We start from the raw sequence: 46,668 nt of genomic DNA, 5'->3' as shown, positions 1-46,668 counted from the left end.
GTTTTGGAGTAACAGCTTGCCGGATATTTAAAGGCAGCTACTTTTAGATGCGCTCGTTTTTTAGTCTAAACTCCAGTTATTACGATCGCACTTATGAGTAAGGTGTGCAGTGCACACCCTACAAATGTGAGTTAAGCTAATCCGCATTTAAATTGCAGAGTAAAATAAATCTTTACTCTGGTGGGGAGTAGGGGCTGGGCAGGAGCTCCTGCACTTAACATACAATTTAAATGCAGTACAGGTTAAAGCGTAAGTATTGTTAATGTTTCTTAGGATTTTTCGGAAAAGGAATGCCCAAACTTTCGTGAAAAACAACCTGAGTTTTATAAGTCAAGCGCCGGTTAACTTGTTTGATAATTTTTTCCAAAAGCGCATCGCCGGTTTTTTCTATCAAAGGCTGAGACATCGATCGAATAAACTTGGGAAAGCAAACCCCCACAGCCAAATCCAGCTTCCAGGTAGTAATGGTAATCGCAGGCGGCAGCTTAGCACGTTCCGAGCTCGGCCAATCGGCGGCAAACTCCTGAGAGGGTATCTCCACTAGCTTCATCGCCGATCGAAAATCCACTTCATACCCAGGCGAGGTATAATTCGGAACCGGAATAGTCTTAATCAAATAGCAGCCCTCAGCATCCGGCGGCAGCAACTCTAAACCAATTCTCGCTTCAACACGGTAGCCGAAAGCCCCAAAACGCCCGATTAATAAATCATAGCCGTTTTCGCCGATCGGCTCGGCCTTCATCGGCGAAGCGCACTGGCAAAACCAACTCTTGTGGTTGTTCAAATGGTTCGCCACCGTCTCCGCATCCGCGTACATCTCCATGCTGTCTTCAAAATGGGTGTGAAACCAAATCGGCTCAACTTCCTCTCCTGCATCCGCGCTTCCACTTTCGGACTGCCCGAAACTCGCATCTGGGTAGTAATTTTCGTCAGAAGCTTCAACAGTTTGATATTCAGCGGAATCCTGCTTCATCGTATGCTCTCCTGGTGTGCACGCCAATTGATCGGGTTGGGGATGTGTTAAGGGAGTTTCCTCCCTACAATTGAGAAATTGATAGCAACAAAACTTACCCTAGTTCAGCATAACTCGACTTATGAAAGCATTTGTAGCAGGAGCCACAGGTCAGACTGGCCGCCGCATCGTCGCAGAATTGGTCAAGCGAGGTATTCCCGTGCGCGCCTTAGTCCGAAATCTAGACACAGCGAGGCAAATTTTACCGCCGGAGGCAGAGTTAGTGACTGGGGATGTATTAAATGCCACTTCCCTGGGCGATGCCATCGGCGATAGTACGGTATTGCTGTGCGCGACAGGGGCGGCCCCTGGTTTTGACCCGACAGCGCCTTACAAGGTGGATTTTGAAGGTACTAAAAATTTGGTGGATGCAGCTAAGGCTAAGGGCATTGAGCATTTTGTGCTTGTGACTTCTCTGTGCGTCTCTCAGTTTTTTCACCCGCTGAATTTGTTCTGGCTGATTCTGGTTTGGAAGAAGCAAGCCGAGGAGTATTTGCAAAAAAGCGGCTTAACTTATACGATCGTCCGTCCGGGCGGTCTCAAAAATGAGGATAATTCAGATGCGATCGTCATGACTGGTGCGGACAAAATGTTTGAGAGCAGCATTCCCCGCACCAAGGTAGCCCAAGTGTGCGTGGAGGCGCTGTTTCAGCCGACTTCTCGCAACAAGATTGTGGAAATTGTGGCGAAGTCGGAGGCTCCGCAAAAGAGTTTTGAGGAGTTGTTTGCCAGTGTGATTTGATTGAATTAGCCTCGCTTGGGTTCGGTGCGTCAGACAAAAAACACTTTGATTGGGATCAGAGATGTTGCACCATTGTCAAGAACAGGCTTTCCGGCCTGTTCCACAAAAAGTGCATTTTCTTGTGGGTTGGGCATCCTGCCCGCCCAAAAAAGGCTTATCGAGAATGGTGCAAGATGTGATTTGGATCAAAGATTGGGGCTGACGCACCCTACAACAATTTTCCGATCGCCAAATCTGGCAAAATCTTAATAGTTTTACGATTCGCCGTTGAAATTTCCCTCTCCCAGCATGAAAACTCTCAAGTGGCCAGCTTGGTTCCCCTATCCGATTTCGTGGTTAAGGGCATTTGCTCTCGCTCTGAGTTTTAGTTTTGTCCTTCGCAGGGGCATTCCTTTTGTCAGCGACGATATCGGCTTTCTGACTCTACTGCTGGCGGCTTGGCTGATTCAGTTGCCGGTGTTTTTTGTTTGTCACTTTTTAGCAGTCAAAATCTTAAATCCCTTACTAATTATGCTGCCGGGGCGCTTTCGCGTTGCGCGCAAGTTCAAGCGCAGGCACACTGGTATTCGATCGCACTTGCGAGAAGGCTTGAATGCTGTTGTAGTGATTTTTTTTGCATTTAATCTGTCGCTGTTGGTGCAACTTGCGATTTTTTATTGGCCCGCGCGATCGATCGAGCCGGCTCAGTTGCTAACAGGAATATCTACTCTAACAAATGTTGCGGTAGCCGGTGAATTAGATTTCTGGCTGAGCAAATTGGCGGGGGCTTTATCGAGTTTAACGCTGTTAGCGGCCCCCCTATATCAATACGATTTTCGGGTGCGCCGGATGCGGGTGGCTCGAAAATGGGTCGAAATTTCGGAAATGGAAATGACTTGGCTAGAATCTGAGAAATTGGGCCGTGGAAAAAGAGGTTTGCTGAGGCGATCAGAGATTCAAATCCTCGGATTTATACTTTTAATCGGCGCTGTGATTGGCGGCGGTGTTTTTTTGGTTGACAGTTTGCGGGGAAATCAGCAGTTGTCCCAGTCGGCAAGCGGGGTGGGAAAATTGCCGCCGCTGGCTATAAAAACCGGAGATCCTTACATTCGAGCTCTGATGCGTACTATTTCTGCTAGCGAGTCGAATGTTGCTCGACCTTATCACGTTGTTTACGGTGGCAAATATATATTAGATTTGAGCCGCCATCCTGACTGGTGCGTGAAGATTGTTAATGGCCCGAATCGAGGTAAGTGTACTACGGCAGCGGGCAGGTATCAATTTCTGACTACGACTTGGAAGGAGAAGGCTAAGCGCTATCAGGCGCGTCGTGCTAATTTTTTATTCTGGGAAGATTACAGTTTTGAACCAGAAGATCAGGATGCTGTGGTTTATGCTTGGTTGAGCGATCGCAAGTTTTGGAAAGCTGATATTCCTGAGATGTTGCGGCAGGAAAGATTAACTGACGTATTGCGGATGCTTTCGGGAACTTGGACGAGTTTGGGATATGGAATAGAGAATAATTCTATGAGTTCTCGTTTGCCGAAAGTCTACCGGGAAATGCTGCGGGAAGAATTGGAAAATGCTGGTTCTTAGGGAGTTGACTGTTGGCTGTTGACTGTTGACTGTTGACTGTTGACTGTTGACTGTTGAATGTTAACTGTTAATTCTTAAAGAATGTTATTGGTTATTAACAAGCCAAAGCGATTAAGAAATAACCACTAATAAGTAACGAATAACTAATCCTTCAAGTTTGGTAAAAATGCTGTCAAACATTTGTACAATTCTAATCCCGGCCCTGCTTGCAGGGGATAAAACCTGTCGAAATTAATGGGGTTTCCCGGTGCTAATTTCCACTGGGTTTGCTGTGCTGTTTTTGGGGAAATTTCGATCGCTATCGTGATGTTAATAATGTTGTTCTGCTGGGGGATGCCCCGGAAGCAGTAACTTTTGCCCGTGCGTTTGTCTGAATCGCTGCCGGTGATGTATCTGTCTTGTTTGCGAAATTGGATTTCTCTGAAAGGTCGATCGATCGCAAAGGAGTCTCGGTAGCGGTAGTCTCCGTCGTGCAAGCTTTCGACAGTCGGCCTGATGTGAGCTATAACTGTTGCTGGACTAAGAGTTAGCATCATTGATCCGCGTTCCTCCTGTGAAATCGGTGATTTTGCTTTTGCTGCCTGGTGTCTGAGTCGCTGTGGGCGATCGGCTGAAACAAACGCGCCCTGTAACAAATCAATAAAAGTAGTTATGTAGTTTAAGTTCATCCCTGACTATCGTGAATAATTATTTCATGGTTTCATCTCTGTTACCTATCTGAGTAATAATAAAAATATGGAGCAAGCCCTGAGAAATTTTACGGGCGCATATCTAGGGATTAATTGAGGATACTGCTATGTTTAGCCTGACGCGAGAAACAAAAAATTTAGGGCAGGTTGAAACTGCAAATTCGGAACAGCGAGGCTCTATCACTTCTGTGTCCAAAAGTATCCGAATTGTGCGATCGCGAGTTTACAAAGATGAGGCTTTGGTGTCGGCGGCGCTAGCGGGACTGCCAGATCTTTTGGCATCCCTCGAAAGCTTTCGCGAGTAGTAGAGTGTGACAATTTCTCTTATTAAACATCGGAGTTGACTCAGTTAAATTATTGCCAGACGCCGGAAAAGATATTCCTGACTGCGATCGCAATTCGATTTAAGTCTTCCTTCAGCAGCGGTGGCCAAGCAACTCCTCTGCGGAGTCCAGCTTCAAATTGCTGCAAACCTTCTACTGACAGTAAATGCAGTGCCGAGATTAATTGTCGATCGAGCATGGGAGATTCTTGCAAACCCTCAAACAATATTTTTAAAGCTAATAAAATCGATGTCACCTGTCCGGGTACGGGCGGTTGACCTTGTTTGAGACGCATCAGGAAGGCGTCGGGATTTTTCTTGGTTTCCAGGGCGGTTCCTTGGTCGATCAGAAAACTGCGGGCTGTTTTGTAATCCATTTGACGTGCGATCGATCTCCTGCAATTAATTAGCTGGCATTATATCACCTTTTGTCTCGCTCAATTTGGTAATATATTTCCATACAGGCTAAACTACAGCTACTGGTGAGGTGCGCCCATAAGCAGGCTACAGCTACTGATAGAAGCCTAGCATTCATCCCACAGTCGCCTTGAGCGAAGTGAAACGGACAGGGAAAAATAAAACAATGGCAAAACAACAAGGAAATAGCAGAAAATCCAAGATTTATCGCTACTTGTGGCTGCTTTTTTTGTGTATGAGCTTTCTGTTAGTTCCGCTCATCAAAAAAATAGCCGCCGATACGCCATTCCCCCCACCCGCTCCTATTGCAAATAATGCTAGTTTTGGAGCGAAAATTCAAAGGACGATGGGGCTACTTGCGGCTAGCACTCCAACAGACCGCCGCCAAGTGCGTATCCTATTCTACGGTCAATCCATCACTCAGCAAGATTGGTGGCAAGATGTAGCGCAGGATTTGAAACAGCGATTTCCCAATGCAGATTTGATTGTGGAAAATCGGGCAATCGGAGGATTTGCCGCCCCAATTTTAATCCGTTCCAGCGAACATGATTTGTATCCTTTTTATCCAGACTTACTAATTTTTCACGTCTACGGAGGCGGTGAAGATTACGAAGCCATAATTGCCAATGTCCGCCGCCGCACTACTAGCGAAATACTCTTGCATTCAGACCACATCCAGTGGCTGCCGACAGGCAACAACGACGAGCCCGAAGAAGTCAAAAGATACGAATGGCACAACACTCATTCTACTAAATGGCTGCCTGAGTTGGCCGATAAATACGGCTGCGAAATCGCCGAAATTCGTGAACCTTGGCTCCGGTATTTGAAAGACAATCGCTTGCAGCCAAAACAGCTATTGAGCGATGAAATTCACCTTAACGATTGGGGAAATTTTCTCCTAGCTGCTCTCATTAAACCACACCTGCGATACAAGCCAAATTCTCCTCAACCGCCGCAGGATTTAGTTAAAACCTATACCGTTGGCCGCGATGTTAAGTGGCAAGATGGCAAGTTGGTTTTAGAATTGGAAGGAAATAGAATAGATGCGATCGCCGATAAAACCTTCAACGGCAAGGGAATTTCTGCTAAAATTGCGATCGACGGCAAAAAACCCTCAGAATTTCCTGAACTTTACAGCATCACCAGACCTAGCGCTAGCCTTGGCGTTCCTTGGCCCGCTATTCTCCAAGTATCCAGCCAAAAACCGCTAATCGTAGAAGATTGGAAAGCCATAATTACTGAGATTAACAGCGACGCCAGCAAGTTTAAATTTGACATTGTAGGTTCTAAAACAGGTTACGACGGCAGCGGTACAAACGACGAAATGTTTGTCTCAAACTCTGGCCGCGTCGTGATTGAACCGAGAAACTGGTGGCTGAAAAATTCTTATGAATACTCTAAAAAACCGACGCCTAAAGGCTTTGAAATTTCCTGGCAGGTACGACCAATGTTTGTTGATTCATACGTTCCTCCACAAATTACAGATTCAAGCCGCGAGTATTCTACAACATTGGCTCAGAATTTGAGCAACTCCAAACACATCCTCGAAATCGTCCCCGAAACAGATGGGAAAGTTCCTATTGAGGCAATTCGAGTGTATCGCCCTCCTTTCTCCAATCTACCATCTAAAGTTGAGAGTTTTAAACCGCAGATATCAGCGGATGAACACGGATGAACGCTGATGCAATTTTATCAGCGTTTATTTGCGTTCATCTGCGGTTAAAAAAATTTTCATGTTATTTTATAGCAATCGCCTTGGCGGCGTAGGGCGTTGATGATTGTTCAAGCCCTTAATATTTAAGCATCTTGACTCCTGACTCCTGCTAGAATCGCCAAGATTATCAACTTCTCATAATCCCCAACTCGTAAAACATCAACAGCGATAAAAACAAATCCGCTACAAAAATAAACACCCACGAAGTCACCACCGCAGCCGTTGCAGCTTGACCTACTCCCTTCCCTCCGCCCGCCGTCGTCAACCCCCAACCGCAACCGACAAGGGCAATTATCGACCCAAAAATAAAACTCTTAATCGCCACAGTTACTAAATCCCAAGGCCCCAAAGAAGTCCGCACCGATTCCAAAAATACTGATGGTTCCAACTCATAAAAATTCACCGCCACAAACAGCCCGCCCAAAATCCCCACTGCTACCGCAAAAATTGTTAAAATCGGCAGCATGATGCAGCAAGCTATCACCCTCGGCACTACTAAATAATCAACCGGATTTGTTCTTAACATATACAGGGCGTCTATTTGTTCCGTCACCTGCATTTCTCCTATCTCCGCCGCAAAAGCCGAACCCACTTGTCCCGCCACCACGCCCGCCGTTAAAAGTGGTGCTAATTCCCCACAAAATGCCACAGCAAAAGCACCTCCCACCGCCCCAACCGCCCCAAAGTGAACCAATTCTCTGGCTGATTGAAAGGTAAAAATCATGCCACCAAAAAAGGCTATTAGCAGCACGGATCGGAAAGAATCCAGGCCTACTGTTACTAAATGTTCCATGATTTTGCGGCGGTCAATTCTGCCTTGGATGATGCGTAGCAGCACTTGGCCACCCAGGAACAACGTCACAAAAAAACGCTGAAACCACCTGTTATTGAAGGTTTCATCTAAATGTCGATCGCGCTTTTCTTGGTATTTTTTAACCAATTACTGACGGCTCGCGATTAATTGCAAACAGGGCGAAGCATTACTAAATAGAGATTTACGCAATTGTACAGCAATTATTGCACGATTTGTCAACATATATTTTTTGTCTCTCAGCCCTGCGGTTGGTGGGTTAGGCGCGGTTTAAGATTTATTTATTGGTGACTTAACTTAATCGCCGCGCCCAACCCACCCTACAATATGACTAAAACTCTAGGACTACTCCGCAAGTAACAAGTCGATAAACTTATCCAACTGTTCATTATTCTTTTCGGCTTGCTCCTTGCCAATTCTCAGCAGGTCTGATATTTTCTCTTCCGAGGCATCATCAATCGGCAGCGGTTCTTCGTGGCTCAAATCGGGAGTAATTCTCAAATATTGATTCGGTCTTTCAACCGCATCATAAATTTGAATTAGTTGATAATTTACAGTTTCAGCCACTCCCGTCATCATGATATTAATCAAAGGCTCAACCCACTCAACTTGACCCCAATTTTTCGCTTCTTCATAGGGGAATTTTTTCTGAGCTTCTCCTGTCCCCAGCGATAAAATTACCATATCTTTTGCTGTCGGGCCTTTGTCGGGGCGATCGTCGGGAATTCTGAATTTATTTCTAACTTCTGCATAGGCACAAAGTGTGGGATTGTTTGCAAATACTCCCCCGTCAATTAAAGCGTAGGATTCGTTTGTCAAAGAGTAGATTTTGGGAACTTCAAAATAAGAGGGAGCGGCAGATGTGGCTCTGGCGATATCTCTAATAAAATAGTCTTCTGCTGGATATTGTTTAGCATCTATTTGATCGAAAAAGTGAGCTTTTCTCCTTTCGATGTCGTAACTGGAAATTAAACAAGGTTTTAGCAGTTGGCTGAGTTGGCAATCTCTAAAGTTTTCCAAAAAGAATTTTTCTAAGCTATCGCTCGGATATTTCTCATCTATCAAACCGTCTATAGATCTGAGTTTTTTCCAAAATGAACTCTTAAAAACGTCGCGACCGCTGTTAATCGAAAAATTAAGAGCGTCTTGGGCTGTCCAGCGAGGTCTGGTGGGATTTTCGGCATCGGGACACAAATAGATGCAAGTTAAAATTCCTCCCGCACTTGTTCCCGCGATTAAATCAAAATAGTCAGCTATTCTCGCCTCTGGGTTGCCGCTTTTTTGTTGCAGCTTTGACTCAATGCTAACTACAACTTGCGCGGGGATAATCCCTCTAATTCCGCCTCCATCTAGGGATAAAATTCTCGTATATTTAGCCATAATTGTTGTCTCTTCTCGATGTTTGCTCGTTTCCTAATCTCAAATTCCCAAGCCTCGGAATTCATGCACCGCTCAATCTCTCCTCTAAAATTTCACATCTAAATTTAATTGGCGGGCTGCGATCGTATAGCGAAAAATGTATTCTACAATTTCGACGTAATTGTAGGCGGCCGCTGGCGAGTCTGCCCAGACTGTGATTCCGTGATCGCGAATTAACAAAGCGGGTACAGACGCCGCTGAAACGGCAAAGAATTCGCGAATTTCCTTGGCTATTTTAGGCACTTCCAAATAATTTGCAAATAGGGGTATCGCCACCTGCGGGTTTTCTTCCCACACCCCCAAACCTTTCAGCATTTCGATCGCCGGTAAAGGCACTGCATCTCCTGCGGTTAGCCGAGAAACTAAATTTGCCTCGATCGAGTGGACGTGATAGCAAGCTTTGGCGTCTGGAAAACAATTGTAAACGGCTAAATGAATGCTGGTTTCGGCCGAAGGGCGGCTGTCGGGAACAGGTTGCTCGACAATTGCGCCGTCTGAGTTCATTCTGATAAAATCGTCTTCAGTTAACTGCCCTTTCGCGCGGCCGCTAGCAGTAATCCAAAAACTGCCATCTGGTAAGCGGGCTGAAAGATTGCCAGCAGTCCCAACCATCCAACCGCGATCGTAAAAATGTTTGGCTGCTGCAATTAAATCCGATCTCAAATCGCCACTCATTCTTTACAAATCCTCAGCTTTTAATCTACTTTTTACGTTAATAGTGACATTTTGCACCATTCTCGCTTAACAGGCTTTCCGGCCTGTTCCACAAAGAGTAAACTTTCTTGTGGGGAGTAGGGGTTGGGCAGGAGAGCCCGCTCGTGAAAGGCTTATTGACAATGGTGCAAGATGTCAGTTAATAGGAATTGCCCTGGCTTATCTAAACGCAGGGTGGGCAGTGCACACTTTAGCAATACACACATAGCTTTTCTTGAGAAAGGGTATAGTTTCACTTCCATTTGTGGGACAAATTTTCCAACACGTCAAAAAAATTATCCCATTTAGTATAAGGCTTTTGCTGTTCGTCTAGATACTGGGCAAGCCGATCGCGCGCAAACACCGACGAAGCCTGCAAAGCCATGTTAAAATCCGTCAGAGAATCTCCGATCGCCACCTGTTCCTCGGCCGGGTGCTGGCCCATCACCCGCACCTTAGACACCAATTCCTCATCTCCTTCAAACTCAGAATTGACTTGCAAGCGAGGGCCGCTAGCGTCCACATCCACAGCGTAAATAACGCTCGCCCGGTGTACCAAATCGCCCATTACCGTCTCTACCATGATCCGAAGACCGCCGGAAACGATCGCAAAATCTACCTGTTTCTCGTCCAAAAAATCCAGCAATTCCAACAATCCCGGTCGCATCAGCTTTCCCCTAGAAAATTCCACAATTTCCCCGTAACATTCCGAGGGAATAGACTCTACTAACTGCCGCACTCCTGATCGCAAACTCAGCCTTCTAGCATATATTTCAGGCATCAGTTGAGACGACAGTTCCGGTGCGAAATGCTTGAGCATTGCGACAAAAGTTTCTTCAACAGTTATCGTGCCGTCAAAGTCGCAGAATACCACCCGTTGCTGATTGTTCGGGATTGAAGATTTTTGCTTGTCATCGGTCATTGTCAGTCGCATCTTTCAAGAACGGGAAAAATTTACACAATTCATCGTACACTGTCTAGCGAACGAGCGCGACGCCCCGAAACTAATAGTGACGTGCTGTTTGGTGGCAATTTCCCGCAGAATTTTATGCAGATTCTTCGAGAGAATCTTCCAGGGAATCGTCCAGGGAATCTTCCAGGGAATCTTCCAGAGAATCTTCCAGGGAATCTTCCAGAGAATCTTCTAAGTCCTGCTGTTGGTTTTTTGTCTTTTGGGGGTTAGACTTAGCCGGCAAACAGATTAAATTATCATCCTCAGTATTAATCAAACCTTTCGATCGCAACTTACCCATCAGCCGCGTCACCGTCACCCGCGTTGACCCTATCGCGCTGCCAATTTGAGCGTGAGTCAATGCCCAAGGCAGTCGGTAGCCCCGAACCACATCCGGTTCGCCATCACCTACGTAAGGTTCGCCGAACTCCTCAATCAACAATGTGAGAAATCCCAACAGTCGGTCGATCGTCCGGCGCTGTCCCAAAGTGCTCAGCCAGAGAAGTTTCCGCTGGTGTTGGTAGCGAAACGCATCCAAAATTTCCCTGCGGAAGTGAGGCCAATTATCTAAGTCGTGCCAGTACATCCACACTACGTGAGTTTGATCGGCGTGGGCGTAAGCTTGGAGAGTAAACGGAGACTGAGCAACCAGTTCAAAGGGCTGGCCTGCGCCGACGAAGCCCAAAAAAGCTTCTTCTGTAGTTTTGTCAACGGATTTCGACTTCGCCGCCGCAGCGCTAACTTGAGCGCTACCTACGAGTCGCACAGAACCTTTCTGGACTAAATACAGCAGTCCGGGTCTTGCGGGAATCCGCTCATCTTTGCTAAAAGTCCGGCAGCGGTAGTGTTCCTGGGCCCAGTCGATAATTCGCTGCCAAGTGATAAAAGGTCGATCGATAGTATCTAGAGGTGTGGAAGTTGATTGCATAGGTAAGGCTCTGGGATATATTTAATCAGTGAGAAAAACGGCTTTTGCTAGCAGCGCGATACAAAGTGAGACAACCAACCCCCGATCGAGCTTGCACGCTTCTTAACTGTGCTGAACTGTGCTGACTTTTCTGTGTTTTACCGAAAGATTCAATGTAGCAAAAAATACATCAAAATGGTAGAGTTCAGCAAAAAATTTGTCGTAAATTATTGTATAGTTAGCAAACAAATCGCTAGAAAGCCGATTAATTCGATGTAGCCCCGCTTGGGGGAGCAGATCGAGCATCTCTGACATCAGCGGTTTAACGTAGAACAACAATGCAAGCGGTAACAGTCGATCATCGCTGTTACGGTAGGATGAGCCGATATGGATACAACAAATATGGAGCAGTGCCCGGAAGTTACAGTGAAGTGTTTCTTGCTTTCAAGGTTCCAAAGCGCGATCGCCCAGCAGGGAACACTAGCCCAAATTCCGTTAAATCTCATAGGTGGCACCATTCTCAAGAACGGGCAAGATGCCTGTTCCACAAGAGATGAATTTTCTTGTGGAACAGGCATCTTGCCTGTTCCTAAACAAGTAATTGAGAATGGTGCAATATTTCCGTTAAATCGGAGTAAAGATAGCGCGCGGGTGCTGTACGTGTCTGCGATCGCCCTGAAATTGGCTAAAACTTGGCAGCAGACACCGCAGACAATTGCGGCACAGTTGGCCGAAACACTCGAACCGCTGTGCTGCCCAGATTTCGCAGTTAAAGTCGCGCCGACGGGAATTATTGAGTTGGAGTTGACTGATGCAGGTTTAGCCGTCTGGTTGCAGCGTTTAGCTCAAACGAACCTCCCAGTTCCAGAATCTAGAGTAATATCTCCTGTTGTGTGTGCCGATCTGCTATTTCCCATTCAGTACAGCCACGCGCGCTGCTGTTCCCTGCTGCGAATGGCCCACCGCGATCGCATAATTTCGATCGCGCAGCCAGATGTCACTACAGCCTCGCAAATTTGGTCGCTGGCGAGTCCAAATCCTATCCCTTGGATTGACGAGGGCGATCGACTGCGGTTAGTGCATCCAGCCGAATGCAATTTAATTTCGCAACTGTTAACTGTGCTAGACAATTTATATCCTATTTATGAGGTAAAAAACGGCGAAAAACCTGTCAATTATTTCAAATTAGCCAATAGTTTGAGTGAATCATTTCAGACTTTTTATAGCCACTGCCGAATTTGGGGAGAAGTCAAAATAAAACAGCCAAAACTCGCGCAAGCCCGATTAGGTTTAATATTAGCAACTCAATCTTTGTTGCGATTTATCCTAAAAGAGTCATTGAGCGCTATTGCTCCTTTAGAACTTTGATTTTATCCTCATTCTTAGCAACATTTATTCATACTCAGAGGTGGATTTCCGAAATTTTACTTGACTTATTCCCTCGGAAAAATCTCTATTTTATCGAGAACACCATGAACGATCCTTCATTAATAAAATTAAAAAAAAAATCTCTAAGTTAGGCCTTTTTATTTTATCTAATTTATTTAAGTAATCTTTGTTTTTGCTTTTTAGACCGAGAATTTTTAGCTGGCATCTATGGCTGTGCTCCTTAAAATACTTAATCTTATATTATACAATTAAGCTGCGTAGCAGCTTATCTATTGGCTATCCAGTATGCTCGAAAAACAAGAAGAAGATTACAGCTTAGTAGGAACGAATCCTCTCCCTCTTCAGGAAGAAATCCAAGAGGATATAGCCTTACCAGAGACGGTACTTCTGACCAATCGACCTCTAAAACTTTCCAAACCGGAAACTCGGTCAAGCCTCAGAGCACTAACTTTGGACGGTGTGTTCGCTACGCTTTTTTACAGCATCATCGGTGGCGCGTTGCTCAGTAATTTCTTGCTCGATTTGGGGGCTGGTCCAGTGGAAATTGGTATGCTCGCCTCCATTCCTCAACTGGTAAATTTGCTCCAACCGTTCGGAGCTTATATAGCAGACCGAACACAGAGCCGCCACTGGTATTCCTTCTGGATTTTCGGAATGTCGCGACTGCTGTGGCTGATTCTCGTGCCAGCCCTTTGGTTGGGAGGCTCATTTCATTTGGCCCGACATCAGCTAGTGCAGTTGACATTGGCAATCATCTGGGTAAGTCAAGTCTTAGAATCTTTAGGTCGTGCTTCCTTCTTGAGCTGGTTGGCGGCGTTAGTACCTCAGCGGTTGCGCGGGCGGTATTTTGGCTTTCGCAATAGTGCTGTCAGCTTGACAAATCTCATGGGTGTGCCGTTGATGGCTCTAGCGGTATCGAACTGGCCAGGTGGAAAGCTCCAAGGTTACAGCGCCATCTTGGTTTTAGGAATTGTGCTTGGCCTCATCAGTATAGGTTGTCAGTTCTTTATGACCGATGTGAACCCAAAGCTTGTACACGTCCATTTAGATACAGGCGAAAAATCATCCACAGGGACAATTTTTAGCTTTCTCAAGGAAGCCAATTTTTTAAAGTTTTTGCTTTACTCTGGTCTATGGAGCTTTGCCGTTAACGTCAGCGCGCCCTTCTTTAACCTTTACTTGCTGGATGACCTAAATATAGATGTCAGCGTGGTAACGCTCTATAGCAGCTTAGGTGCTGGTGCTAACTTGCTGATGCTGGTTTTTTGGGGGAAGCTGGCTGACCGGGTTGGGAATCGCCCGATTATGCTAGTAGTGGGAGTTTTGGTGGCTCTGACCCCTTTACTCTGGCTAGAAGGTGGAACGGCTCCAATTTTCCTATGGGTCTGGTTCCCGCTGTTGCACATAATCGGCGGTGGGACGTGGGCGGCGATCGACCTGTGCAGCAACAATCTTCTTATGGGAGTGGCACCGCTGTTGAATCAGTCGATATACTTTGCGATCGCAGCCGCGGTTCCTGGTGTTACGGGGGCAATGGGAATCACCGTTGGTGGCTTTCTCGCCACTTTGACCAATCTCGGTGGCTTGCCAGGGGTGTTTGCCCTCTCAGCCGTTTTACGACTGGTGGCTCTCCTGACCTTGGTTTTTGTTCGCGAGCAGCGTTCTGTGTCTTTGGGTAAGTTTTGGCTGCTCTTGTTGCCAGCTTGGTGGAGAAGAGTGGCGATTGAACCTGGAGACATCAGGTTTCAACCATTAATAGTTGAAGAGTTGCACTGTCCGCCTGAAAGCTCATGCGATCGCTCTTCAACTCTTGATTGATTGTAGTCCGACAATAATTCATAAAAGAGTTGATTAACCATTTTTAAAGTGTTAAAATACTCCTCAGATAATCTCAGATGTGACGGTTGTTGGGTAGCTTTTTTTCAGAAATATAAAATCGGACAACTCGGGATAAGTTTTGAATGGTATCTAATTATTTTTGGGTGCGTTCAAAATTTTTTAGGATGGCGATCGAGCTTTGAGGAACGATCGCCAATTCTCCCGCTCGTCTATCGCTCCTGGAACGACGATGCTCAATTTCATCAGTTGACGATCGGTCGTTAATGTTTCTTCAAATTCTTGCCGGGTAAAATAGCGAGAGTTTTCTTAAGTTTTTTGAGGATACATCTCATGCTCACACTACCACGTATAGCCTCACCCGGGCGTCAAATTCATCGATGACTATCCCAAGATAAGGCCTGCATCTAGTTTAAGGCGTTGCAGGCGAGATTTTATTTTTTCCAGGTTTTGCGATCGGCAGCGTTACGGTAAATGTACTGCCGACGCCTTCTTCACTGATCAAAGTAATTTCACCACCGTGCAAGTCCACGCATTTTTTAACAATGCTCAGCCCCAGTCCAGTACCGGGAATGCGACCGACATTTTTGGCGCGGTAAAATGAATTAAACAGCCGTTCTTGGTCTGCTACAGGTATGCCAATTCCTGCATCCTGTACCGAAAAAACTGCCTCGGTTTCAGTAAGTTTTAATTCAAAGATTACTTCGGTATTTGGGGGAGAATACTTAATAGCATTGGACAGCAAATTGCCCAGAATTCGCCGGAGCAAGCTTACCTCCAAACACGCCATCGCCGATGGACTGTGATTTACAAAAATCAGCGTTACCCGATCATTTTCAGGTTTCAACTTCAGGCTGCTATGAAATTCCCCTACCAACTCATAACAAAACTTGGCTAAATCTATGGGTAGCAAGGAAAAGCCTGTTTTTCCTGACTCAACACGCCCCAGCAGCAGCACATCATCTAATAACAAATCTATACCTTTTGCGGCTGCTTGAGTTTTGTCTAGAAGTTCTTGTTTTTTCTCATCTGTTAATGTCAACTTGTACTTGCTAAGAAGTTGTGTAGTGCCAATGATGAAATTCAAAGGATTGCGAACGTCGTGGGCAATCATGTACAGCAAAGATGTTTTCATCTCATTGAGTTCTTGGGCGGTTTGCAAAGTGCGATCGAGTTGGTCGTGAGACAATTTGAGAGTTAAAGACAACTGGCGCGATCGCAGCAAAATCTCCACCCGCGCTTGCAATTCAATCTTCTCGATCGGAGCGATAATCAAATCGTCAATACTTTGCCAAATAAATTGCGTTGCCATCCCTACATCCGAGCGCGATGTAATCAAAAGAAAAGGCAAGCATACCGGGTGTTCTGCCTCTTTTTGGGCTGCCACCCATTGCCAGTGGCGTTTCAAGGCAAGAGCGTCAATTATCCCCAGGTCAAAAGATTGATTAAAAGGTAAAAACTCCTCACTATTTTCTGTGGAGTTGGGCAGCAATACCTCATAGTAAACAGCTAGCCATTCTAATAACAGGCGGCGATTTTCTTTCTGTTCGACAAGCAATAAAATTTGACTCACGCAGATTCTCCTAGCAAGCTGTGAACAATTCCCAGCAAATCTCTAACGATCAAAGGTTTTACCAACATATTCCGAGCACCGTGGCAGAGGCTTTCGTGCTGAATGGCAGCGCTTTGTTTGGGCGAGAGTATTAGAAAAGGGATTTGGTGATTTCGCAGTTTTTCGCAGCACTCCCAAATCCGGCGGTCGAAACCAGAAATATCTACTAAAGCCATCCCGATCCTAGCAGGCTGACTGATAGCTTGTGCAACATCTTCAAAGTTATAAGCCGCGATCATCTGGTATCCTTCTTTGTTAAGAAATTGTGCTAATAGTTCCAAGTTTCGATGATTGCGGTCTACGGCTAAAATTATTGAGTTGCCAGTCATTTATCAGCTTCCTCTGAATACGGGTTATAACCATTTTAGATTTTAGGTTTTAGATTTTAGATTTTAGATTTTAGAATGGGGAGTGAGTGATTATATATGGGTGGGGAGGTGGCCTAAAGTTGGATTCTTTTTTTATCTGGTATTAGCTTATTTTTCGGGGAGGGATTACATTGGTTTTCAGTTGAATAAAGTACAGATGCTCGGGAACAGGACACGGCCCCGTGTCCTGTTCCCCTACTGTATTTCATAGAAGTGAAAACTGCTATAAAAGTCGAAAAATACACAAATTTACCCATATATTTAAGTTGTCCAGGACTTAGGCTAGTGGTGAGGTGCGCGTCGCGCACCCTACTGATTAGTAGATTCACGACTGCAAAATTAGCTCCAATTGCCCAGAAACAGCAGGACAAACCCCGATTCAATCTTCCTCCCCTCCCTCCTCAATCCACACCGGCGCCGAACTCAAAATGCCGCGCAGCCCCGCTATCGGTTTGCTGACTTTGATGCCGTAGCGAGTAATCTCGAGTTCTCGCAGAGTTCTCTCGAAGTTGCTGACTCGTTTTTTAATTACTCCGATCGCCTTGCGGATTTCTGTCCTATTCTGCAGTTGGCGTTCCAGATAGCGTATAAACACAAGATTATCCGCCAAATAGCTAATCCCGATCTCGGTCAGCCGAAAATCTCCGCTAATGGCTTCTACCTCATTAATCAAGATAACGGTGACTCCCATATTCTTCAGATACTTGCACAAAGCGTGCAAATTGTTCACCAAATCTTGCCCCTGCATCGAAAGCTGATAGCCAGAAATACTGTCAATCATCACAATCCGCGTCTTTTCCTGCTCCACCTCCTGGCGTACCATACAGGCAAACTGATCCGGGGAGTACAGCAAAGGTTCCACGGGTATCACGGAAAGACTTCCTTGCCCAATCATCGCCGCAACCGGGATGTTAACTGATTCGCAGCGCTGCAGCAGAGTAGAACTTGACTCCTCAAAAATGTAAACTACCGATCGCTCCCCCCTTCCTGCAGCTTCCTTCATAAACTGAACCCCCACCGTCGTTTTACCCACGCCGCTAGGCCCGGTAATCACCGTGACAGTCCCCCGTTCCAGTCCCCCGTGCAGCAGTTCGTCGATTTCTGGCACCCCAGAAGAAATTGCTTCAGCCACAAAATCCTGTTGAAAGTTGTCCGGAAGCAGTCGCGGAAATACCTCCATACCAGCCTGAGTCAGGCGGAGCGAATGGCGGCCGATGCGGAAGTTGGAGCCTCGCAGCTTGGTGACAGACAGGGTGCGCCCTTCAGGGCGCAGTTCCAAGTAAATTACTCCGTCGCTGATGAATTGCAAATCGTCATCGGGAGCACTTGAAGTGCCTTCGGAGGTGAACACCACCGTCGCCCCCCCTTCCACCAAAAACCGCAGAAAAGACAGAACTTGCTTGCGGAATTGGAACTCATCCGCAGCTAAGTAGCGAAATTGAGTGATCGCGTCCAAAAACACCCGTTGTGGCTTGACAGCTTGGACTCGCTCGATAATCTTTTGTGTAGTCGGTTCTCGCTCAACCTCAGATGGGGAGAAAATGTCATAAGTCTGAACTTCTGTAAAGAATTCTGACGATGGGCTCAAATCCAGGAACGCCATCGCATCCATATCAAAACCGAGACTTGCGGCATTGGCGCGCAATTGCGCTTCCGGTTCTCCTAAAGTAATAAACAGGGGCGTTTCTCCCAGAGCCACACCTGCTGCCAAAAAGTGAAAGCCCAGTGTAGTCTTGCCAGTACCGGGGCCGCCGCGCACCAAATAAGAGCGTTGAGGAATTAGGCCGCCGCCAATCACTTCGTTGAGACCGGTAATTCCTACAGAAAGTCGGTTTTGAGACATTTGTTTTTTCATGTTTTGAATATCCGGCCCGTATTAATATTTAATGGTTTTAGGCAGTGTTTTGATAATTTTTTTTTACCGGGCGTCTCATAACCTTCATGAAATCTTTTTCTACCGAAAATTACGTTAGCACACAAGAATTAGAAAGTATTGTCGGCACTGCTGGCATCTGTCGCTGGCAAGATTCAGAGCCATTTTGGGAAGAACGGGTAGAAAAAGCAGTTGTTCCCGACACGAAAATAGATTGTACCGTTTACCCGAATACTCAGGAAGAACTGGCGGCTGTCATTGCTTGGGCACAGCAAAATCGCTGTGCAGTCTTGCCTTGTGGCAGTGGCAGCAAACTTGATTGGGGCGGTTTAGTTAAATTATACTCCGATCCCCCCCGGCCCCCCTTAACAAGGGAGGAGCAAGATGTTGTCAAAGTGGGTCTTTTTAAGGGGGATTTAAGGGAATCTCCTGATGCAGCGGGCCTTGTGGCTGTCAGCACTTCGCGCCTCAATCGACTTGTACAACACGCTGTGGGCGATTTAACCGTGACTGCAGAAGCGGGGATGAAGTTTGCGGATTTGCAGCAAATTTTAGCTGCTGCCGGTCAATTTTTGCCGATCGACCCAGCGTATCCGCAACAGGCAACTTTGGGCGGCATTGTCGCTACTGCTGATGCGGGTTCCTTGCGGCATCGCTATCGCGGGGTGCGCGATTTGCTGTTGGGAATTACCTTTGTGCGATCGGACGGTAAAATTGCGGTAGCCGGAGGTCGAGTTGTTAAAAATGTCGCCGGTTACGACTTGATGAAACTGTTTACTGGTGCTTACGGCACATTGGGCGTCATCAGTCAAGTAACTTTCCGAGTTTATCCGCTGCCTGAATCATCGGGAACCGTAGTGCTGACAGGGGAAATTAATGCTTTGTCCCAAACGGCTCAAATCTTATTATCCTCTGCTTTGACACCAACAGCCGTTGATTTGGTGTCACCTGATTTAGTAGCACAATTAGGCTTAGGAAAGGGCACGGGATTAATCGTCAGATTTCAAAGTATCGCAGAAAGTGTTAAACAACAATCAGCCCGCTTACTGGAAGTTGGCAAAAAGTTGGGTTTGCAAGGCACTAGCTGCTGCGAAAATGATGAGCATCAGTTATGGCAAAGATTGCCAGAAACAATGTGGGATTCTGGCACAAAGTCGGCAATTATTTGCAAAATAGGAATCAGACCCTCGGAAGCTGTAACAGCAATTAACGAATTGCCGGTACAGGACGCTTTGATTCATGCAGGCAGCGGTTTGGGGGTTTTGCGGTTTGAGAATGCGACGGCCCAAACGCTGTTGCAGGTACGCAGAGGGTGCGAAGCGAAAGGCGGTTTTCTGACTGTTTTAGCAGCGCCGACCGACATCAAGCAACAGTTAGATGTTTGGGGCTATACTGGAAGTGCGATCGATTTAATGCGCCGGATTAAACAGCAGTTTGACCCGGAAAATCTTTTGAGTCCCAGTCGTTTTATAAGCGGTATTTAATTTAAAGTTTGTAGTCAGGAGTTTGGTCTTTATTGAATCCCGGTCTAACTCATTTGTTAACTAGACTTGTTTTTTAACGAACCGCGAAGGCGCGTTAGCGCTAGACCCCGAAGAAAGAGAAAAGAAGAGAAGTTTTTGTTTGCTTGAGGAATTTAGGCTTGCTAAGCATAGCAACCGCGCCTGACTGTTAGGAAGTTCTTTTCTTAATTGCTGAAATATAAGCGGTCGATTGCTTCTGACTTCTCTCCTAGATAACTAAATCCTTTTTTCTTCTTCCTTCTTTCTTCTTCCTGACATCCGTGACATCCGTTACATCCGTTACAGAATCCGTTGCCGAACTTTCTTCTTCTTTCTTCCATATATGCAAACTTCAGAAAAATCTCAAGTTCCCAGCGACGAGTTAAAACCTGCTAAAGAAAGCAATTTTCTAGCACAAAATCCCCATTTACAAACTCCCGAACTACAGGGCTTTGATGCTAATAATCCGCCGAATCCCCTATTAATCGATACTTGCGTGCACTGCGGCTTTTGCTTATCAACTTGTCCGAGTTATCGCGTACTCGGCAAAGAAATGGATTCGCCTAGAGGCCGCATTTATTTAATGGATGCAATTAACGAAGGCGACGCACCTTTAAACGAAGCAACCTCACAGCATTTCGATACTTGTTTGGGATGTTTAGCGTGCGTAACAGCTTGCCCTTCTGGAGTTCAATACGACAAATTAATTTCCGCAACACGCCACCAAGTTACTAGAAATCAGGAACGCACTTTTTCCGACAATGTAATTCGTACTCTGATTTTTAATCTCTTCCCTTATCCTCACAGATTGCGGCCTTTGCTTGTACCGCTGTTTATTTATCAAAAATTAGGACTGCCAAAACTTGTCCGCAAAACAGGTTTGCTGAAAAAAGTATTTCCCCGCTTGGCGGCGATGGAATCAATTTTGCCGAAAGTTACTGTCGATTCTTTCCGGGATAATTTACCAGAGGTAATTCCGGCAATAGGTGAAAAACGCTATCGAGTCGGCGTGATTTTAGGCTGCGTGCAGCGGCTGTTATTTTCGCCTGTTAATGAGGCTACTGTGCGTGTTTTGACGGCTAACGGTTGCGAGGTTGTGGTTCCCAAAAGTCAGGGATGCTGTGCTGCTTTGCCGGAACACCAAGGCCAAGCGGAACAGGCAAAAGCTTTGGCGAGACAAATGATTGATAGCTTTGAAAATACGCGTGTTGATTTTGTGATTATCAACGCTGCTGGGTGCGGTCACACTTTGAAAGAATACGGTCATATTTTAGCAGATGACCCGCAATATCGGGAGAAAGCTGAAAAATTTGCTGCTAATGTGAAGGACGTGCAAGAGTTTTTGGCAAGTGCGGGAATTACGGCGAAACTCAATCCTTTGATTGACGGAGATTTGACAATTGTGTATCAGGATGCTTGTCATTTGTTGCACGGCCAAAAGATTAGTTTGCAGCCGCGTCAGTTGCTGCAACAAATTCCGGGGGTGAAGTTGAAAGAACCTGTGGATGCGGCTTTGTGCTGCGGGAGTGCGGGGGTTTACAATATGCTTCAGCCGGAGGTTGCTGATGAATTGGGAGTGCAAAAGGTGGAAAATTTGCTGAATACTGGGGCGGAGTTGATTGCTTCTTCTAATCCGGGTTGTTCTTTGCAAATTAAGAAGCATTTGGAGTTGCAGGGAAAGGAAGTTACTTTGATGCACCCAATTGAGCTTTTGGATTATTCGATTCGCGGGGTGAAGTTGCTGAGGAAGTAGTTTTGTAGGGCGGGCGGTGTCCGCCCTGCTTTTGATGCTGAGTGAGATGTTTTTTAATGAACCGCAGAGGGCGCAGAGGGCGCAGAGTTCGAGAATAGAGAGATAAAAGAGAAGGAGGAATAGGCTTTTGTATTGAGAAGTCGTGAAGCGTAGCTATCCCGTAGGGAATCGCACTTCTGACTACTTCCCAAACTGCTAAAATTAAATTCAACAGTCTTTGACCCCGGACAACTGTTATGGTAACTCAAATCCCATCCCCTCCTCAGCAAGAAGTTATTTACCCCGACAGCGACGGCTTACCAATGGCAAATAATACTGACCAATTTCGCTGGATTCTCGTCATCGAACAAAATTTAGAATGGATGTATGCTAATGACGAGAATGTATTCGTAGCGGGTGATTTGTTTTGGTATCCAATCGAGGGAAGACCGAATATTGTTAACGCGCCCGACGTGATGGTTGCGTTCGGCACACCGAAAGGGAGACGCGGTTCTTACCAGCAGTGGAATGAGTCAGGAATTGCACCGCAAGTTGTGTTTGAAATTCTATCTCCTGGCCACACGCAGGATGAAATGGACAAGAAATTGCTATTTTACGATCGCCACGGAGTTGAAGAATATTACATTTACAATCCTAGCAATAACCAACTGCGAGGCTGGCTGCGGGGACAAGATGGGTTAGATGCGATCGCACTAATGGAAAATTGGGCGAGTCCTCGATTGGGAATTCGCTTCGATTTATCGGGCGATCAATTGCAAATTTATCGACCGGATGGAACGAGGTTTTTCTCCTACGTTGAGATTTGTCAACTGTTAGAGGAAGAACGCCAGCGGGCCGAACTTGCAGAAACCGTTTTAGCAGAAGAACGTCAGCGGGCCGAACTTGCAGAAACCGTTTTAGCAGAAGAACGTCAGCGGGCCGAACTTGCAGAAACCGTTTTAGAAGAGGAACGACGCCGATCGCAGATTTTGATGGAACGGTTGCGAGAAATGGGCATTAACCCAGATGAATTAAGTTAAAAATTTGGGTATTTTGGGTTGGATGAAAAAGTTCGTGAAGCGTAGCTATCCCGTAGGGAATCGCACTTCTCACCCTTCCCACAAGCTAAAATTAAATTAAACAGTCCCTAACCCCGGACAACAGTTATGGTAACTCAACTCAAGTCTCCTCAAAAACCTGATGTAATTTACCCCGACAGCGACGGCAAACCAATGTCTGACAATACCAAACAATTTCGCTGGATACTCATCATCCAACAAAATTTAGCGTGGCTATTTGCCGATGACCCGAATGTATTTGTCGCGGGGGATTTGCTGTGGTATCCCGTCGAAGGAGATAACAAGATTCGCGTCGGCCCGGATGTGATGGTAGTCTTCGGCAGACCGAAAGGAGATAGGGGTTCTTACAAGCAGTGGGAAGAAGAAAATATCGCGCCGCAAGTAGTGTTTGAAATTCTTTCTCCCGGTAACAGGCTAACAGAAATGAATAAAAAACAGGTATTTTACGATCGCCACGGCGTAGAGGAATATTACCTGTACGACCCGGAACGCAACGATTTTAGTGGTTGGATGCGTTCACAGGGGCGTTTGGACGTAATTGATGCGATCGAAAATTGGGTCAGTCCCCGACTAGGAATTCGCTTTGATTTGTCGGGTGAAGAGTTGCAAATTTATCGCCCTGACGGGGAACCGTTTGCAAGTTATGAGGAGGTTTCTCGCAGCTTGGAACAAGCCGAACAGCGGGCAGAACAAGCCGAACAGCGGGCAGAACAAGAACGAGTGCGGGCAGAACAAGCCGAACAGCGGGCTGCTGTCCTAGCAGAAAGACTGCGATCGATGGGAATTGACCCGGAACAATTGTAAACTAGACGGGGGAAAAGAGCGATCGCACTTTTAAATTTTAGCAAAAGTGCGATCGGCATAATAACTAATAACTAATGACTAATGACTAATGACTAATGACTGCTCACTAATGACTATTTCCCCTCTTCTAACCTCAAAAAATGCACCTGTCCCGAAGCTTCCGCCACTACGATTGTCACCCCATCAGGTGCAATAGCGCCAGCTTTTAAAGCACTATCTCCCCTGAAACTAGCAATTACTTCTCGATTTAACAAATCCCAAACTTTGAGAGTATTATCGTCCGAAACAGAAATTGCCTTTGTTCCCATAGTCGCCACAGATGTTACCGCATCAGCATGACCTGCCAAAGTAAAAACTTCTTTTCTACTTGACAAATCCCAAACTTTCAACTTGTGTTCCCGCCCGCCAGAAATCGCCCATTTGCCATCCGCCGTAACTGCCACAGCATTCACAAAACTCTCATGACCTTTGAGAGTAAAAAGTAGATTTTTGACGGCTAAATTCCATAAATATGCCAAAATATTCTTTTCTTTTCCCAAACTCCAAATTTTCAGATTTTTGTCGCCGGAAGCCGAAATAATTCGCTTGCTGTCGGGAGTAACTGCCACAGATTTTACCCCGTCATCATGACCTGAAAAAGTAAAAAGTTCCTCTCCTGTTTCTAGATTCCAAACTTTAATAGTTTTGTCTCCAGAACCGGAAATCGCCATCGTTCCGTCTGCCGTCACTGCCACAGAATTTACCCAGTCTGTATGACCAGTAAAAGTAAAGATTTCCTTTCCGGTTTCTAGATTCCAAACTTTCACAGTTTTGTCGCCGGAACCCGAAACTACTCGCTTGCTATCCGGTGTGATTGCGATCGCTTTTACCCAATCTTTATGACCGGGAATAGTAAAAATTTCCTGTCCGTTTTTGAGATTCCAGACTTTAATGCTGTTGTCTCCTGAACCGGAAATCGCTTTCGTACCGTCCGCCGTCACTGCTACAGCATTTACCCAGTCAGCATGACTTGCAAATAATAAATTTTCTTTGCCTCTTTCTAAGTGCCAAACTTTGAGAGTTTTGTCAGAGGAACCAGAAACTATCCGCTGGCCGTCGGGGGTAACAGCCACAGCATTCACTGGGGCGATGTGATTGGTAAAAGTGAAAAGTTCTTCTTTTGTTTCCAGATTCCAAACTTTCAGCGTTTTGTCGCCGGAAGCCGAAATTACCCGTTTGCCGTCGGGACTGACTGCCACAGCTTGAACGAAACTGCCGTGTTTTCCTAAAGTGAAAAGTTGCTTTCTTTCTGACAAACTCCAGACTTGAACAGTTCCGTCGTAACTGCCGGAAATTATGTGTTCGCCGTCGGGAGTAACTGCTACACTTTTTACCCAGTCTTCATGACCCGTGAGAGTAAAAAGTTCTTTTCCGGTTTCTATGTTCCAGACTTTAATGCTATTGTCGCCTGACCCAGAAATCAACCCTTTGCTATCAGGAGTTATTGCTACGGACTGCACAAAACTGCTGTGACCTTTGAAGTTAAAAATTACTTCCCTGCTTGTCAAATCCCAAACTTTAATACTGCCATCCCAAGAACCTGAAATTACTCGCTTGCCGTCGGGAGTTACTGCTACTGCTTCTACGGCAAAAGTATCGCCTGCAAAGGTAAATCTTTCTGTCCCAGTTTCTATATCCCAAATTTTAATGGTATTGTCCCAAGAACCGGAAATTACTTTAGTACCATCGGGGGTGACAGCTACAGCATTGACGTAGGTAAGATGACCTTTGAGGGTGGAAAGTTCTTCTCCTGTTTCTAAGTGCCAAATTTTGAGATTGTGGTCGGAGGACGCAGAAATTGCCCGCTTGCCGTCGGGGGTGATTGCTACAGCTTGTACCCAATCTGTATGGCCGGTGAGGGTGCGTAGCAATCTCCCGCCAGGAGGGGTAAAACTGGCAGTTATCGGTCGCAGCCACGGTTTTTTTTGTTGTTTTGCTTGTGTTAACAGTGCTTGAATTTCTGGACTTTCAAAGCACATCAATCGGGCTATTAGTTGGGTAGCTAGTTGGGTTTTATCTGTGGCTAGAATGTGGGCCGACAGCCGAATTGCTTCTTGGATTAATTTGAGTTGGTCGGCTTTTTGATCGGAGATAATAATATCGGAACTTGTTGCTAAATCGTAATCTTCTATTAGCGCCTGTACTCCCGATGCGGACAGCTTGGCTTCAATAAAATTGTAATCTGTTAGTAAGCTGTATAATTTTTCTGAGTCAGAAGTCGCTGCTAGCTGACTTGGCAGGATTCCCAGGTAGTGCGTCTGTTCTGCGGGCTGCATTTTATCCAGCCCTTGTGTAAACTCGGTCATAAATTTACGGATGTGTTTTTTAAATGTATACGATCGCTAGCTGCACCTACTGGAAATCCGAGCGAGAATTTTTTCTCTTGACTTAGCATGACATATTTGAATGCTATGTGCTACGGGCTTGCTGTCCTCGGTTTAGTGAGGGTTCGATGAATTGCTGGTTTTTTAGTCGCAGTCTGCTTTGAGAATTTTCAAGCAGTGCGATTACAATAAATTCCCGCAAATATAATTCAACTCAGCAACGCCCAATTTACCGAGCAATCTACAAAAGCTTACATATATCGTTGTTTTTCTTAACATAGCTGGTATTTTGGCGACGAGAGTCGATCGATCAACACTGTCAAAGCTAATAATTTTTAGGTATCGCAATCCTATTTAAAGTGCGAAAAAGACTTTTTATAACGAAATATGATGGCGGATGCTCTAATTTTCTGTCAAGTCGGCCGCATCAGCAAGGCAGATGTCCCCCTGGTTGGGTTTCGTACCTCAACGGCATCTGCAATCTGTTTCACCCAAAGCTCTCAGAAAGCTTTGCAGGTGCGCCCCCTTCCTCTAAAATATAGAAAAGGACTTGCACTCTTAAACCGGGTTTCTAGACAAAATCATTGGTTTGACCGCTAGGTACGCAGGAAGAAACCGGGTTTCTGACTCCATAGCGCGCAAGTCACGATCGCAAATAAAGCAGTATTGAGTTTAGAGACAAATTTCATGGATGTTATTGAGTTTTTCGAGTTAAGTGCAGGCAAATGGTTTTCCCAGCGTACCGTACACAATCTCAATTCTGGGGAATTGCAGGCCGGTAAATCTGACCTCAAAATAGAAATACTGACAGCTAGCGATGCAGCAGTCGTCAAACTTTGCCAACAACACTCGATTAACCCGGCTTCAACTGGGCTAAAGGGCGTTCGGATTAGTTGGGACGGTATTCCCGATCGCGACAAAGCTAAACAAATCGGTTCTACAATATTAGCGATCGTACCAAATCCCGGCAATCCCAGCGAAGGCCAAGTGTTGCAAGACAAGGGTAATAGCCGCTACGTGATGGGCGACGACGTACTGACATTGATTACAGAATCAGACACCCTCCATGCAGAAGAAAGGCTGTGGTATCTCATGCCTAACTTGCGACTGCGGACTAGCGTTGTTAAGCAAGCTAACGGTACTGAACAAGCATCTTTTTGTTCGGAAATTCGGATGGGAGGCACTCCTAAAAGTGAAGAGTGACAAATAACTATCTAGTTCTCAAAGTTTACACCCTATTTCTGCTTTCTCCCTTCTTTCTTCTGCCTTCTCTGGCAATCGCTTTTAACTTGGTATGAAAATCAGTGTGTTTGACAACTGGGAATGATTTGGCCACAGGTTTGTCCGCTAATTTGTGCTCAGTTTCGGCTCGATCGGCGAGGGCGGTAACAGCCACATCTTCATATACTACAAATTCTGTATTTTCTTTTGTGCGATCGTCGGCGGGCAATTTTCCTGTTTCCTGGGCTTCTGTGTTCGGTACTTCTGCATCTGGTGTGCGATCGAGCGGCGGTTCGGACGGCTCAACCAAATCTAACTCTGCGACAGTTACTTCCGATTCCTGGTTCGATAAAAGTATATCTTCCGGTGGTAGTTGAGCAGCACTTTCTCCGGTTAAATTTTGAGGAAAATTATTGCATACCAAGCGTTCAAACTCGCGATTGAAATGATAAAGAGGTTGACCTATCCGATGCCACATACTCAATAGCTGTCCCACAGAAACAGCCTTGTAGCGGCCTTGGTAAAGCGCTTCAACCACTGCTAAACGCAGCCAATAGCCGGGATATTTGGTCAGCCATTCACCCGCCAATTTCTCGGCTTTTTTGCCACCTAGGTCAAAACCGTAGTGAACCAGCAGAGCCGCTGCTTGTGCAGATATTGCCGTCACTTCTGTCATTTGTTGTCTGTTGACTGTTGACTGTTGTCTGTTGACTGTTGACTGCTTTCTGTTGGTTCCAAATTCCCAATGACCAATTCCCAATGACCAATTCCCAATTAGACAATTGAATTAATCGGATAAACGCACGCCTCCTTCTACAGTTCGCGCGTCCCCGGAAAAAGGTTGGGGAGTCCCATTCCAATTGAAGTCGCTAACTCTAAAAGTCAGGCTGCCGACTTGACGCTCAGGATTAAAACGCAAAATAATTGCGTAGCTGCGGCGACTGTATTCTAAAGTGTAATTCGTACTGATTGCTTCCCCGCTTTCTAAATTAATAGCACTTTGAAATCCAACTCGAAAGCCTCCGTAAACTTGCTGGACAAGCCCAAAAGACAGGACTCTCAAATCTACTAAGCGATCGAATAAAAACGGCGATATACCGTCCCGGCCCACCTGGGTATAAGTCAGGTTAAACCCAGTGTAATCGAGGAAAGGGCGGGAGAAATGACCGAACTGCCCTTGAATGCCGACGCTGCCGGCGATCGAATTTTGTCGATCGCCACTGCTGTAAGAAGTGCCAACTCCCCGGACTCCCAAGGCCAGTTGCAAGAAAGGAACCACCGGCGTCCGCGTATACCTCAAACCCTGGGTGGGAGTGCGGGGCAGCGGTTCGCCCTCCCACAGGTTGAAGCCGCGACTCAAGGCAAAGCTGAGTTGGGAACGCCCCAGATCGATGCGGTTGTTTTCCCGCACTGGTTCGAGCAAGTCTGCTCGATCGGTGTCAGCATTGATAAATTGATACCCAGCTTGGTAGCTGAGATTGATACCAGTGCTTCCGAGTGGGATGACTGGGGAAGTGAGGACTGCCCCCAGGCTACTCTGCACGGTTTGATAGCCCAGAGAACCGTTAAACAGTCGATCGCGATAACTGTATTCTGCTGCCAGAGTGTGAGTGCCGATCAACTGTCGCAGGCGCAAATTGCCCCGAAAGCTGTCTTCCGGCAAGTTCGGGAAATCTTCAAAACTCAGAAATATTGCCGATCCGTCGAGCCTGGTGCGCGGGCCCAGACTAGCCCCCAACCTCGCTTTCAGCCCGTAGCTATCGGGAGAAAACGGATTACCGCCGTTCTTTGCCACGATCCGCTGCAGGTAAATTTGGGGCGTCAGGGTCAGCCGCACTGGCCCGTTTTGCAACACCTCAAAACCGCACTCGGCATACAAACCGCCTCTTTCGCCCCCGTCGTAGCCAAAGGTCAAACACGGGCCGTTTTGCTGCCGGCTGTCAAACACTTGCCTGCGGGGATACACGGGTATTTTCACGCGGTTGTCGAACACCAAGCGGGGTTTAGTTGTGACCAATTCCTCAGCCGTGGGCGAAATCCTTCTAATCGTCGCCGTCCGGGCCCTGTATTCAAATTCCGGCGGGGAAAACGGGTCGTTAGTAAGCCGAATGTTGGTTGCTACCCTCGCGCCGTCTGGCAGCAGTTCGATGCGTTCTGCTTCAAAGCGGATGCGGTTGACGGCGCCGACCACTTGGGGGGCCGCTAGCTGTCCGCCGCCGCCGAGAGTGACTGTTGCAGCGCCGGGGGATTTGACTCCGCGCAGGGGCTGCTGGCTGGTAATTCGATCGCTCAGGGGCTGTTCCAGAATCGTCCCAGCACTGATATCTGTAGGCAGTGTGGGGGTCAATTCGCTACCTGCTGCGGGCAGGAATATTTCCCCCCTGGCTTGTTCGACTGCGCCGCTGTTGAGGCCGAGATTGAACTCCATCCGCTGGCCGCGCACTACTTGTTGGCCGCGGGTATAGGCGACATTGCCGGATGCTACCACTTGGCGGGTGACTAAGTTGACGATCGCTCGATCGGCATCAATCACAGTTTGCCGGAACCGCACGACGACATTACCAACCGCCGTCACAATTTGCTGCTTGTCGTCAAATTCTTGGCTGTCGGCCTTAACTTCAATAGTATCGGCCGGACTCACCGGAAACGGAACCGTCCGCCCAGAAGGTGCGGTGCGGACTCCCGGCGTGGCTGGTTTAGGCTTCGGTGTCGGCGCAGGGGGCGTACTGGGTGCGGGGGCCGTGCCTGGTGTGGGAATGTCCAACTGCTGTTGCCCGCTTGGTGCTGGTTCTGGCGCGGGTTCTGGGACGGGAATCTCCGCAGGTTCGGGAGAGTTATCTTCTAACTGCCGGCCTTGGGCCTGATACCAACTTTCCTGCTTTCCGACAAGATTTCTCTGCTGTTGTTTCTGCGCCTCTGCGGTTCGTTTTCGATTGCGAATGGCAACGGCATTTTCTACCGAACCTAATTGGTAAGCCGTAAACGAGGAATCTTTCGGAGTTTCCGCTGTTTCGGGTTCTCCCACAGAAGGCCGACGCTGAAATCCCACCACTGCGTCGCCGCTTTCCACTGCTGCTAGGGGGTCGGCGATTTCTGGAGGCTGGTCGGTGGCTGGCGTAGTGCCGAGGAGTGTGGCTGCTGGTTCTGCTGGGGCTGGTGTGGGTTCTGGCTGAACGATATCTGGGCTTGGTTCCGGTATTTCTGCGGGGTTGCTGCGGGTGTCTCCATCGCCGGTCGCGACAGTGAGAGCGACTTTTTTGGGCTTTGCGATGTAGATGATGCCAGGGGGTTCTGGCGGCGGTACCGGATAGGGCATAGTTACAATAGGTAAGTCATCCGATTTTAGATTTTAGATTTTAGATTTTATAGGGTGCAAATTATTGAAAATTTTGCATCTAATAAGGCAACTGTTTAAACATTCATCTGATATCTAAAATTTGCAGTGGCTTTGGCGCGCCGAAACCTGGCTGCTTTCAGAACTTGCTTTCGCCACAACATAACCTCGCTGCTGGTGCGAGGTCAAGTATTGTTCAACTAATTTTTGCGGGTTTGTCGGCTGTTGCAGGGGCTGCGGTGACGCGCCCCCAGCAAGCGGCCGGGATAGCTTGTTTATTCCATGTCTCTGCGGTTGGGGTTCCGGGCTGGGTCATTGGACAAAAATCCAAATATGAACAGGGAAACAAAAAATAAAACAACTACATTAACTACGATTTTGAGGGTTAGCACTGTGGGAGTCTCCAAAGATGGCATAATACTGAGCTGATTTGCTGCTGTTGCAGCAACTTTTTTATCATAAGCTAAAGATTAGTCAATTTTATCTTTGCTTTTGAGGATTTTTGGCAAGTTGATTTTTGCCCAATTCCAGAGTTGCTCGGCGATGTTTTCTAGCCGCAGCATAACTCGATCGAGCCATTCGAGCACTTGTTCTAGGGGGTGCTTAATATATCCCATCGATTCGGCTTTTGTTTCTAAGTAGTCGCCCTCGGGTTGGACGCCTGCGCTGGGATTTTTGGGCTCGGCTGCGGCGGGGGTTGCGGCCGTGTATCTGCTAGTTTGGGCGGTGATTGCTGCTGGGGATTGGTTGTTTTGTGCGGTGTTCGGGTTTGTGTTTTTTGGCACTTGGGTTTCCTGTGCACGCCCTGGGGTTGATTCTGCTGCGAGTGCAGAGCTATTTTTTTGAGTAACTGCTAAATCAGATGCTGTTTGGGGTTGACTTGTTGGGCTTTTTGTCAGCAAGCTCTGTTTTAGCTGCCCCAGCAGGCGGTGAAGTGCTTCGGGGTACGGGGATATTGAGACTGCGGTCGATCGACCTTCTGACAATTCTCCTAATTCTGCAATTTCTTGCTTGACTTTTGGACTAGCTTGTGCTGCATGGGTTTGAGCTGCTGCCTGGGGTTCGGAACTGTCGTCGATTAAATGCTGTGGTGCTGGTTCCCCAAATAAGTCTTGCCAGTTCAGCCACGGTCGATCGACCTCTGGGCTTATTTGCGTGTTTTCTTTTTCTTGTCGCTGTTTCAAATAATACTGAATGGCAACTGATTTCTCAGTATTATCACTGGCTGCCGTTTCTTTGCCCAGAAGGTGATCTACTGACGACCAAATAATTCCCTCGATGTTTCGAGCGTATTTTTCGAGGATTTCGCGGGCGGAAAAATCTACATTGGCTTCTGTGCCGGATGTATTAATTTTTACTCCGGGGGCTTCTGTGGGTGCGGCGATTGTTTTTGCCGATGGCGGCAGGGTTAATTCCTCAATGTTGACGGCGGCGCGATCGAGTAATGTAACAAAGGAGAGAGGATTAGCGGGTCGATCGAACTTGCTGTTAAAATTAGTTTCTAGTTTTGGGGTATTGGGGTCGATCGAATTCGATGGCGCAATTGACTGCAGTGCGGTTTTTGCTTCGATTTGGGCGCGGGCTTTTTGGACTAGGATGGCATTGCGGTCGATGGATTTTTTAACTGCGAGGATTGATTCTCCAAACTGATTTCTTTTCAGAGCAACCGGACTCGTCTGAAGCCATGCCATCAATTCCCAAAAACGACGCATCGGCGGCAACTGCGCTTTTTTCGCCGCTGACTCCAAACCGAGATTAAATTTTAATTCTTTTTGGGTAATTTCCCGTTGTTCGGGTCCGCAGTTTGCTACTTCCCAAGTTATGCGACCTTCCAGCATTTCCTGCTGTTCGGGTGTCAAAATATCTAATATCTGATTTTCTTTTCCGACCAATACTAAAGTGCGGGCTGGGATAAAACTGGCAATTCCCTCCACTTTCGGTTGCGGTTTTAATTGAGTTTTAGCAAGTGGGTGTTCTAAGACGGAAGTGGTTTGATGCTTGGTGATTTGTCCCTTAAAAGTGATTGCCGGAGGTAAATCGTTACCAGTATTTCCCTGATTATTAATTAACAGCGGGAAGCTGGCTAAAGTTTTCGCAGTTTGCGACGAGTTTAGTAAATTTTCGGCTAGGTGCAAAATTTCGGCTATCGAACTTTCCTCGGAAATTTCCCCCTGATACCAATTTTGTGGCAAATCGGGATTTTCGTCGCCCCCAAATTCTTGCAGTTCCGGTAAATCTACTTTTTGACTTGATTCCCGCAACTGTCGGCCTAGCAGTCGGGAACTTTGCACCAGCAAATAAGCTGGATAAAGCAGAATTTGGGTGGCGGTGAGAGTTGCTTCTTTAATTTGACGCCAAGTTCGATCGCAATTGTCAGCGACTTGGCGGGACTGTTTCGATATAAAATTTAATAGCCGGCTTTGGTATGGGCCGTAGTAACCGTTAGACATAAGTTTTATTCTTGAATTCAGATTTTTGATTCGCGCCGGAATTGCTGAATATTGCTGTAAAATCAAAGCGAGATCTTAATCGCAGCTTCAAACCCTCTGAAACCTCTATTTCTTAGCGTCCTTTGCGTCTTCGCGGTTCAATCCGATCTTTGATTCCTACACAAATCCTATTTTAGCGAAATATGAGCGCTTCTGTGTCACCTGCTAGCAACAATATTTCTGAAGTTGTAGAAAAGTTGCGCCGCCTCAGCCAAGTGGAGGTTCAGTCTGGTTGGAGGTACTGCGATTCTGACTCTGCTGTTTCTTCAGTAAATATTTGTAACAGCCCTGTTGCTGAACTTAACAGCAAAGGACATATTGCTTGGCCGTCGGGGAAACAAGTTTTGTATTTGGGCCAGCAATTTGTAATTCCTGACAATTTGCACGGCTATCCTGTGGTTGGTTTGCGGTTGCTGCTGGGTTTGACTTGGTGGGCAGAAGATGCTCAAATTTTTGTGAACGGCGAGTTAGTCGGACAGGGAGATTTATTTGATTTTGCCGATCGAGTTTTGTTGAGTTCGTCGGCAAATCCCGGAGATGAATTTTTAGTTATTTTGCGGTTGGTAAGTCCGGGTCACGATAACGGTGCTTTAGTGCGATCGATTTGTTTGTACGAAGCTGCTGACTCTTCTTGTTTCGATCCGGGTTTTGTTGCTGCCGAATTAGAGATTTTGCAAAATTCGCTAACTCACAATTTAGAAAATTTAAATTCCCAATACCTCTCCACCGAAACAATAGCAAATCGCCCCGGGTTTGTCAAGGGGGAAACGCTGAAATCTGAGATTGATTTGGCGATGGGTTTGATTGATTGGTCGGCGGTGTGCGATCGCGAAAAGTTCGATCGCTCGCTGTCTGTTTTGCGGCACAATTTACTGGGATCTCTGCGGGCTTTTTCGGGGGATTTAGATGAGGGAACCGCAGAGGGCGCAGAGAGCACAGAGGGAGGAAGAAGGGATGAGGTTTTTGAGGGTGGAGAAAATACCGATGCTACATCTATATATATAGGAGAAAGTGGCGATCGGACATCTTTTTCGGGGGAGTTGGATGAGGGAACCGCAGAGGGCGCAGAGAGCACAGAGGGAGGAAGAAGGGATGAGGTTTTTGAGGTTGGAGAAAATAGCAATGCTACATCTATATATATAGGAGAAAGTGGTGAACTGACATCTATATATACAGGTAAAATCTATTTGGTCGGTCACGCTCATTTAGACTTAGCTTGGCTGTGGCCTGTCCCGGAAACTTGGGAAGCGGCAAAGCGAACTTTTGAGTCGGTATTGAAATTACAATTGGAGTTTCCCGATTTGATTTTCTGCCATTCAACTCCGGCGCTTTATGCTTGGATGGAAGAACATCGGCCGGACTTATTTGCTGCGATTAAAAAACAGGTGGTGGCGGGTTGCTGGGAAGTTGTCGGCGGGATGTGGGTAGAACCGGATTTAAACTTGATTTCCGCTGAATCAATGGTGCGGCAAGTTTTTTACGGACAGCGTTACGCAAAAGAAAAATTTGGAGAATTGATGCGGGTAGCTTGGCTACCGGATACTTTCGGTTTTGGGTGGCAATTACCTCAGATTTTGCGGCAAGGTGGAGTTGATTATTTTGTGACGCAAAAGTTGCGCTGGAACGATACAACGGAATTTCCCCACGGTGCATTTTGGTGGGAAGGGTTGGACGGTACTAAAATATTTAGTATGATGTCTCCTCCAATTGGCGAAAGTATAGAATCTGTGAAAATGGCAAGTTATGCTTTTGACTGGGAAGCTAAAACTAATTTGCAAGATGCTCTTTGGTTGCCTGGGGTTGGCGACCACGGCGGCGGCCCGACTCGTGATATGTTGGAGGTGGCGAAACGCTGGAAAATGTCGCCTTTTTTCCCGAGGTTGGAGTTTGCGAAAGCGGTTGATTATTTGTCTTTGATTGAGAGTCATTTTTTGCCGGAAGTTGGGGAAAGTTCCTCTGAAAGCGATGTTCCAGACTCGGAGAATCAGGAGAATTTGCGGCCGCGAGAATTGTCAAAATTGTCGGCAATTTCGGATGCAAATCCTCCCATCTCAGAACTCAAAACTATTCCCCGCACTCTCCCGATTTGGAAAGACGAACTTTACTTAGAATTCCACCGGGGCTGCTACACGACTCGCGCCGACCAAAAACGCCAAAACCGCCGCTGCGAAGAATTGCTCTACCAAGCCGAGTTGCTGTCTTCGCTGGCAACGATTTGTGCTGGTGCGGTTTATCCGAAGTCCGAATTAGAATCTGCTTGGAAACAAATTTTGTTTAACCAGTTTCATGATATTTTGCCCGGTTCTGCGATCGCCCAAGTTTACGCGGATGCTAATATAGCCTTTGCCGAGGTCGATCGCACTTGTCGCGAAATCTTGCTACAATCTTTGGATGCAATCTCGGCTCAAATTTCTCTGCCGCATCCTCCGCAGTCCGACGCTCAACCGATTTTGATTTTCAATACTCTCAATTGGTCGCGCTCTGAGGTTGTGGCTGTACCGCTTCCCGATTCCGCTGATTCAGCTTGGCAAATTTACGATTTTTCCCGACGGCGACTGGTGTCGCAAATTGTCAGGCGCGATCGACCGCAATCGCAATCTACACTGTTATTTTGGGCCAATAATATCCCCGCCGTTGGCTACCAGGTGTTTTGGCTGTGTCGCGAAGACGCTCAAACTGTTGATAATGCGTCTGCGAGTCCAGAAACCGAAAAAAAGACAGAGTTATCAAAACTTACATACGGTATAGCACAAAAAAACACAGTTAGTCAAGAAACGCCTTTTGCAGCCGCACAAATGGTTCTAGAAAATGAATTTATTCGGGCAACAGTAGACGACAAAACTGGCAATTTATCCAGCATTTGGGATAAAGTAAATAACCGAGAAGTCCTGAATGCAGCAGGCGGCAATCAACTGCAAGCATTTCAAGACAGTGGCCAATATTGGGATGCTTGGAATATCGATCCAAATTATGAAAAACATCAATTACCCGCGCCGACACTCAAAGATATTTTTTGGGTAGAGGAGGGAGAAATACGGCAGAGTTTGCGCGTAGTCCGACAAATTGGCAAATCGGAGTTTTGCCAAGATTATATAGTAGAAATAGGTTCGCCGGTGCTGAAAATCAAGACTGTTGCAGATTGGCAAGAAACTCACGTTTTAGTAAAAGCAGCCTTTGGGTTAAATGTAGAAGCAGATTTTGCAACTTGCGAAATTCCCGGCGGTGCGATCGATCGCACAACCAAGCCGCAAACACCCGCCCAAAAAGCCAAATGGGAAGTGCCGATTTTGCGCTGGACGGATATGAGCAATGACAATTTTGGAGTGAGTTTGCTCAATGATTGCAAATACGGTTGCGACCTTCAGCCGAATCAAATTCGGCTGACATTGCTTCGGGGTTCAACTTGGCCCGATGAACAAGCAGATGTAGGAGTTTCCGAATTTACTTGTGCCGTCTATCCCCACGCTGGAAATTGGCAAGAAGCCGGCACAGTTCGGCGCGGCTACGAGTTGAATTTGCCGCTGCTAGTAAAGGTGTTGCCACAGTTAGGAGAAAATCGAAACAAGAATTTATCCGCAGTTGGCAAGTTATTGGATTTGTCCGCCGAAAATTTAGTGTTGATGGCGTTTAAACAGTCGGAAGAGGATTCTAATGTGTGGATTTTGCGGTGTTGCGAGTGTCACGGTGAAGAGGCGAAGTTGGAATTAAAGAGCGATTTGGGTTTGGCGATTAGTCAGCCTGTCGATTTATTAGAACAACCCATAAATTTGCCCCAGAAGTCAGACGATGGGAGAAATTTCAGAATATCACCCTGGAAAATAGCTAGTTTTGCAGTAAATTTATCAATACCAATGGAGATATAGTACCTCATCGCAAATTTATCCCACATTTTGAGCCTTTGCGAACTTAGTGCGAACAAAATTTGCCAACCTACGCCAATTAGCTCTCACAACTTTCTTCTGATCTAAAATATGCAAAATTACGAACGCTAAAAATGTGTACGCCAGCCAAAAATGCAAACTCCTTCCCACCTCAACCAGTGCGGAATTCTGCGGAAACATATCCGGCAAAAGAATTCCGAAAAATTTCACATTGTTACTTTTGTAAGAGTTAGAAAGTAAGAAACCCGCAACCGGAACTAGCCACATAAAAACGTACAAAGTTGCGTGCAGAGCAAAATTTTTGTACCATTCCTTCGTAAACTTTGGCAGGCGTTTCGTATATTTTTTCCACCATACGCGCAGCAGAGTTAAAATCCGCCAAGTCAGCAAAGCCATTGTCAGCACTCCTACGGATTTGTGAAAATCGTAAAGGGGGCCTCGAATAAACAATTCTCCCGGCAATCGAGCCATAGACGTACCGGTAATAAACAACACTAAATAGCAAGCTGACATCACCCAGTGTAAGGACATCAGTTGTTTGAACGCAGAATTAAGTCTGGGTTTCGCAGCGGGTTGGGTAGTCACTGTTTCTTACCTCCTTAGCGTTTGCTGGACAAGATTAAGTATAAACTCTAGGACTAAAGCCCGTGACCGATTGTGCATCATAAGATTTACTTAACTTAATTATTGCAAATATTTATTAAGCTGTCAAATTAACTATATTCACGATCGTCATTCCTAACACAAAACGATCGTACTTGGGTCGATCGCCCCCCCAGCAGTTTTCAGGTCAAGTATCCCCACAACCACCGCAAAAGCTGACCCAACAATTGCCACCGCCGCCCGGTTCATCCGCAGCCCGGGCAAATATCCCAAACCAAATCCCAAGTAGGTCACTCCCAATACTAAATATTTGAGTGTTATCATATATACTTAAAATCAGGGATAATCGGTTTTTTCCATTGTCTAGGATGCTAAAAGTACAGACCGGGTAATTGCAGCTAAACCTGCTGGCATTGCAACTAGCGGGAAATATCGCCGGCAGAGGGTCTACCAACTACAAACAAACACAGTGGTTGCATTGGAAAGCGAAAAACAGGGTGCTGGACAAGTTGTAATTTTGTTACAACTTGTAACTTTTTTCAAACAACAGGTTTAATTTAGTTTCACAAGAAAGTTAAATTCCAGAAAGTAAAATTAATTACAGTCGAGTTAAGCTAAAAGTGTTTGCTAAAAAAAGTCATTCAAGCAACCCAGAAACCAACAATTCTTACTTAACCGGCACGGAGGACGAGCTCGCGGCAGCAAAACTTTCGTGCAGCAAAAACGTCCAACAGGATTGGTATCGAACTCTCTACGACAATTTTCCTGGCATTTACTTCGTCCTTGATGCTTTGGGAAGAGTTTTTTCGCTCAATCAATTCGGCGAGTCTCGCCTTGCCTACAAATCGCAGGAATTAATTTCTCATTCAATTTTTAACATATTTTCCTGCCAATATCAAGGAAAAATGCAAAGTGAATTTGCCGGATTGGCACAGCAGGAAAACGGTAAGCAAACTCTAACAGTTGCCTGTTGGGAAGGCTGCTTGACTTGCAAAGACGGCAGGATTATTAGGGTAAAAGCAACCGCGCGCGCAATGCCGGCGGTAGATTGGAAAATAGAGGAAAATACCAATGGTCGCTCACTTGCCAATTTTCAACGGCCGGCGGTACTGTTAGTTTGCGAAGAAATTAATGCTGCTTCGCAGTCACCCATGCCGCCCAAACAGAGAGAAAATGGGCGTAGCCCAACTTTGGCGATCGCAAAATTAGCCCAAAGTCAACTTAAAGAACGCAACAATCTAGAAAAATTCATCCGCGAAGTAACAGAAACCGCTGTCAGTATTGTCAACTGCGATCGAGCCAGTATTTGGCTATACGGCGAAGACAAAACTCAGCTTCACTGCATCGACCTTTACGAACAAAATACTAAACTCCATTCCGTACAAATAATCATCACCGCCTCCGACTGTCCGGCATATTTTCAAGCTTTAAAATCTGCAAGTGTGATCGCAACTGGGGCCGCAGAAAATGACCCCAGAACACGAGAACTTGTAGGTCTTTATTTGGTCTATCAGCGCACGACTTCCCTTTTAAATGTACCGATTGTGGTGGCAGGTCAAATGGCGGGAATAGTCAGCGCCGAACGCCAGGGTTCCGACGGTGATTGGACGGAAGAAGAACACGAATTTACCCAAATATTAGCAGATTTTGTATCCTCAAGTTTGTCAGCTAGCGAAAAATTAAAATTAGAAGCAATACGGCATGAACAGCAGCAAAACTTGCTGACCCAATACTACGATCAACTAGAGGAAAGAGTAGAAAGACGCACTGCTGAACTCAAAAAAGCCAACCAAAAATTGCAACAAGAAATAATTAAAAGAAAACAAGCAGAAGCAGAACTACGCCTCCAGCAACAAGAACAGCAAATTATTTTTGATTCCGTGCCGGCGATGATTTGGCTCAAAGATACCGAAAGTCGCCTGCTGCGAATTAATCAAGCCGCCGCTGCATCGAGAGGTTTGCCTGCAGCTCAATTAGAAGGTAAATCTTTTTATGAAATCTATCCAGACGAAGCAGAGCAATATTATTTAGAAGATTTGGAAGTAATCCATTCTGGCCTTCCCAAACAGGGGCAAGTCGAATTGCTACCAACAGTTTCGGGTCAAAAATGCTGGGTGCGGACAGATAAAATACCTTACCGCGATGAAACAGGTAAAGTCGCTGGTGTAATCGTGTTTGCAGTAGATATTACTGATTTAATTAGAGTCGAAAAAGAACTGCGAGAATATCGCGATCGCCTCGCAGAAAAAGTCGAAAAACGCACTGCTATGTACAGGCAAGCCATGACCGCTTTGTACTCCGCAAATACGCAACTGCAACAGCTAATTAACAACAGCTACTCCTCGGGCGAAAATGGCAGCAGCCAGTCAGCAGCGCGCTTGCTCGAATGCGAAGCTTATTTTGAAGCAGTTGCCGTGGCTGACCGCGACACAATTTTGAGCGTCAGCAGCAATTTTGCCGAACTTTTCGGTTACGAACCTGCGGAAATGGTGGGAATGAGCTTGCTGGAACTACTCTCGCCGAAATCATACAAACAGGCGCCGCAAATGATTTCTGCTGCCAGCAATACAGTCTGTGAAACTATTTTTCTTAAGCGAGATGGAACTGCTTTCCCCGCTGACGTTCGCAGCAAATTCGTATTTTGGGAAGGTCGTTTAGTCCAGGTGAAAGCAGTCCGAGACCTCACGGAACGCAAATTGACCGCAGCAGAATTAGAGCGATCGCGCTCTTTGCTGCACGCTACCTTAGAAGCAACTGCCGACGGCATTCTCGCGGTTACTACCGCCGGAGAACTGATTAGTTATAACGAAAAGTTAGTTCAAATGTGGGGAATTTATGAAGAAGTTAGAAACTCAATGGATAGAACGGTGCGGCTGGCATTTCTGACTAAGCAAGTTAAAGATCCGAGGGCTTTTTTGCAGAGAGTTAAAAAATTTTATAGCGATGCAGAGTCGGAAGGTTGCGATATTCTAGAATTTAAAGACGGCCGCACTTTTGAGCGCTACACGCAGCCGATTCGAGTCGGACAAAATATTATTGGCAGGGTGTGGCGCTTCCGCGATATTACCTCTCGCGAAAAGGTGACGGCAATGTTGGGAGATTCTCAAAGGCGCTTTCGGGCAATTTTTGATTCTTCTTTCCAATTTGTGAGCTTGTTGAAACCGGACGGCACTCTGCTGGAAGCTAACCAAACTTCTCTGGATTTCGCGGGAATTAAGCTACGGGATGTGGCAAATAAACCGTTTTGGCTGTTGCCTTGGTGGGGAGATTCTGAGGAAGTTCAGGAACAGTTGCAAGAGGCGATTTCTCGATCGGCACAAGGTGAATTTGTCCGCTATGAAGTGGAAGTTCGAGGTATAAATCGGACGGCAACTGTTGATTTTTCTCTCAAACCGGTCGCGGATGAAACTGGCAAAATAGTATTGCTGCTGCCGGAAGGTCGGGACATTACTAAAAGTAAGCAAGCCCAAGTCGCGCTGCGACAACAAATAGAACGGGAACGCCTGATCGGGCAGATTCAATCGCGCATCCGTTCTTCTCTGGATCTCCAAGATATTCTCAACACTACAGTAGCGGAAGTGCGGGAGTTTTTGGCAACCGATCGCGTGCTGGTTTTCCGCTTCCGACCCGACTGGAACGGAAATGTGGTGGTGGAGTCAGTTGGAGAAGGATGGATGCCACTGAAGGGGATGGCAATTGATGATTGCTGTTTTGCCACTACTTACATCGGACAGTATTTAAAGGGCCGCATTCGCGCCATAGAGGATATTCATGCTTCTAATTTGAGCGAGTGTCACCTTAATTTTTTGGAGGCGTGTCAGGTGAAGGCAAATTTGGTGGTGCCGATTGTCCAGCAGGGAATAGAACCGAGGGAAGGTAACGGTTCTTGTCAAGTGCCGAAGTTGTGGGGTTTGCTGATTGCCCACCACTGTTCGGCACCCCGCCAGTGGCAGCAGTTTGACGTGGATTTGCTGAGTCAGTTGGGTACTCAAGTGGCGATCGCGATCGAACAATCTTTACTTTACCAGCAGCTAGCTGCTGCCAACCAGCGACTGGACGGGTTGGCGAATTTGGACAGTCTGACTCAACTAGCTAACCGCCGCCGGTTTGACGAGGTGATCAACCGGGAATGGGAGCAGTCGAGCTCTTCGGAACCGCTATCTTTGATTATGTGCGACATTGACTGTTTTAAACTTTACAACGACAATTACGGCCACCAAGCCGGGGATGCTTGTTTGCAGCAAGTGGCGCGGGCGATCGGGGATGCTTGCACGAACGCACCCGCAGAACGCCTCTATTTGGCTGCTAGGTACGGCGGCGAGGAATTTGGGGTAATTTTGCCAAATACGGATATCGTGGCTGCACAGGCTGTTGCTGAGGGAATCCGCAGCCGCGTCAAAGCCTTAGCAATTCCCCACATTAAGTCTGTTGTCAGCGATTGCGTGACTCTCAGCATGGGAGTTGCGACGATTTCTGAAGGTCAAAACTCGCCGAAAATGCTGATTGAAGCTGCGGATAAGGCGCTTTATGGAGCTAAGTCGGGCGGGCGCGATCGAGTGGCTATTAGTGATTAGTCAGTAGTCAGGTTATTTTAGATTTTAGATTTTAGATTTTAGATTTGGGAATGACTGATAAAGCTGGTCGTTTAGAGCTTGTCTACAGTTGCATTCTTTTTTCAAACTGGCACCACAAAAAAAGCGATCGCCCTAACTGGCATAAAGTTAGTGCGATCGCGGTACTATGAATCAGCTATTTATCTATCAGACTCGGCGCGGAATTTTTACGTATTTCCACGAAGATTGTTACAAGACTTCACGGAAAGAGGGGAAGAGTGAGAGATGCGGAAATTTTTCCTTCTAATGACAACTGACAATTGATAACAGTCAACCGTCAACAGTCAACAGTCAACAGTCAACCGTCAACTGACAAAAGTTTTTGAAACACCTCATACATATCCTCAGCCAACTTTTTAGGATTCCACAAAGGTGCGAGATTTTCTGGCTGCTTAGATTTTATTAAATGCTCTTTCACCGCATTTCTGAAACCAGCATCGCGACCAAACTTAACTCCCCACTGCGTGTATTCCTCCCAAGTCCACGCCGCACCAACATCAAGATTTGCACTTTTCAGAAAAGCGTAACCCATGCGCGAAAGATATTGGTCGCCGGATCGAGTTACCACTGGCAAATTCGCCCACAAAGCCTCTAAATTGTGAGTCCCCCCGTTGTAAGGATAGGAATCTAAAAGCACATCGGCTACATAATAAATAGCGCGGTGTTCTTCTTCACTTCTGGTTTGCCCTATAAACTTAATCCGACCAAAATCTACTCCCTGAATTTCACATTCTTCGCGGTAAGTGCTGTGAATAATATCGGGGTCGCCTTGACCTTTGCGGATTAACAAACTATCTGGTACTTCCTTAAGGATTTTAACTTGAGCTCGTACCATTTCGGGATTTGTTTTTCTCCCTGGCGCAACGCACAGATAAGTCATTTGATCCAAGCCAATTCCGAGAGCATTTCTAATCGCTTCTCGATTCACAGGAATGCTTTGCAGTGCGCCAATTGCTACCGAACAAACAGGCAATCTTACTAACTGTTCTAAGTAATTTTTTTCCACACCAGGGGGATGCGTGTGTTCATCACACAGAAAGTAGTGATTATCTGAAATGTAGGGCGCGTCAAATCCTAGCCAAGACACGCAAATTCCCGCAGGATATTGGTATAAAACTTCGACATTTGTTGGGACTGTCATAGAGTCTAAGTCTATCAAAACATCCAAGTTGTCTTGCGCTACTTCGGCGAAAATTTCACCGCCATCAGCAAAGCCGTTTGGATATTTTTTAGGCCAGTAAAACTTGCCCGCCATGTCTTCAAACCGCTGCGTAACTTCATCTCGGTTGAGTTTCCCGGTGACGTAAAGGTGAACGTGGGGGGTGATGTGGCTTAATTCGCGAATTAAAGCTTCGCTGCACCAGCCTACTGAGTGGCGGCGGAAGTGTTTGGAAAGGAAGCCGATTTTTAAATGACGCTGTTCTTTTGTTTGGTAATGGGCTAGGTTGCTTCTGTTAAGTTGCTGGCGCTGCGGGACGGCTTTTTGGTAGTATTGTTTGGCAATGAGTCTGTAGAAACTGGCATTTTTTTCGCGATTGTCTCGCAGGTGAGAAACTGCAAACAGGAAGATTTCGTAGAGAAGTTTTAGTTCGATTACGCTAAAAGTTTCGATCTTTTCGTAGCAGAGGCTTTCGATTTCTTCTAGTTTCTGAATTGCCTGTTTGCTGACACCTGATTGCAGGTAGGAAAAGACGTAGGCTGTAGCTGACATGATTGGGGCATTTTCGCCGCAGTTTTCGCAGTATTTGTCGGCTACGCTACGGGCCCCGGCGAGGTTGGTGGAATGACTTAGCAAGTCGCACAATTGTTGGTAGGCTTCGCTAAATTTGGGGTTGCATTGGAGCGCCTTTTCAAAATTGGCGATCGCCTCCAACGGCTTATCTTGTTTCTGAATGTGTCCCATGCGGCAGTAAACCTCTGCCCAATCCGGTTTTAATGCCAGGGCTTGCTGATAGCTGGCTAAAGCTTCTTCCAGCCGCCCCTGCATGGAAAAACAACTGCCGAGGTTAGCGTGAACTTCCGGCCAGTCGGGCTTGATTTTCAGAGTATTGCGGTAATTAGTAATTGCTTCGTCGTACTTGTTTTGCTGTAAAAAAGAATTGGCTATATTGAAGTGCAAAACTTCTAATTGTGGCTTTAAAGCTACAGCTTTCTGATAGTAAGCGATGGCGGCGTCGAGATTGCCTTGTTGCGATCGCGCACTGCCGATGTTACCGTAAGCTTCTGCCCAATCTGGTTTAATGGCGATCGCTTGTTCGTAGCTTTCGATGGCTTCCTCGCGCTTTCCTTGGCTGAAAAGTCGATTACCTAGGTTAAAGTGGAAGTCTGCACCGACTAGCTGCGGGTTGAGTTCGGATGTTCTTTTAAAACAGGCGATCGCAGCTTCGATGTTGCCGTGTTGCTGATATACTTTCCCTAAATTCCAGTGAGCTCCCGCTAAATCGGGGCGGAGGGCAATGGCTTGCTGGTAATGGGCGATCGCTTCTTCCAAACGCCCCATTTTGAAATACATACTGCCGATATTGGCCCGCACTTCCGCAAAATTTGGCTGCAATTCTAGGGCTTGAGAATACGATCGAATCGCAGCTTCAGTTTTGCCTCCTGCTTGCAAGGCATTGCCTAAAGTTACGTAAGCGTAAATGAAATCTGGTCTAATTTTTATCGCTTGCTGACACGCTGCGATCGCCTCTTTAATTTTACCTTGACCTAAAAAGTTTTCGGCGAGTTTTTTGTACTGTTCTACTTCTTGAAAATTGGCAACTTGTCCGCTATCTGGAACATTGAGCGAGGTAACTTGTTCGGAAACTTCGGCGGGGTTTGTAAAGGGAGTATTTAAAGTCTCAGTGGTGGGCGCTGGCGGCAAATTGATGCTCGAAGGCTGCAAGCCGTAGCCTTCATCTTTGTTGACAGATACTGGTTGCGATTCCCCTGATTCTGTTTCTAATTCGATAAAGTTGCTGTCAGTAGTTTCCCGCTCTTTTTGTGCGATCAAACTCGATAGTTTCTCAGCCGCGCTGGCATCTCCAGGTTGCTGTTGCAGCACCTTTTGATAGCAAGTAATTGCTGAATCTAACTTTCCTTGCTCCTGTAAAACGCTGCCCAGCATCATATTAACCGAAGACAATTCAGGATTAAGCGCCAGAGCTTTTTGGTAATAATTTGCCGCCTGTTCCAATTGCCCTAACTTGTAATACATACTGCCCAAATTCGCGCTGGCTTCAGCAAATTTGGGCTGAATTCCTAAAGCTTGCAAGTAAGCTTCAATTGCCATTTCCAGCTGGCCTTGACTCTGCAAAGCATTGCCTATTGTTAAGTAAGCAGGAGCAAAATTGGGTTGAAATTTAAGAGCGACATTGCAAGAGGCGATCGCCTTTTCAAATTCTCCTTGCAAAACATAAACTTCCGCCAACTTTTTATGAACTTCTGCATCTCCTGGATTAAACTCTAAAGCTTTCTGATAGTTCTCGATTGCGCCACCGAGATCACCTCGATCTTTCAGCCAATTTCCCTTTTGAAAATAATCTCTCACTGCCTCTAAACCTACTAAAGAATTCCCGATCATTTGCTCTGCCACTCTTACAGGTTTTACACTAATAATATTCAACCATTCTACCCACTTTCGGGATCGCACAGACCAAGTACACCCTTGATTTATATATTCTACCTGCTGTCTCAGATGATTTTCAGCAGTTGCGCCCCCCGCACCCGCGCCCTCATTTAAAACTCCGACTAGGGCCTCTAAAAACCGCCTTGTATATCCCTCCCAATCTGGTTAGCCCGCACGCTTCCAATTAGTTATCGATGCAAAATTTTCCACCCCTGACATTGAAACTAGACGGGCAAATCCAGCAGTTGTTTCCGGCAAAGCTGCCAATTCACTCGTCACAATCCGGCAACCGCTAGCCATCGCCTCCATCACGGCAATAGATGAGGTTTCTAAATAGGTATTCGGGTAAGCTAAAACCGCGACTGAACGCAGTTGCCGGACGAGTTCGGGTTGCGGTACGGAACCGACGTACTCAACGCCTTCTGTTTCCTGACACTGGCGGTAAAGTTGACCGAAAAAAAGCTTGTTATCATTGTCGTCTATTTGGTGTACTTTCATGCTTGAAAATACTTTTAATGTGGTTCCGGGGACAGCTTGACGAATTTCGGGAAAGACTTTTAACAAAATATCTAGTCCGCGAAATGGAGTGCTGGTGTAAGCTAGAACGGGCGGTCGAGATTTATGAGAGAGGATAGGAATATTATCGGCGAAAATATTAGCAAAACAAGGTGCGATCGCATTTCTTAAAACACAACTGCGATTAAAGTCAATCCCAAAGCGCCTGTGAAATTGCTCGCGCTGCCAGTCGCTAACAAATACAAAGGCCTCGCAAGCATTGATTTCTCCCTGATTATTGAAATCTTGGAGGAATACAAAGCCCGGTTCGTTATGAATCACAAAATTAACTTAGTTCGATGCCCCAAAAGCGGCTTAACTTCCAGCGCTTTGCCGACTATATTAACTATAACTTAAAAATCGAGCGATCGCAGCAATTCTAAATTAGATTTGTCCCCCACCCTGCGCCTACAATCAACGCGGCGCGACATCCCAGACTCGGAAGTATTGTTGAGCAAAAATACCTCATTTCCCTGTCAGGGTAAGCGCATCTCAAAGTCTATTGACAACAGGGTCTTGAGGCATCATCATGTGGAAATAAACAACCAGCCAGA

The 46,668-nt window shown here is 46.4% G+C and carries 34 protein-coding genes; 14 read left to right on the top strand and 20 right to left on the bottom strand.

Annotation, left to right across the window (positions count from 1 at the left end; genetic code table 11):
- Positions 1–259 precede the first annotated feature (259 nt).
- The gene (locus tag QUA70_RS19385; RefSeq protein WP_333349310.1) at positions 260–973 is read right to left on the bottom strand and encodes a DUF1997 domain-containing protein; all 714 of its coding nucleotides are present in this window, start codon (positions 971–973) and stop codon (positions 260–262) included.
- Positions 974–1,094: 121 nt separating this feature from the next.
- On the opposite strand from QUA70_RS19385, the gene QUA70_RS19380 reads away from it, so the two are divergent.
- Positions 1,095–1,754 (top strand): NAD(P)H-binding protein, encoded by a 660-nt coding sequence (locus QUA70_RS19380; RefSeq protein ID WP_333349309.1) that lies wholly within the window; start codon positions 1,095–1,097, stop codon positions 1,752–1,754.
- A gap of 288 nt (positions 1,755–2,042) precedes the next feature.
- The gene (locus tag QUA70_RS19375; RefSeq protein WP_333349307.1) at positions 2,043–3,329 is read left to right on the top strand and encodes a glycoside hydrolase family protein; all 1,287 of its coding nucleotides are present in this window, start codon (positions 2,043–2,045) and stop codon (positions 3,327–3,329) included.
- A gap of 143 nt (positions 3,330–3,472) precedes the next feature.
- Here the strand turns inward: QUA70_RS19375 and QUA70_RS19370 are convergent, their stop codons facing one another.
- Positions 3,473–3,865: a hypothetical protein gene (locus QUA70_RS19370; protein WP_333349305.1), complete on the bottom strand. Its 393-nt coding sequence runs from the start codon at positions 3,863–3,865 to the stop codon at positions 3,473–3,475.
- A 260-nt stretch (positions 3,866–4,125) separates the two neighbouring features.
- Here QUA70_RS19370 and QUA70_RS19365 point away from each other — a divergent pair, with 260 nt between their 5' ends.
- Positions 4,126–4,323 (top strand): hypothetical protein, encoded by a 198-nt coding sequence (locus QUA70_RS19365; protein ID WP_333349303.1) that lies wholly within the window; start codon positions 4,126–4,128, stop codon positions 4,321–4,323.
- A 49-nt stretch (positions 4,324–4,372) separates the two neighbouring features.
- On the opposite strand, the gene QUA70_RS19360 is transcribed toward QUA70_RS19365, so the two are convergent.
- A complete protein-coding gene (locus QUA70_RS19360; RefSeq protein ID WP_333328342.1) occupies positions 4,373–4,717 on the bottom strand; it encodes a Dethiobiotin synthetase in 345 nt (114 codons plus the stop codon).
- Between the two features lie 206 nt (positions 4,718–4,923).
- Between QUA70_RS19360 and QUA70_RS19355 the strand changes: the two genes are divergently transcribed.
- Complete coding sequence (locus tag QUA70_RS19355; RefSeq protein WP_333328343.1) at positions 4,924–6,432, top strand: SGNH/GDSL hydrolase family protein; 1,509 nt, start codon at positions 4,924–4,926, stop codon at positions 6,430–6,432.
- 166 nt (positions 6,433–6,598) lie between these two features.
- Here QUA70_RS19355 and QUA70_RS19350 read toward each other — a convergent pair whose 3' ends face one another.
- The 5 genes from QUA70_RS19350 to QUA70_RS19330 form a co-directional block, all read right to left on the bottom strand.
- Positions 6,599–7,411, bottom strand: a complete 813-nt coding sequence (locus QUA70_RS19350) for an MlaE family lipid ABC transporter permease subunit (protein WP_333328346.1) — start codon at positions 7,409–7,411, stop codon at positions 6,599–6,601.
- 216 nt (positions 7,412–7,627) lie between these two features.
- On the bottom strand, positions 7,628–8,662 hold the full coding sequence (locus QUA70_RS19345) for a patatin-like phospholipase family protein (protein ID WP_333328350.1): 1,035 nt from the start codon (positions 8,660–8,662) through the stop codon (positions 7,628–7,630).
- Positions 8,663–8,746: 84 nt separating this feature from the next.
- A complete protein-coding gene (mtnB, locus tag QUA70_RS19340; RefSeq protein ID WP_333328353.1) occupies positions 8,747–9,376 on the bottom strand; it encodes a methylthioribulose 1-phosphate dehydratase in 630 nt (209 codons plus the stop codon).
- A gap of 271 nt (positions 9,377–9,647) precedes the next feature.
- A complete protein-coding gene (locus QUA70_RS19335) occupies positions 9,648–10,328 on the bottom strand; it encodes an HAD-IB family phosphatase (protein WP_333328356.1) in 681 nt (226 codons plus the stop codon).
- A gap of 112 nt (positions 10,329–10,440) precedes the next feature.
- Positions 10,441–11,274, bottom strand: a complete 834-nt coding sequence (locus QUA70_RS19330; RefSeq protein ID WP_445251655.1) for a Crp/Fnr family transcriptional regulator — start codon at positions 11,272–11,274, stop codon at positions 10,441–10,443.
- A 366-nt stretch (positions 11,275–11,640) separates the two neighbouring features.
- Here QUA70_RS19330 and QUA70_RS19325 point away from each other — a divergent pair, with 366 nt between their 5' ends.
- The 3 genes from QUA70_RS19325 to QUA70_RS19315 all read left to right on the top strand — a co-directional run bounded on the left by QUA70_RS19325 (position 11,641) and on the right by QUA70_RS19315 (position 14,745).
- On the top strand, positions 11,641–12,621 hold the full coding sequence (locus QUA70_RS19325; RefSeq protein WP_333328359.1) for a DALR anticodon-binding domain-containing protein: 981 nt from the start codon (positions 11,641–11,643) through the stop codon (positions 12,619–12,621).
- A gap of 306 nt (positions 12,622–12,927) precedes the next feature.
- Positions 12,928–14,460, top strand: coding sequence for an MFS transporter (locus QUA70_RS19320; RefSeq protein ID WP_333328362.1), 1,533 nt, complete (start codon positions 12,928–12,930; stop codon positions 14,458–14,460).
- A gap of 48 nt (positions 14,461–14,508) precedes the next feature.
- Positions 14,509–14,745 carry a hypothetical protein gene (locus tag QUA70_RS19315; protein WP_333328365.1) on the top strand — a complete coding sequence of 79 codons (237 nt, stop codon included), beginning with the start codon at positions 14,509–14,511 and terminating at the stop codon, positions 14,743–14,745.
- A gap of 145 nt (positions 14,746–14,890) precedes the next feature.
- Here QUA70_RS19315 and QUA70_RS19310 read toward each other — a convergent pair whose 3' ends face one another.
- From QUA70_RS19310 to QUA70_RS19300, 3 genes are all read right to left on the bottom strand, one after another.
- Positions 14,891–16,051, bottom strand: coding sequence for an ATP-binding protein (locus tag QUA70_RS19310; protein WP_333328368.1), 1,161 nt, complete (start codon positions 16,049–16,051; stop codon positions 14,891–14,893).
- Positions 16,048–16,419, bottom strand: a complete 372-nt coding sequence (locus tag QUA70_RS19305; RefSeq protein WP_333328371.1) for a response regulator — start codon at positions 16,417–16,419, stop codon at positions 16,048–16,050. Before QUA70_RS19305 ends, QUA70_RS19310 begins: the two co-directional genes overlap by 4 nt.
- A 418-nt stretch (positions 16,420–16,837) precedes the next feature.
- Positions 16,838–18,313 carry an ATPase domain-containing protein gene (locus tag QUA70_RS19300; RefSeq protein ID WP_333328373.1) on the bottom strand — a complete coding sequence of 492 codons (1,476 nt, stop codon included), beginning with the start codon at positions 18,311–18,313 and terminating at the stop codon, positions 16,838–16,840.
- 86 nt (positions 18,314–18,399) lie between these two features.
- Between QUA70_RS19300 and QUA70_RS19295 the strand changes: the two genes are divergently transcribed.
- The 4 genes from QUA70_RS19295 to QUA70_RS19280 all read left to right on the top strand — a co-directional run bounded on the left by QUA70_RS19295 (position 18,400) and on the right by QUA70_RS19280 (position 23,448).
- Positions 18,400–19,815, top strand: coding sequence for an FAD-binding oxidoreductase (locus QUA70_RS19295; RefSeq protein ID WP_333328377.1), 1,416 nt, complete (start codon positions 18,400–18,402; stop codon positions 19,813–19,815).
- A 361-nt stretch (positions 19,816–20,176) separates the two neighbouring features.
- A complete protein-coding gene (locus QUA70_RS19290) occupies positions 20,177–21,586 on the top strand; it encodes a (Fe-S)-binding protein (protein ID WP_333328380.1) in 1,410 nt (469 codons plus the stop codon).
- Positions 21,587–21,822: 236 nt separating this feature from the next.
- On the top strand, positions 21,823–22,605 hold the full coding sequence (locus QUA70_RS19285; protein WP_333328383.1) for a Uma2 family endonuclease: 783 nt from the start codon (positions 21,823–21,825) through the stop codon (positions 22,603–22,605).
- Between the two features lie 126 nt (positions 22,606–22,731).
- Positions 22,732–23,448: a Uma2 family endonuclease gene (locus tag QUA70_RS19280; RefSeq protein WP_333328386.1), complete on the top strand. Its 717-nt coding sequence runs from the start codon at positions 22,732–22,734 to the stop codon at positions 23,446–23,448.
- Positions 23,449–23,561: 113 nt separating this feature from the next.
- On the opposite strand, the gene QUA70_RS19275 is transcribed toward QUA70_RS19280, so the two are convergent.
- Positions 23,562–25,805: a hypothetical protein gene (locus QUA70_RS19275; protein WP_333328566.1), complete on the bottom strand. Its 2,244-nt coding sequence runs from the start codon at positions 25,803–25,805 to the stop codon at positions 23,562–23,564.
- Between the two features lie 693 nt (positions 25,806–26,498).
- On the opposite strand from QUA70_RS19275, the gene QUA70_RS19270 reads away from it, so the two are divergent.
- On the top strand, positions 26,499–27,014 hold the full coding sequence (locus QUA70_RS19270; RefSeq protein WP_333328388.1) for a phycobiliprotein lyase: 516 nt from the start codon (positions 26,499–26,501) through the stop codon (positions 27,012–27,014).
- Positions 27,015–27,039: 25 nt separating this feature from the next.
- Here the strand turns inward: QUA70_RS19270 and QUA70_RS19265 are convergent, their stop codons facing one another.
- The 4 genes from QUA70_RS19265 to QUA70_RS19250 all read right to left on the bottom strand — a co-directional run bounded on the left by QUA70_RS19265 (position 27,040) and on the right by QUA70_RS19250 (position 32,816).
- Entirely contained in the window at positions 27,040–27,792 is a 753-nt protein-coding gene (locus QUA70_RS19265; RefSeq protein ID WP_333328391.1) for a hypothetical protein, read from the bottom strand.
- 27 nt (positions 27,793–27,819) lie between these two features.
- Complete coding sequence (locus QUA70_RS19260; protein WP_333328394.1) at positions 27,820–30,348, bottom strand: DUF3769 domain-containing protein; 2,529 nt, start codon at positions 30,346–30,348, stop codon at positions 27,820–27,822.
- A gap of 293 nt (positions 30,349–30,641) precedes the next feature.
- On the bottom strand, positions 30,642–30,758 hold the full coding sequence (locus QUA70_RS19255) for a photosystem II reaction center protein I (protein ID WP_039887172.1): 117 nt from the start codon (positions 30,756–30,758) through the stop codon (positions 30,642–30,644).
- A gap of 78 nt (positions 30,759–30,836) precedes the next feature.
- A complete protein-coding gene (locus QUA70_RS19250; protein ID WP_333328396.1) occupies positions 30,837–32,816 on the bottom strand; it encodes a hypothetical protein in 1,980 nt (659 codons plus the stop codon).
- A gap of 182 nt (positions 32,817–32,998) precedes the next feature.
- Between QUA70_RS19250 and QUA70_RS19245 the strand changes: the two genes are divergently transcribed.
- Positions 32,999–36,718: an alpha-mannosidase gene (locus tag QUA70_RS19245; protein ID WP_333328399.1), complete on the top strand. Its 3,720-nt coding sequence runs from the start codon at positions 32,999–33,001 to the stop codon at positions 36,716–36,718.
- A gap of 15 nt (positions 36,719–36,733) precedes the next feature.
- Here the strand turns inward: QUA70_RS19245 and QUA70_RS19240 are convergent, their stop codons facing one another.
- Both QUA70_RS19240 and QUA70_RS19235 read right to left on the bottom strand, forming a co-directional pair.
- Positions 36,734–37,321 carry a cytochrome b gene (locus QUA70_RS19240; protein WP_333328402.1) on the bottom strand — a complete coding sequence of 196 codons (588 nt, stop codon included), beginning with the start codon at positions 37,319–37,321 and terminating at the stop codon, positions 36,734–36,736.
- 153 nt (positions 37,322–37,474) lie between these two features.
- Positions 37,475–37,663, bottom strand: a complete 189-nt coding sequence (locus tag QUA70_RS19235; RefSeq protein WP_333328406.1) for a hypothetical protein — start codon at positions 37,661–37,663, stop codon at positions 37,475–37,477.
- 296 nt (positions 37,664–37,959) lie between these two features.
- Between QUA70_RS19235 and QUA70_RS19230 the strand changes: the two genes are divergently transcribed.
- A complete protein-coding gene (locus QUA70_RS19230; protein WP_333349297.1) occupies positions 37,960–41,913 on the top strand; it encodes a PAS domain S-box protein in 3,954 nt (1,317 codons plus the stop codon).
- Between the two features lie 337 nt (positions 41,914–42,250).
- On the opposite strand, the gene QUA70_RS19225 is transcribed toward QUA70_RS19230, so the two are convergent.
- Complete coding sequence (locus tag QUA70_RS19225; RefSeq protein WP_333349295.1) at positions 42,251–45,526, bottom strand: tetratricopeptide repeat protein; 3,276 nt, start codon at positions 45,524–45,526, stop codon at positions 42,251–42,253.
- Positions 45,527–45,724: 198 nt separating this feature from the next.
- Positions 45,725–46,396 carry a glycosyltransferase gene (locus QUA70_RS19220; protein WP_333349293.1) on the bottom strand — a complete coding sequence of 224 codons (672 nt, stop codon included), beginning with the start codon at positions 46,394–46,396 and terminating at the stop codon, positions 45,725–45,727.
- Positions 46,397–46,668: the final 272 nt, after the last annotated feature.

Origin of the sequence: Microcoleus sp. LAD1_D5, assembly GCF_036702115.1 — a bacterium.
Lineage (GTDB): Bacteria > Cyanobacteriota > Cyanobacteriia > Cyanobacteriales > Microcoleaceae > Microcoleus.
This window is presented reverse-complemented; position numbering and strand designations above follow the sequence as displayed.

Bases quoted from the DNA above. Each gene is read 5' to 3' on its own strand.
- QUA70_RS19385 (WP_333349310.1), bottom strand. From the start codon at position 973: ATGAAGCAGGATTCCGCTGAATATCAAACTGTTGAAGCTTCTGACGAA.
- QUA70_RS19380 (WP_333349309.1), top strand. From the start codon at position 1,095: ATGAAAGCATTTGTAGCAGGAGCCACAGGTCAGACTGGCCGCCGCATC.
- QUA70_RS19375 (WP_333349307.1), top strand. From the start codon at position 2,043: ATGAAAACTCTCAAGTGGCCAGCTTGGTTCCCCTATCCGATTTCGTGG.
- QUA70_RS19370 (WP_333349305.1), bottom strand. From the start codon at position 3,865: ATGATGCTAACTCTTAGTCCAGCAACAGTTATAGCTCACATCAGGCCG.
- QUA70_RS19365 (WP_333349303.1), top strand. From the start codon at position 4,126: ATGTTTAGCCTGACGCGAGAAACAAAAAATTTAGGGCAGGTTGAAACT.
- QUA70_RS19360 (WP_333328342.1), bottom strand. From the start codon at position 4,717: ATGGATTACAAAACAGCCCGCAGTTTTCTGATCGACCAAGGAACCGCC.
- QUA70_RS19355 (WP_333328343.1), top strand. From the start codon at position 4,924: ATGGCAAAACAACAAGGAAATAGCAGAAAATCCAAGATTTATCGCTAC.
- QUA70_RS19345 (WP_333328350.1), bottom strand. From the start codon at position 8,662: ATGGCTAAATATACGAGAATTTTATCCCTAGATGGAGGCGGAATTAGA.
- mtnB (WP_333328353.1), bottom strand. From the start codon at position 9,376: ATGAGTGGCGATTTGAGATCGGATTTAATTGCAGCAGCCAAACATTTT.
- QUA70_RS19335 (WP_333328356.1), bottom strand. From the start codon at position 10,328: ATGCGACTGACAATGACCGATGACAAGCAAAAATCTTCAATCCCGAAC.
- QUA70_RS19330 (WP_445251655.1), bottom strand. From the start codon at position 11,274: ATGCAATCAACTTCCACACCTCTAGATACTATCGATCGACCTTTTATC.
- QUA70_RS19325 (WP_333328359.1), top strand. From the start codon at position 11,641: ATGGATACAACAAATATGGAGCAGTGCCCGGAAGTTACAGTGAAGTGT.
- QUA70_RS19320 (WP_333328362.1), top strand. From the start codon at position 12,928: ATGCTCGAAAAACAAGAAGAAGATTACAGCTTAGTAGGAACGAATCCT.
- QUA70_RS19305 (WP_333328371.1), bottom strand. From the start codon at position 16,419: ATGACTGGCAACTCAATAATTTTAGCCGTAGACCGCAATCATCGAAAC.
- QUA70_RS19300 (WP_333328373.1), bottom strand. From the start codon at position 18,313: ATGAAAAAACAAATGTCTCAAAACCGACTTTCTGTAGGAATTACCGGT.
- QUA70_RS19295 (WP_333328377.1), top strand. From the start codon at position 18,400: ATGAAATCTTTTTCTACCGAAAATTACGTTAGCACACAAGAATTAGAA.
- QUA70_RS19290 (WP_333328380.1), top strand. From the start codon at position 20,177: ATGCAAACTTCAGAAAAATCTCAAGTTCCCAGCGACGAGTTAAAACCT.
- QUA70_RS19285 (WP_333328383.1), top strand. From the start codon at position 21,823: ATGGTAACTCAAATCCCATCCCCTCCTCAGCAAGAAGTTATTTACCCC.
- QUA70_RS19280 (WP_333328386.1), top strand. From the start codon at position 22,732: ATGGTAACTCAACTCAAGTCTCCTCAAAAACCTGATGTAATTTACCCC.
- QUA70_RS19270 (WP_333328388.1), top strand. From the start codon at position 26,499: ATGGATGTTATTGAGTTTTTCGAGTTAAGTGCAGGCAAATGGTTTTCC.
- QUA70_RS19260 (WP_333328394.1), bottom strand. From the start codon at position 30,348: ATGCCCTATCCGGTACCGCCGCCAGAACCCCCTGGCATCATCTACATC.
- QUA70_RS19250 (WP_333328396.1), bottom strand. From the start codon at position 32,816: ATGTCTAACGGTTACTACGGCCCATACCAAAGCCGGCTATTAAATTTT.
- QUA70_RS19245 (WP_333328399.1), top strand. From the start codon at position 32,999: ATGAGCGCTTCTGTGTCACCTGCTAGCAACAATATTTCTGAAGTTGTA.
- QUA70_RS19235 (WP_333328406.1), bottom strand. From the start codon at position 37,663: ATGATAACACTCAAATATTTAGTATTGGGAGTGACCTACTTGGGATTT.